Below are 57,671 nucleotides of genomic sequence, written 5' to 3'. Positions count from 1 at the left end.
ACCGTCAATGGTGTGTCTGAAGTCGCGACAGTCGGTGGCATGGTTAAGCAGTATCAAGTGCAAATTGATCCCGCTAAATTGCGTGCCTACGACCTAACACTGAAGCAGGTCAACAATGCTATTCAAAGCGGTAACCAAGAAACAGGTGCATCAGTTATTGAAGTGGCAGAAGCTGAGCATATGGTGCGCACGTCGGGCTATTTGAGTGGTATTGACGATCTCAAAGCACTGCCTTTGAAAGTGACCGCTAAAGGTACACCGTTATTACTAGGTGATATTGCTGATGTGAATCTTGGCCCTCAGATGCGTCGTGGTATCTCAGAGCTTAATGGTGAAGGTGAAGCCGTTGGCGGAGTCATTGTTATGCGCTTTGGTGAGAACGCCAGTGAGGTGATCGCGGAGGTAAAAACAAAGCTTGATGAGTTACAGCGCAGCTTGCCGGATGGGGTTGAGATTGTTGCGACCTATGACCGATCAACCTTGATTGACTCGGCAGTAGAAAACCTTTGGCAGAAGCTTGCTGAAGAGTTCTTGGTGGTCGCGATTGTGTGCGCGTTATTCCTATTCCATATTCGCTCATCATTAGTCATCGCACTGAGCCTTCCAGTTGGTATTTTGTCGGCATTCATCGTGATGCACTGGCAAGGAATCAACGCTAACATCATGTCTCTAGGCGGGATCGCAATTGCTATCGGGGCTATGGTTGATGGCGCGATCGTGATGATTGAGAACGTGCATAAACATATTGAGCGCACTCCGCTGAATGACAACAATCGTTGGCAAGTGATCGGCAAGGCCGCAGAAGAGGTGGGCGCACCGCTGTTCTTCTCATTACTTATCATTACCTTGAGTTTCGTGCCTGTGTTCGCATTGGAAGGGCAAGAAGGCAAGATGTTCTCTCCACTTGCGTTCACCAAGACTTACGCGATGGCGGCGTCTGCGGGCTTGGCGATCACCTTAGTTCCTGTGCTTATGGGTTACTTCATTCGTGGCAAGGTGCTTCCTGAGCATAAGAATCCAATCAATAAAGGCTTGGTTGGTCTATATCGCCCATTGCTTAACCTAAGCTTGCGTTTCCCGAAAACGATCATCATGGTTGCACTGGCCTTGATGGCATCTGCGTATTACCCAACCAGTAAGCTAGGCAGCGAGTTTATTCCGCCACTGGATGAAGGAGATTTGATGTACATGCCGACGACCTATCCGGGTATCTCGATAGGTAAAGCGCGTGAATTACTCCAACAAACCAATAAGTTGATTAAAACTATTCCTGAAGTAGAAACGGTGTGGGGCAAGATCGGCCGAGCAGAAACAGCGACCGATCCAGCGCCACTAACCATGATTGAGACGGTGATTCAGTTTAAACCTAAAGACACTTGGCGTGACGGTGTCACACCGGAGTCGCTGCGTGATGAACTAAATAACCTGATTCAATTCCCGGGCCTAACCAATGCTTGGGTTATGCCAATCAAAACTCGTATCGACATGTTGGCGACGGGGATTAAGACTCCAATCGGGATCAAGATTGCAGGACCTGATCTGAAAGTGATCGAGAAGATAGGGGCAGATATTGAACCCATTCTTAATGACTTACCGGGAACAGCGTCTGTCTATGCGGAGCGTGTAGCTGGTGGTCGTTATGTCACTATCGACATTGATCGCCGAGCTGCTGCGCGTTATGGCCTAAACATCGCTGAGATACAGCAAGTGATATCAACAGCGGTAGGCGGAATGAATGTCGGTGAGACGGTAGAAGGTTTAGAGCGTTATCCGATTAATGTTCGTTATCCGCAAGAGTATCGCGATTCGGTGATCAAGTTGCAAAACCTGCCTTTGATAACGGCGAATGGTGCGCGCATCGCGTTAGCCGACGTCGCTGACGTGCGTTACGAAGATGGTCCGCCAATGATTAAGACGGAAAATGCGCGTCCAAACGGTTGGGTATTTGTTGATATTGAAGGACGTGACTTAGGAACTTATGTCGAAAATGCCAAGCGTGCGGTGGCAGAACAATTAGAGCTTCCTGCTGGCTACTCGCTGGCTTGGTCTGGGCAATACGAATACATGGAGCGAGCTAAGGAGCGCTTGAGCATTGTTGTGCCAATCACCATTGCAATCATCATGCTCTTACTTTACTTGAGCTTCCGACGTGTTGGAGAAGTCATGGTGATCATGCTGACTTTACCGCTCGCGATGGTTGGCGGGGTGTGGTTGATGCATTACCTCGGTTACAACTTTTCGATAGCCGTAGGCGTTGGCTTTATTGCCTTGGCCGGCGTTGCAGTGGAGATCGGAGTGATTATGTTGGTGTACCTCAACCAAGCGTGGAACTTCAAAAAACAAGACCACGAGAATGCGTACACACCGCTGCAGCACAAGGATCTGCTGGATGCGATTCGTGAAGGTGCTGGCTTACGAGTTCGTCCGGTGATGATGACGGTTCTGACGGTAATCATCGGTTTGATTCCAATTATGTACGGGCAGGGTACAGGCTCTGAAGTCATGCAGAGAATTGCAGCCCCAATGATAGGAGGCATGGCCTCAGCGTTACTTCTGACTCTGCTGGTGATCCCCGCCATTTTTGTTTTGTGGAAACAGCGAGATCTGAAATAGGTTCTCTCTAGGTTATTGAATTAAATGGCCTAGTGAGACTTTCGCTGGGTCAAAACAACATCAGGAATTATTATGAAAAAGACAATTATCGCGTTGAGCTTAGCTCTATTCACTGCTTCTGCTTTTGCTGAGATGGACCACTCTAAAATGGACCATGGAAAGATGGATCACAGCTCGATGAATCATGAAATGATGGATCATTCCACTATGGATCACTCGAGTATGATGGGAATGCAACGTACATCTAGTGTAGGGATGCCAGCTAATGGCGCTAAACCAGACAAAGTGGTTCATGTGGTCCTCAATGACGACAAAACCATCACTTTCAAGAAAGAAGTTAAGATCGAGCCAAACGATGTGGTGCAGTTTGTAGTAATGAATGCAGGCAATGAGCCTCATGAATTCTCGATTGGTAGCAAAGAAGAGCTAGAGAGCCATCGCAAAATGATGGCAGCAATGGCGGGCATGGAACATGACACCAAGAACTCTATTGTCGTAGAGCCCAAAAAGGCCCGTCAGTTTATGTGGCACTTCCACGGTGACAATGAGGTTGAGTTCGCTTGTAACTTCAAAGGCCATGCTGAAGCTGGTATGACAAAATCAGTTAAGCTTTAAATTGAGATTCGTCAGGCAGAAATGGATTGGGTCGCATATAGCGGCCCTTTTTTTGATTAGAATAGTACAGAACCCATTGTGAAAGGATCCATTAATGGCGGAGCAGAGTAATTCGATTGCCATCGTCAATGCTGATGATGTGGAGTGGTTTGTTGAACTGCTGCAGCAGTTTGAGCAAGACATTTATTTCTTGCTGCGGGAAGCGAAGATCCCTAACGATATTTTTACTAATGAACGGGACTATCAGCACCTTCCTGAAACCGCGTTTAAGAACGTACTTGAATTGATGGAGCAGTCCGCATCCAGAGAAGAATTAACGCTCTTGCTATGGAGTTTCTGTAAGCAAGTCTATGTCCCTAAGTTTTTCGCCCAGTTATCTGAACGGACTTCGCTGAAAGCCGCTTTAGATGAGTTCGCTGAGCAGCTTAAAGCTCGTTCCACGGGGGCCAATATTTACACCAAGCAGTCCGGCGGAAAATGGTGGTTGGTGCGCGAAAAACCTTTTTCTGACGCGCCATGGTTTAAGCTGTCAGAGTTATTCTCGGTCATATTTATTAATGAGTTACTTCTGAGTCTGACTCAAGGTAAGTGGCGTGCAACTGAGGTAGGGATCCAAAGTAGTGATTTAGAGTATTTCCAATCATTACCTGAGATGGCAGAGGCTCAGTTTTTTATCGGTCGTCCGGTCACGGCATTTGAAATTCCTGACTCACTTATGCAATCGCCTATCGTCTTAGCTCGAAATTTGAGTATGAAGGCTGAGAATTTTCAACAACCCATTAAGCAAATCGGTGGCGTTCACTCATTTGTTAGCTCGTTTCAGTTAGCGATTAAGCCCTATTTGTCTATGGGTAAACTGCCGATTAGTCTTGCCTCTGAGATCCTCAACATCAACGTGAGGACAATCCAACGGCGTTTGGAAAAAGAGGGAGTGATTTACAAAGCCTTGATAGAAGAGATGGTGCTAGAGCAGACACTACTGTTACTTGAGCACTCTGATTTATCAATTACAGATATCGGCGCCAAAATGGGTTACTCAGACTCATCACACTTCACTCGCGCCTTTAAACGTCAAATGAAGATGACACCTAGGCAGTATCGTAAAGAGCGCAAGGTCTAGAAGGCACAGTCTGTCTTTATCGGCGTTTACCGCAGTCTCATCTTAAATCGGTGGCATAAAATGGTAAGTAAGTGGTATGGGAATCCGCCAAGATGGCATTTCATTATTTGAAATCCTATTAACGACGGAGGACTGGCCATGATCATTCACTATCGAGTACAAGATGTTGAGGAGCTTTATGGGGCAATCGATCTTGCGAGTTTTTTACAGCTCGCCTTGCGAGGTGCTCGATTCCCAACTTTAACCCTCTGATTGAAATAGCGAATTTTCCAATTACACTTGAAGCATAAGTTTGAATGGAGTCAACTTAATGCTTTACCTGCTAAATCGCTTCTATCCCTCAGTTATCGGGGCCGTTGCCCTCACGCTTCCTTCTGCCGCCTTTGCAAGTAGCCCTGCGCTGCAAGACAGGCTGGAGAAAATCTTTGCGGTTTCCATCGCGCTTACTGACAGCGATGCCGTTTCTATCGGCTTTGTTGATTTTGATCCTAACTCGCTGATCAATTTGAATGACAGTGGCTTTGGCTCTGATACGACAATAGAAACCCGAAGCCAAGTCAAAGTAGGGGCTATCCCATATACGAGTGTGATCAAAACAGATAACCCTGACCTAGACTTCATCTGGTCGGTGCGTGTTTCTTACGTAACCACAGAGCAAGAAATTGAGATCGACTCTAGCGTGACACCGGATCGCACCTTAGACCAGAACCAAGACACGGTATTGGGGGCTTATGGCTTTGCCGGCCTTGTTAGTCACTTTGATGAGCACTGGTCACTTGCCTATGGGTTGGGCTTGCATACCCTCTACTACAAGAATGAGTTTGATTACCGCAACAGCTATTCTCAGGGGCTTCAACAGCAGCTTGATGGCTACGCTTTGAATACTTCTGCATGGGCGTTGATCGCCGAGCCTTCTTTAAAGCTGAAATATAACCAGCGGCAAGAATGGGGCAGCTGGAATGTTTCTTCGCGCGTGCGTTATTTCTATGGCACTGGCGGAGGAGAGGCGAATGATGGAGATATTGGAAACCCTGAAGGACTGAGGTTTATCAATGAGCTTGAATTTCGACAAAAGGTAGCACTTGACTCTGTGCCTCTCGATAACCCTCAGATTCATTATAACTTCAGGCGCATAGATGTTGCGGGGGATTTAACCTCGCCCTTAGATACTCATTATTATTATGAATTTGGTGCTGGCTTGGTGTTCGATATGCCTTACGACTCTTACTTCTTTGATAACTTTGGGGTAGGTATCAACTTCAACTATGGCAGCTCTTTGAGTGGTGGAAGCCTTATTATATTACTCAATAACTAGCATATTAATTTGGATAGCTGAGGGTTAGCTAATTTGAATTTGTATGTGTCGTAAAATGGTAAATAACGGCTTTAAAACTTGGTCATGATGTAGGCTCTGTCATCACAAGAGCGTGCTATGAAAAAGTTATCCCCTGAACCCAGAATTCCTCTCTATGTTGTTTCTGCTTTGGTTCTCAACTTACTTTTTACCCTTTGGTTGCTCAATTCTGCCTCCAATATAACGGTGGCAGCGTCTGTGTGCGTGGTGTTTGTTATCAGTACCATCATCGCGGTACGCCTATATCAACATGAGAAACGGGACCGCGATTACAGCTTATCTGAATCGATCATTGATGGTATCGCTGGCTTTGTTGTTCTAGATCGCGATCTCAGGGTGATGCAGGTTAATCAGCAGTTTTCGAAGATCACTGGATACGCTTTTGCTCAGATTGAAGCGCGTTCTATTTTAGACCTCTGCTTTATGAGAAATCGAACGCTGATTCCTACCATACAAAACGCGCTAGAGCATAATTATCGCTGGAAAGGGGAGGTCAGTGGCATGAACCGTCTTGGCGCGCCGTTTACGGTGAATGTCATCGTAGAAAGGCTCAGTCAAATCGTCCCACATAAAGAGAAATACGTGGTGACCTTTACAGATATTACTCAGAGAAAAGACCTCGAGCGTCGCCTGAGAACCTTGGTTGAAACCGATTCACTGACCGAATGTTGGAATCGCCGCCGTTTTGATCGGGAACTCGACCATTACGTCAATTTAGCGAATCGTTATACCAATACTCAGACCTGTTTAGCGATCATCGACATCGACCACTTCAAACGTATCAATGATGAGTTTGGGCATGACCAAGGTGATTTAACATTGAAAGAGGTAGCTAAAGTGCTGCGAAGCCGTTGTCGCGCAACGGATATCATCTCACGAGTCGGTGGTGAGGAGTTCGCTGTGTTGATGCCGGAAACGACGCTGAATGAAGCCGGCGAAGCGATGCATCGATTAAAAGAGGCCATCAAACAATCTTCGACGCTAGGTATTACGATCAGTTGTGGTGTCTCCGTGGTGCATGATCAGGCTGATAGAACGTATCGAAAGGCAGATAAGGCGCTTTATCGAGCGAAACAGAGTGGGCGTGATCGAGTTTGTATTAGCGAAACCACATTGGCTGAGCGGACAAATCGCCGCTCTCCAGTGCAGCCCATTGAGTGTTCGCCATTGAAAACGGTGGCGGTGAACCGCTCAAGAGCCAGTTAAATTACTTTCGGAAATAGATCGTTGATAGATTTTAGGTGTCAGTCCGGAGACACGTTTGAATGCACGGGAAAAGTGGGAGATGTTGGTATAGCCAAGCTGACTCGATATGTAGGTCAGGGTGTGGCCTTGCTCCATCAATTCACAGGCTACCGAATACATTAGGTTCTCTTTGATCTTGCGAAAAGAGGTGTTCTCTTGCTTTAGCTTTCTTTGGAAAGTGCGCACGGAAAAGTTGAGTAACTGCGCAGCGTCCTCGATCGATAGGTCTTGCTCTTTCACGTACGGCTTGAGCAGTTCATAAACACTATCAGTAAAGCTAGTATGCCACTCAACTAAAGCGGGCTTTGGGCTTAGGTCTTTGCTGGTGAGTTGAATAGGCAAGTGCAGAATGTCATCAGGGATCATCACTGACGTTTTTTCTTGTTGAATATATATCTGACAATGATTGGTGGTTATTGTGCTCACCACGTCGCTTTCATCCCCCTGAAGACGAATCTTCGTAGGTTGCCAGGGGCGGTTAGAGAGTATGGTAATAAGCTCAATGATGTAGATGATGGCAAACGCTTCACCCCACTGGAATTTAGGCGAATCATCACTTTGAGCCTGGCGGCAAAACCAACTTTGACCGTGTTCTTCATCCAGAGTAACCCGGCTACCGGGAGAGTCGTTGGAGAAAATTTTACCGATGTTTTGTAACGCATCACCGATGGTTTGGTAATCGACAAACTGATGCAAGACATGTGGGATGATGCGACGGCGAAATGCTAACCCGAGTAGGTCGGTAAATTTAGAGACGCCTAACTGAATTGAAGCGAGATAGATCAGGCGTTTAATCGATTCAGTGGGCACGAAATCACTGTCGGACTGAATCAGATCGGGCGGAAGCCCGGAATCTTCCAGCAACTGATGTAAGTCCATTCCATAGTCGCTAAACATCTGCACTAGAATCTTTGCATAATTTGTTTGTACTACAGGGACTTGGTAATCGACTTCTGCCATAACGAAACAATCCTTTGTGTGTATTTGCAGATAGATATGTGTGCATTGATAATAATTAGACGCACCTATCAGTTACAGAGTGCTATTAGATAAATTTAACTCTAATTTCTTGAGTTTTCCATGAGTAGGCTTATTTTTAAAGTACTAATTTTGTTGATGTTACCTAGATGAAAGGGAGTGGTATGTCTGAAGTTAACGAGGCGGAATCATCTGCAAGCAGTGAACCAACGCAGCAGCCTAATAAAAGGGACAAAGTCAGAAAAGTGACAAACTACTTATTGTTGTTTGTCGCCGTGATGCTGCTATTCAGTATTATTTCTGATCGACTTATCCCGATTACGGATAATGCTCGTGTGAAAGGTTACATCGTTCCAATCAAACCTGAAGTCTCAGGAAAAGTCTTAGATATTCGTGTCCAACCAAATCAGTTAGTGGAGCAAGGGGATGTGCTCGCTGTCTTGGATGATTCAGATTATCGAATCGCTGTGGCGCAAGCAGAGCAAAATCTAGAAATTGCCGGGCAGAATGTTGGCGCACAAACGGCCAATATAGCATCAGCGCAAGCCAAGCTAACGTCGGCGATTGTCGAGAGACAGAATACAGATCTACAAGCTAAGCGTGTGTTAGCGATGGCAGACAAAGGTGTGGTGTCGAAGTCGGATGCAGATCAAGCACGTGCAGCCTTGGCAACATCAAGAGCGGCAGTCGTCAATGCTGAAGCCGATCTTGAACGAGCTAAAAAACAAATGGGTAAAGAGGGTAAAGAGAACAGCCAAGTAAAAGCGGCGTTGTTAGCTCTTGAGCAAGCGCAGCTTAACCTAGAAAGAACCGTCATTACTGCACCCACTCAAGGTGGTGTCTCAAACTTCAGTTTATCTGAAGGTTTTTTTGCCTCTTCTGGTCAAGCCATTATGACGTTTGTTTCGACGCAAGATATCTGGATCGAAGCATATTACCGTGAGAACAGCTTAGGTAACGTCGCGGTGGGTGACGAAGTGGAAGTCGCGCTCGATTTTGCACCGGGTAAAGTCGTCTCAGGGCGAGTCAGCAGTATCGACTGGGGTGTAGATTGGGGTCAAAACGATCAAGCGGGTAAGCTTGCTCAAGCGAGCCAACAAACCGGATGGCTGCGTCAAACCCAAATGCTGCCTATCACCATTGAATTTGAGCGTGATGAAGTATCAGGCATGTTGAGAGTGGGAGGGCAAGCGGATGTTATCGTCTACAGTGGCGATAATTTCGTCTTTAATGCGATTGGCAAGCTTTGGATTCGACTAATCAGCGTGCTTTCTTATGTCAGATAATGCCATCTTAGATGAGCAGGTTCAGCGACGTATTCTTCGCTTCACAGTTGGCGTGATCCTTGCGGTATTTTTGGCCGCTTGGATCAACTGGCCACTGGCGTTTGTCGCCCCTGTGTTTACAGCGAAATTCTTGATCGACAAACCGAATCTTCACAAAGAGACGGTATATGAACTATTGCTTGCACTGGTCGCCACGATGGCGCTTGGCTTGATGCTCTCACGAGGGATCACGCATTACCCAATACCTCTGCTGGTGCTAGTGGGGTTGATGATGCTCTGGGGTTACTACTTGTTCGTAGACCCTAAGTGGAATCTGTTTGCGACTATTCTGCTAATCGCAGTGCTTATGTTGCCGTTCATGGCGATCGATAATCCAGGAATGTCGGTGATGCTGGCATCAGGGCTGGCGACTTCCGGTGTGGTGTCCGTGTTGATTTTTGCTCTGGTTCATATCTATTTTCCTGAGCCTAAATCGGACTTTTCTGGCTTTGCGCCTGCACCGTTGGATCGCAAGCAACGCTGGTATGCGGCGTTTAGAGCCATGATCATCTCTTATCCCGTGGTCTGCTTCTTCTTTATTTTCCAAATTTCAGAAGCATTGTTGACTATGATGTTTATTGCACTGCTCTCTTTAATGATCACCGCTGAGAAGTCGGTGAAATTGAGTGCGTTTTTGGTGATCAGTAATGGTATTGGTGGGCTACTGGCGATCGTGGCGTACTCAATATTGGCGATTGTGCCCAACATTGTTTTCTATTCGCTGTTTATTGGATTAGTCGCGATTTTTATGGCGCGGAAGATCTATACCGTGCCAGAAAAGGCACCAATATTTGCGACGGCGTTTAGTACCTTACTTGTTCTTATTGGCAGTACTTTGATGAGCTCAGGTGACATTGACAGTAATACACTGATACGCATTGTCCAACTGGTCATGATTGGTGTTTATATGATTTTAGCTTCCTTGTTTCTTGAAACTCGGAATTGGAAGTTTCTGCAAAATCAGCCTTAATTTTTTATGAACAAGGATGTTTTATGAAGTTAACTGAAGACTTTTCAAAGCAAGCAATTGATGCAGCGATAAAAATTGCCGCTGTGGCGATTCTTGTTTACTGGTGTTTCTCTATTCTTAAACCGTTTATCTTGTTGGTGATATGGGGAGCTATCATTGCGACAGCGCTCTATCCTGTGGCGGTGGCGATCTCCAATAAAACCGGTATGTCGAAAGGGAAGGCGAGTGGCTTACTGAGTTTTATTGGGGTGTTGTTGCTCCTTATTCCCCTTATCGCGTTGTCCTCAGGTATCTATACCAGTGCATCTGACCTAGTGAGTGGTTTGCAAGATGGCACTTTATCCGTTCCCAAGCCTAAACAGTCTCTGCAAGAGATCCCACTTGTCGGAGAGAAGATCTATGGTGCGCTTGTGTACGCTTCAACAAACATTGAAGGGGCGTTTGTGAAGTACGCAGAAGAGATCAAACAGTTCGCAGCAAAAGCCGCTTCGATTCTTGGATCTCTGGGTGGTGGTTTCGTGCAGTTTATTATCTCTACCATTATCGCTGGCGCTTTCATGAGTAACGCAGATAAATGTCAGCTTGGTTTGACGCATTTGGTCGCACGTTTAACCGATGGTCGCGGTGAAGAGTTGGTTAAGCTTTCCAAAGTCACAGTAAGAAGTGTGGTTCAGGGTGTGATTGGTGTGGCTGTGATTCAGTCGGTGGCTTCTGCTATTGGCTTGGTGATTGCGGGTGTGCCTGCCGCGGCGTTCTGGGCGTTAGCGGTACTCTTAATTGCGATTATTCAATTGCCACCGATTCTCGCGCTTCTGCCTGCGATTATTTACATGTTCAGCGTTGAGTCGACCATGGCGGCCAGTATTTTCTTGGTCTGGTGTCTGCTGGTGAGTGGTAGTGATGCGTTCCTTAAACCGGTGCTATTGAGTCGTGGTTCTCACATTCCAATGTTGGTGATTCTGCTGGGTGCGTTAGGCGGCATGGCGATGTCGGGTATTGTGGGTCTCTTTGTGGGTGCGGTAGTGCTGAGTTTGACCTATGAGCTATTAATGGTTTGGCTCAACTTAGAACAAACCAGTTCACAAGAACCAGAAAGCTTAGAAGAACCAGCAAAACAAGAAGAGGCGAAGTAGATGAAGCCTGTTTCTAAGGACGATAACTTTTACTTTTTGTTTTTCGCCTTATTGGTGCTGTTCTTTGGCTGCGCCGTGATGCAGCAGTTTTATCCTCAAGGCCAAAAGACCATCTTGTTTCTGATTATCATGACCTTAGCGGTTTCTATTGCGGGTATCCACCAAGAGCGAGCACTGTATCGATCTTGGTATGGTTTATTGTTGTTAACGGCTGGGGTGTCCGGGGTGTTTTCATTCTTTGAAGACTATAACCTCTCGATTGTGACCCTCTCTGCACTGGCAGCTTTCTTGTTTTCTCATATCTATTCCGCGCTCAGGCAGGTAATGCAAGCATCGAGTGTCACTAAAAACCACATCATTGGCTCAATCTGTATTTATCTTTTGATTGGTCTGGCTTGGGCGACCATTTACTTGTTGATCTTAGAGCTGTTGCCCCATGCGTTTAATGGATTGGAAGAGCGAGAGTGGCTGAGTAATCTGTTTAACGCGATGTACTTTAGCTTCATTACCCTGACCACGGTTGGGTATGGGGATATCTCTCCAGCACTTCCTGTAGCTCAATTCTTTGTGTTTATGGAATCGATTATTGGTAGTTTTTATTTGGCTATCATGGTGGCGAGTCTGGTCAGTATTCGATTGAATCAAGGGCAGGAAGATCAGAGCTAGTCAGGACAAAGCTAATCACTGACGCTAGTTACCATAGAAAGTAAGTCTTATCCTAAATGACAGAAAATAAAAGGCCGTTGAGAGTGGTATGACTCTCAACGGCCTTATGTTTAAGCCGGGTTATGCCTTACCGTTCTTCAACGCTTCTAGCTCACTGATTGTTGTTTGTGAAACTAACTCGCCGTTCATGTAGTAGCTGACTTCTTGACCTTCTTTGATGCCTGTAAGCGTCGCGCTTTCACCTGTGTTATAGACGATGTCCATCTGGATAGTATTTTCGTCAATCTGAATCATTTCGCCCGTTTCAATGGTGCGATTGTTAGACAGAGGTGCAACAGGTGCCTCTTTTAGGCTTGGGTCGAGTTCATCATTCACTTTGAAATGCGTGTCTGCTTTGGTATCAAAGATGTGTGGTGAACCACTGATAGGGTTTTTACCCGTCCAGAATTCAAGAGAGTTGAACACCACGTAGTCGGCGGCGGTAGTGATACCGTAGACGGGGGCAAGTAAGAAGTTCACGCCTGCTCGAGCGTAGCGGTTATCTACGACTTCTACGTTGAATTTCATCACTTTCCCTGTGACAGCATTACTACCGATACAACCCGTTAGCGCCGAAGCTAAAACCGTGAGTCCTACAATCTTTAGTGCCATCTTTTTCATCTTAGTACCTGTATTATTTAATAAGTCTGTTTCGTTGGAACAGGTGTAGTATCGACGATTTGTTTTGATGAGTTTTACCATTTAACGCCACCGGCTGGATAAACTTTCATCGCTTTAGGTTCTATGAGACTGTTAACCTGAGATGTGAAAAACGAAAAAGCGCTACCTTTTATCAGGTAACGCTTTTTGAAATTTTGGTTGGGGTGCGTAACGCATTAAAGTCTATTTCATGACATATCGATAAGCCTTAATAGCGAGCCAACGAAAACATTTAAATAGAGTGGTGCTGGCTTTGATAGCAAGCTTGGCTGTCGAGGTGAGTAACTCGCCCGTAACGATAACGCATTTGTGTAGGTCGGATTCTTTGTAATCTGAGTATGTCATGGTGCTCTCTTATTTAGTTGGGAGACTCCTGTCTGCGATACAACCCTTGTGCACGTAATGTACAGAATTCAGAAGTTCAGGATTTACCATTTAATGCCACGAGTGCCTATTATCTCGTCACTTAAAGAGATATTTGGACTCATAAGAGGGACTCGCTCCAACAGCAAGAGTGAATGATGTTATGCTCGGCAGTCCGTTGAGAGTTAGAAGAGATTAAAAGGAAAGAGAATGAGTAACCTTACACCGGATCAAGAAGCGGCTTTGGCGACATTTAAAGAGAACCTGCATTTGCCACATGGCGGTTTTCATACCTTGATCACCGAGCTAGGTAAGGAGTACCAACTTCCTTTTCAAAAAGTCCGTTCTGTCGTTAAGCAGGCACAAAAGAACGTTGAGCGTCGCATTAAGAATGAGTTTGAGAGCGTAGAAGCCTCGACGTTGACTCAAGCGAGCTGGGTAGCAGCAATAAGAACGGAGCTTGAAGAGCTGGCTAAAGAGACGGAGTCTGTGATGGACAAGCTCAAGGCTAATCCGAAGTACTTAAACGTCATTGCAGCGATAGAGGGCTCTATTACGAGCGAGGACGAGCGTGAAGAGTGGATTGAGCAACTGATTCAAGTTTATGAGAAAGAGGTGTTGAAGCCGTTACTAGCGATGTTACGCACCACCAAGTTGTACTGGACGCTTATGCTGGTGGATGAAACCTGTAAGATGACGCCAGAACAGCGCGAGAAATTTGCGGATTATCCTCAACATATGGAAGCCGCTGAACACCTGTATGAACTTGACCAAAAGCTAAGAGTCAAAGCGTTGGCTGAATAAATAACAGGTTCAATAAACAGCAAGCACAACAAACAGTAGGGCAGTAAGGTCTTATCTTCTTCAGTACTGAACATATAAAAAAACGCCCAAGCATTGATGCTTGGGCGTTTTGTTTGTTAACGGTTTATTCTTGCTAGAAGCTGTTTTGCTGCTAGAAGCAATGCTTATTTCATTGCCGCTGGCTCATCGAGCTTTTTTACGCCACCGCGAGAGGCGTTAACCAGTAGTACACCAACTGACAGTACAATCGAACCACACAGTAGGAACAGTGCTCGACCAGTGATGTCATTTGGAATTAGAGCCATCGCTAGGATACCGAAACCTGCAGTACAGATTAGTTTACCAAGCATTGAACGCTGTTTTGTGTCTAGGTTTTGCTGCTCTTGAGATTCTGCCACAACCGGTGTGTTCCAGTTCTCAAATAGCTTCTCAACTTCTGCTTCACGCTCCGGTGTACGACCCTTGTAAACCAGTGTTGTTGCTAGGAAGAAGCCACCAGTGAACACAACGTGTGCTGCTAAGCTCAGTGCTACTTTCAAATCAGACCATTCGCGACCCGTTAGTGCGTGTTCTAGGTTAAACCAGTTCTGTACGTCTTCAGCTTGTAGAGAGATACCGAAGATGTAAGAAACGAAACCACCTACAATCAGTGTTGCCCAACCAGCCCAGTCTGGAGTCTTACGAACCCACATACCTAGAAGTACAGGGATAAGCATTGGGAAGCCAATCAATGCACCAACGTTTAGTACGATATCGAACAGGCTTAGGTGACGCAGTGAGTTGATGAACAAGCCAATACCGATGATGATGAAGCCCATCATTACTGTCGTTGCTTTACTTACTACAACCAGCTCTTTCTGTGTCGCTTGTGGGCGAACAATTGGGCTGTAGAAGTTCATCACGAAGATACCTGCGTTACGGTTTAGACCAGAGTCCATAGAAGACATGGTAGCCGCGAACATTGCTGACATTAGAAGACCAACCATACCTGCAGGCATTACGTTTTGTACGAATGCTAGGTAAGCAGCGTCTGCACCCACTGAACCGTATTGCTCTGCGAAGTCAGGCATGAATGCACTTACGTACCAAGCTGGTAGGAACCAAATCAGTGGACCAACAATCATTAGCACACATGCTAGGCCAGCCGCTTTACGCGCATTTTCACTGTCTTTTGCACACAGGTAGCGGTAAGCGTTGATACTGTTGTTCATTACACCGAATTGTTTGATGAAGATGAACACAACCCAAAGGATGAAGATGCTCATGTAGTTCAGGTTGTTACCAACCATGAAGTCGCCATCAAAGTTTGCAACGATATTGCTTAGACCGCCACCGTGGAAGTAAGCCGCTACCGCACAGGTAATCGTTACTGCCATGATAACTAGCATCTGCATGAAGTCAGAAGCAACAACGGCCCAAGAACCGCCAGTTACTGCCATCAGCATCAACACTAGACCTGTTACCACAATGGTTGCTTCCATTGGGATGTTGAATACAGCGGCAACAAAGATTGCGAGGCCGTTCAACCAGATACCAGCTGAAATCAAGCTGTCAGGCATACCTGCCCAAGTGAAGAACTGCTCTGAAGTTTTACCAAAACGCTGACGAATTGCTTCGATTGCGGTAACAACGCGAAGCTGGCGGAATTTTGGAGCAAAATAGATGTAGTTCATGAAGTAGCCAAATGCATTGGCTAAAAATAGGATTACAACGACGAAACCGTCGCTGAACGCGCGTCCTGCGGCACCTGTAAACGTCCATGCTGAAAACTGTGTCATGAAGGCGGTTGCACCAACCATCCACCACAACATTTTGCCGCCCCCTCTAAAGTAATCACTTGTCGACGTTGTGAACTTACGGAACATCCAACCAATGGCTCCAAGAAAGAAGAAGTAGGCAAGAACAACAAGAGTATCAATAGTCATTTTTTCAGCCTTTTAAGTGTGATCATTAACTGACTCCTAGATTACTCTTTTACAGGTATATTTGTACTACAATATGCTTTTATTGTGATCCAAACCAAGAGCTTTTCTATATATAAAAATCCTGACAAAGCCATGACATACGGGGCTTTCAAGCATTTTTGTAAAATCTAAGTTACGGTAATAGTTTGTTTTAAATGTAACCATTTGCAATACCATTAAGTTCTTTTTAAATCAGGTAGTTAGCGTTAAAGGTGTTGGTTATTACCTTTGGCTGCCATAATCCGAATCGATTTTTGGTTGCTGTTTAATTTAGCGAGAGTGATAAGTATAGGACGTTCTTCAACGTTACTGTGTTAGTGCGCTTTACGCTAATCGCATTGATATCATCATACTATTGGACACAAAAATCGTGTTAGCACCATCCTAAATGAAAAAAGCGAGCCAAGAGGCTCGCTTTGAACATAATCTGTCGTCAGATGAATTATTTTGCGACGTGATTTACTGCATCACGTACTAGCGCACCTAGCTCATCCCACTTACCTTCGTCGATAAGTTTTGTTGGAACCATCCAAGTACCGCCACACGCAAGCACAGAAGGGATTGATAGGTACTCATCAACATTGCTTAAGCTTACGCCGCCTGTTGGCATAAATTTCACTGGGTACACAGCTGTCAGTGCTTTAAGCATGCTTGTGCCGCCTGAAGGCTCAGCAGGGAAGAACTTAAGTGTGCGTAGGCCCATTTCCATTGCTTGCTCAACTAGGCTTGGGTTGTTTACACCAGGAACGATAGCAACGCCTTTGTCGATACAGTATTGAACTGTGCGTGGGTTAAAGCCAGGGCTTACGATGAAGTCCACGCCCGCTTCGATAGATGCGTCAACTTGCTCGTTAGTCAGTACAGTACCAGAGCCAATCAGCATGTCTGGGAACTCTTTACGCATGATGCGAATCGCTTCGATTGCACATTCAGTACGTAGCGTGATTTCAGCACATGGCATGCCGTTTTCAACAAGTGCTTTGCCTAGGGGGATAGCGTCTTCAGCACGGTTGATAGCGATTACAGGGATAACTTTCAGGTTAGCAAGTTGTTCATTTAATGTCGTCATGGATAATATCTCACGTCAAAATTGGCCGATAATTACTGAATTATCAGCATTTTAAAATCTATTGGTTAGTCTCGTTCACTATTCTAATTGAGCATAGCATGACGCTGGATCAGCGTCATGCTTGCATCAAATTAAGAAGACAGAGACAGTGTTGGCATTGCTTCTTTAGGAATAATTGCACCTTGGTGCTGAATCACAGCACCAGCAACGCAGTGACCTGCAAATGCTGCGTCGCGCGCGTTTCCGCCACAGAAGCGCTTCGCTAGGAAACCTGCACTGAATGAATCACCTGCCGCTGTGGTATCGATTACGTTATCCACTGGGTTTGGTGCAACATAATGTGCCGCATCTGCTTCAACAACTAGGCAGTCTTTGCTGCCGCGTTTGATGATGATCTCTTTCACTCCGGCTTTCGTGGTGCGCTCGATGCATTGCTCAATGAACGTATCACCGTAAAGCTCTTGCTCATCATCAAATGTGAGCAGTGCGATGTCTGTGAACTTAAGCATTTTCAAGTACCACGACTGAGCTTCTTCTTGGCTAGTCCAAAGCTTAGGGCGGTAGTTATTATCAAAAATAACTTGGCCGTTTTGCTTTTTGTATTCTTCTAGGAAAGCCATAAGCGCTGTACGACCTTTTTCTGTAAGAATAGCTAGTGTAATGCCGCTCAAGTACAGAGCATCGTATGAAAACAGCTTATCTAGAAGCGTCGATGCATCTTCGCCATCAAGTAGGTATTTCGCCGCAGCGTCATTACGCCAGTAGTGGAAACTACGCTCGCCAGTTTCATCGGTTTCGATGTAGTAAAGACCAGGTTGTTTTTCGTCAATCTGTTTTACTAGGCTAGTGTCGATGCCTTCAGCGTTCCACTTCTCAAGCATGTCTAGGCTGAATGGGTCATTACCCAGTGCCGTTACGTAGCTTGTCTTAATGTTATGCTCTTGGGTTAAGCGAGATAGGTATAAAGCCGTGTTAAGTGTGTCACCACCAAATGTTTGCTTAAGACCATCATCTTTTTTCTGTAGCTCAACCATACATTCGCCAATGACCGCGATATTAAATGATTTCATGTGCTTACCTTAGCAACTGAGGTTGCGCTCTATATTATTTTAGGAAATCTTCGCGAGCTGGGTTGAAGATATCAAGAAGAATGCTGTCTTGCTCTAGAGCAACTGCACCGTGCATCATGTGTTTACGCGCAAAGTATGCGTCGCCTTCTTTTAGTACTTTCTTCTCGCCTTCGATTTCAGCTTCAAAGCTACCGCGAACCACATAACCAATTTGGTCGTGAATCTCGTGAGTGTGAGGGTGACCAATTGCGCCTTTGTCAAAACATAGGTGTACAGCCATTAGGTCGTCAGTGTATGCAACGATCTTACGCTTGATACCGCCACCCAGCTCTTCCCAAGGTTGCTCGTTATTGATAAAGAATGCGTTCATTGTGTCTCTCCAAAGCGTGTAAATTTTTTATATGTTCATTAAGTTGTGTCCATCATAAGTGATTGGGTTTAATTGTAATACAATATATCCAGAAATGTGTGATATTGATCAAGTGCTACTTTTTATTGTGTTGTAAAATCAAAGACTTAACAGAACTCTGATAATTGTTATTGGCTTTTTAGATCAAAGGTTTAGCGAGATTTATGTGATTCTGCTCATCATTTAGTGATGAATTGGTGGGATTAAACCTCATATTGTATTACTTTATATGGAGTTTAAGAATTAGATTGAAATTCAAATATAGAAACTCTTCATCGAGGGTGATAAAGAACATGACTACACAACCAATACTACTAACGGACGCGGAAATTGAAGCACTTCATTTAGAAGTTGGCCGTTCAAGTTTAATGGGTAAGACGATCGCAGCTAACCAAAAAGAGCTGGAAGCCTTCATGCGCTTGCCTATTGACGTGCCAGGGCATGGCGAGGCGGGTGGTTACGAGCACAACCGTCACAAACAAAACTACACATACATGAACCTAGCTGGCCGTTTGTTCCTTATCACTAAAGAGCAGAAGTACGCTGATTTCGTTACTGAACTATTGGAAGTATACGCAGACAAGTACCTGACGTTCGATTTCCATGTTCAAAAGAACACGAACCCAACGGGTCGTCTTTTCCACCAAATTCTAAACGAACATTGCTGGTTAATGTTCACTAGCTTGGCGTATTCGTGCGTTAAGTCTACTTTGACGCAAGAACAACGAGACAATATCGAGTCTCGTATCTTCGAACCTATGCTTGAGATGTTCACGGTGAAGTACGCACACGACTTCGACCGCATCCATAACCATGGTATTTGGGCTGTAGCAGCTGTCGGTATTTGTGGCCTAGCACTGGGCAAACGTGAGTACCTGGAGATGTCGGTATACGGTCTTGATCGTAACGACACAGGCGGTTTCCTAGCGCAAATCTCTCAACTGTTTGCACCTTCTGGCTACTACATGGAAGGTCCTTATTACCACCGTTACGCGATTCGCCCAACGTGTGTTTTCGCAGAGGTGATTCACCGTCATATGCCAGAAGTAGACATCTACAACTACAAAGACGGCGTGATTGGTAACACAGTACAAGCGATGCTTTCAACGGCTTACCCTAATGGTGAATTCCCAGCACTGAACGATGCATCTCGCACTATGGGCATCACAGACATGGGCGTACAAGTTGCGGTAAGTGTTTACAGCAAGCACTACGCAGTGGATGGAAAGGTAGATGAAAACATCCTAGGTATGGCGAAGATTCAAGATGCAGTATGGATGCACGGCTGTGGTCTTGAGTTATCTAAAGCTTACGAAGCCGCAAGCGCTGAAAAAGAGATCGGCATGCCTTTCTGGCCAAGTGTTGAGTTGAACGAAGGCCCAGAAGGTCACAACGGTGCTCAAGGCTTCATCCGTATGCAAGACAGCAAAGGCGATGTGTCTCAGCTTGTGATGAACTACGGCCAACACGGCATGGGCCACGGCAACTTCGATACGCTAGGTATTACCTTCTTCAACCGTGGTCAAGAAGTGCTACGTGAATACGGCTTCTGTCGTTGGGTGAACGTTGAGCCGAAATTCGGTGGCCGTTACCTAGATGAAAACAAGTCTTACGCACGTCAAACTATCGCTCATAACGCGGTAACGATTGACGAGAAATGTCAGAACAACTTTGATGTTGAGCGTGCAGATTCTGTTCACGGCTTGCCTCATTTCTTCAAAGTAGAAGATCAAAAAATCAATGGTATGAGTGCGTTCGCGAACGATCACTACGATGGTTTTGACATGCAACGCAGTGTGTTCATGCTAAACCTTGAAGGTCTAGAATCTCCGCTACTATTAGACCTGTACCGCTTAGATTCAGAGAAAGGCGAGCACCAATACGACTACTCTCACCAGTATGAAGGCCAGATTGTTCGTACAAACTTCGATTACCAAGCCAACAAAGAGCTACACACGCTAGGCGGCGACTTCGGTTACCAACACCTATGGAATGTAGCAAGTGGTGAAGCGAACGAGACAGCACTAGTGAGCTGGTTACAAAACAACACCTACTATACATGGTTAGGTACAAGCTCGAACGACAACGGTGAAGTTATCTTTACTCGCTCTGGTGCGAATGACCCAAGCTTCAACCTGCGTTCTGAGCCTGCGTTCATTCTACGTAGCAAAGGCGAAACTACGCTGTTTGCTTCAGTTCTAGAGACGCACGGTTACTTCAACGAAGAATTTGAGCAATCAGTGAACGCTCGTGGCCAAGTACAAGACATCAAAGTACTGGCGCATAACAACATCGGTACTGTTGTTGAAATTGAAACGAATACCTCTCGTGTCACAGTAATGGTCAGCAACCAACTTGGTGCGACTGACACTACTGAACACAAAGTCGAATTAAATGGCAAAACGTACAGCTGGACAGGTTTCTACTCTCTAGAAGAGAACCTAATTGACTCAACTTCAGCTGGTCAGGAGAAATAAGAATGAGCTATCAACCACTTTTACTGAACTTTGAAGAAGCAGCAGAGCTTCGTAAAGAACTTGGCAAGGATAGCCTATTAGGAAAAGCACTTACTCGCGACATCAACCAAACTGACGCATACATGGCTGAAGTGGGCATTGAAGTTCCGGGTCACGGTGAGGGCGGCGGTTACGAACATAACCGTCATAAGCAGAACTACATCCATATGGATCTAGCGGGTCGTCTATTCCTTATCACAGAAGAGACAAAATACCGTGATTACATCGTAGATATGCTAACAGCTTACGCGAAGGTGTACCCATCGCTAGAGAGCAACACTAGCCGTGATTCAAACCCACCGGGTAAGATCTTCCACCAAACACTGAATGAAAACATGTGGATGCTATACGCTTCGTGCGCATACAGCTGTGTTTACCACACGATTTCTGAAGAAGAAAAAACGCTGATTGAAAACGACCTATTCAAGCAGATGATCGAACTGTTCGTTGTGACATACGGCCACGACTTCGACATCGTGCACAACCACGGTCTGTGGGCGGTAGCAGCGGTTGGTATCTGTGGCTACGCAATCAACGATCAAGAATCGGTAGATAAAGCACTTTACGGCCTTAAGCTAGACAAAGTGAGCGGCGGTTTCCTAGCACAGCTAGACCAACTGTTCTCGCCAGACGGTTACTACATGGAAGGTCCGTACTACCACCGTTTCTCACTGCGTCCAATCTACTTGTTCGCAGAGGCAATCGAGCGTCGTCAACCTGAGCTTGGTATCTATGAATTCAACGATTCAGTTATCAAGACAACGTCTTACGCGGTATTTAAGACGGCATTCCCAGACGGTACGCTACCAGCACTGAACGATTCATCGAAGACGATTTCTATCAACGATGAAGGCGTGATCATGGCAACATCTGTGTGTTACCACCGCTACGAGCAAACTGAAACTCTGCTTGGCATGGCTGACCACCAGCAAGATGTATGGGTTCATATCTCAGGTAAAACACTATCAAACGCGGTTGAAGCGGCTGACGAAATCAAGCCATTCAACTGGGGTAGCCTGTTCGTGACTGACGGCCCAGAAGGTGAGAAAGGCGGCGTGAGCATCCTTCGTCACCGTGATGAGCAAGATGACGACACAATGGCTCTGATTTGGTTTGGTCAGCACGGCTCAGATCACCAGTACCACTCTGCATTAGACCACGGTCACTACGATGGTCTACACCTAAGCGTGTTCAACCGCGGTCACGAAGTACTGCACGATTACGGCTTCGGTCGCTGGGTAAACGTTGAGCCTAAATTTGGCGGTCGTTACATCCCAGAGAACAAGTCTTACTGTAAGCAGACTGTGGCACACAACACAGTAACGGTTGACCAAAAAACTCAAAACAACTTCGATACAGCACTGGCTGAATCTAAGTTTGGTCAGAAGCACTTCTTTGTGGCAGACGCCCAGTCTCTACAAGGCATGAGCGGCACAATCTCTGAATACTACACAGGTGTTGATATGCAGCGCAGTGTGATTCTTGCTGAGCTTCCTGAGTTTGAGAAACCACTAGTGATTGATGTGTACCGCATTGAAGCAGATGCTGAGCACCAGTACGATCTACCAGTTCACCATTCTGGTCAAATCATCCGTACTGACTTTGATTACAAGGTTGAAAGCACGCTTAAGCCACTTGGCGAAGACAACGGTTACCAACACCTATGGAACGTTGCTTCAGGTAAAGTGAACGGCAGCTCTTTGGTTAGCTGGTTGCACGACAGCAGCTACTACAGCCTAGTAACAAGTGCTAACGAAGGCAGCGAAGTGATTTTTGCTCGTACTGGCGCGAACGATCCAGACTTCAACCTGAAGAGCGAGCCTGCGCTTATCTTGCGTCAATCTGGTCAAAACCACGTGTTCGCTTCTGTACTAGAAACACACGGTTACTTTAACGAGTCTATCGAAGCCTCTGTTGGCGCTCGTGGCCTTGTAGAATCTGTGTCTGTTGTGGGCCATAACAGTGTCGGGACTGTTGTTCGCATTCAGACCACCTCTGGCAACACTTACCACTACGGTATCTCGAATCAAGCTGAAGATGTTCAGCAAGCAACTCACACGGTTGAGTTTGCAGGTGAGACTTACTCATGGGAAGGTGCATTCGCTAAACTTTAATTGTTTAAAAAGCGAATAACGATGAATCGGGTGTCTTCGGATGCCCGTTTTTTTGTTCGGATTCTTTGGTTAGCTGGTGGTTTATAACTCGAAAGAAATCAGAGGCTATATGAAGATAGTAGTGAGAGTACTGGCAATAACAACCTAGTTAGCGGAAAGCCGCGATGTGAAATGCAAATGACTAGGTCTGTCTTGGTGTTGCTGCTACGAATGAAACGTGGCGATGTTTCTAGTGGAGGAGCGATTTTGCTCTAGAGGACTGTGAAATGTCCTAGCTTCTGTCCACTGTTCGAGATAATGGTTCCGATACTCTCTCTTTCATCAAATTCGAAGTCGATGAGATAACTTGTGTGTTGCAGCCTTGGTAATATGTGGCGATGCAAAATGTCACTGTTTAATTGTCGTATCTCGGTGACCCAAGAGATATTTTCTTTCAATAAGTCTATTTGGATTTTGAGCATTTATGGCCTCTAAATTTGTTGAGCGATTTCTCGCGTGATAGTTGGTACCAATGGATTTGTCGTGTTGTTCTTTTAGACATAATGTGCCTCGTGTTTATTACAATAATATTGAGATTAACCAGATAGCTTTGCGGCGATCAATGGATCCGTAGTGCAAAACCAAATGGGGTGTTGGGACAAAAAATGACGCTATTGAATGACTATCGAAGTAAAGCTGACGCAGAGATGGTGTAACGATGTATCGTGAACTGTCTTTGTGGGAACTTGGACTGGGATGTTGCATTAACAGCTCATGTTTTGAGCCAGGTGGCGTAATATACGCCTCGTTTTTTAATTTTCAAGCATTATTTCGATTATTTTCAAAATAAATGTTCTGTTTTTTCCTATGCAACGGTGTTGAGAGCACGTTTCGCATAATTATTATTTGTTCGACACAGCAAACCAGCCAGTAATTTCTATACTGATCATTAAGTTATCGATACGACTAACTCAGTTAAGAGATTAAGGATGATTGAATGAAATGGATTGGCGCATTTATAGCTGCTAGCTGCTCATTGAGCGCGTGGGCGAATGTCGAGCACTTTGTACGTTACCAATATCAAGACCAAGTGAGTTACGGTCAGCTCAAGGGCGAGACTATTACGCCCATCAAGGGTGATCTTTTCGCACAGCATAGTCTCTCTGACAAAACCGTCGCATTAGCGGATGTTGAAATATTGCTTCCGACTCAGCCAGAGAAGGTTTTTGCCGTCGGTATGAACTTTCGTAGTCATGCTGCCTCACACCCTGATCTACCTCCACCGATGTTCTTGAAGCTGCCTTCTTCTCTTGTTCTGTCCGGGCAACCAGTACATGCGCCTTTTGATGCACGTAATGTGCACTTTGAAGGTGAATTGGTGCTGGTGATAGGGAAAACACTGCATAAAGCGGATCAAGAAGAAGCAGAAGCAGGCATCTTTGGTGTTACTGTGGGTAATGATCTCACGGAGCGTTCTTGGCAGGGCAGTGACTTGCAATGGCTAAGAGCCAAAGCCTCTGACGGCTTTGGACCTATAGGTAAGACGATTGCCAGAGGTGTTGATTACAACGATGTCGAGTTAACCACGCGATTAAATGGTTCTATCGTCCAACAAGAAAACACCACCTTTATGATCCACAGCCCGAAGAAAGTCGTCAGTTATTTAAGCCACTACTTCACCCTGAAACCCGGTGATTTGATCTTTATGGGGACGCCTGGAAAAACTAAAGCGCTTAAAGATGGCGACATGATCTCTGTGAGTATTAAAGGAGTAGGGGAAGTCACCAATACGATCTATTTCTAACCGATTGACAATCAAACGGTTAGAGTGGATTTACAATGTAAATTGTTACTAATTGTTCACATGGTGTACATGTTGTTCTGGGTGTCATAGAACTGTAACACAACTGGTGAATGCTAAGCGCCATGGATATTCTGACCGTTTTTACTCTCTATTTGCTGTATGGCTTAGCGTTCTTCGCTATTGGTTTTTCTATTATTTTTAGGAACTACAAAAACAGCCAAATCAGCATATCAAAACTCCTGCCTATTCTGGCCGCGTTTGGCTTTATCCATGGTATACACGAATGGTCAGAACTCTATTTTATTTTGATAGAGCACAAACAGTATGAGACTCAAAATGTAGAGCTTTTTAAAGTCGTTAAACTGTGGCTCTCTTACCTACTGCTTGGTGCGTTCGGTTGGAAGATGTTTGATCTGATTGATCGACCTTGGGTTAAGTGGGCAAAGCTTGCCATTATCGCTCTACTGTTGATGTTTATTAACAGCCTTATCGATCGCTATGACGAGCAAGCCTTCATTGTCTATATCACGACCAGTTCACAGCACGTAAGGCTATTATTTGGTCTTGGCTCTGGTGTATTAGCAGGGATGATGCTGATCATCTATGCCAAACAATTCTATGATGCAGACCACCAAGCGGCTACGCCTTTTGTGTACACAGGTGCCGCTGTGATCTTCTATGGCATTACATCCGGGTGGCTGTCGTCAGAATTTGGTGTTTGGGTGATCTTTGCGCGAACACTCTGCGCTATAGCGATTCTATTTTTCCTGTGGAAAGCACTGCGAATATTCGACAGAGAGCGAGAGCAGCAAATTGAGTCGATGCTGCATGATTCCTATCAAGATGCCAAAATGAAAGAGTTGGGTGAGCTAACATCCGCGGTCGCGCACGAAGTGAAAACACCGCTCAGCAGTGCGTTGATGAGCTGTGATCTATTACAGGCCCGTTTGCCAGACAATGAAGACGTTAACCGACAACTGGTTCGTATTCGTGGCGGGATTGAAAAAGCCGCTCACATTAGTCACGAAGTGTTGAACTATGCTCATCATAGAGAAATGAAAAGAGAACCAGTTAATGTTTCGCAGTTATGCCAATCGGCGTTGTCGCTGGTTGAGTATCGCTTGTCGGATTTTATGGTCTCTTGCCAAATACCAGACAGGCTGCATGTCCTTGGCGATAAAGTGTATCTCGAAGAGGTGTTGGTAAATGTGTTGGTGAATGCGATTGATGCTTCTGAAGATTTCAAATCGATTACCATTAGTGCCAAAGAGCTTGGAACCAACATTGTTATTGAGCTTGAAGACTCAGGCAAGGGCATAGCCGAAGAGCTATTAGACAAGGTATATCAGCCTTTCTACACCACAAAACCGGTTGGAAAAGGCACAGGGATGGGGCTGTCTATCTCTAAGCAGATCATCTTACAACACCATGGTCAGCTGATATTAAAGAACACCAATTTTGGCTTGCAGGTGCAAGTGATTTTACCAAAGGCGATGAAATGACATTGAAACTCTTGCTCGCAGAAGATGATCAGCAGTTACGAGAAGTATTAGAGGAAGCGCTGGCTTTGGAAGGTTTCGAAGTCGTCTCCTTTGATAATGCAGAAGACGCCTTAGACTGCGCAACGGAGCAATATTTTGACCTAGCATTGTTTGATGTTGTGATGGGCGGGATGACGGGTATCGAAGCTTTATCTAACCTGCGCAGAACTCACCCAAAGATGGGTGTGGTGATTACAACGGCTTTTGCAACGGTTGATTTAGCCGTCGATGCCATGAAGAAGGGCGCGGATGAGTTTTTGACTAAGCCATTTAATTTGGCCACGCTCTCTGTGACACTAAAGCGTGTTCATGCGAGTAAGGCTCCACAAACGCCGGCCGAAGAACGCAGTAATGACCAAGTTTTCAGTGCGCTCGCCAATCCGATTCGCCGTGCCGTGCTCAACCATCTTGGTATTCACAAGAAACTCAAATTTATGGACCTTTGTCGTGTTGTTGGCGTAGAAGACCATACTAAGTTTAACTTTCACCTGAGACAGTTAGTGAAAAGTGGCTTAGTGAAAAAGGGCGAGGGGAAGATCTATTCACTGACTCAAAGTGGTAAGGAAGTCCAAGCCAACATGCTGCAATAGCACACGTTTCAAACGTACTGCACTTCAACCCCTTCTATCGTTCGAACCTTTCAACCATTTCCTTGCCAAGGAATTGTGTTATCTAACCGACGCAATTCCTTCCTCAATATCGTGCTATATGAGTATTTTTCGATCCTAAGTGGTGACCTAAAACCATGACACAACGGGCATTATTCTCTTTTGTAATACTCATTTTTACATTTCTAAATGACAAAGTTGTTGCACAGCAAACTTCCCGAGAATATTATTGATAATAATTCTCAGTTGCGTTACAAATTTGTTGTCAGATTAATGACATACTTTAAATAATCGTTATCTCGCAGTTGTTCGGTTGGCCTCACGTCAATCGCTTTCGTGTGTTTCATGGAAACCGAAATAACAGCAAAGGAATAGAAATGAACAAAATACTTAATTCAGCTCGTAAGCTAATGAGTGGCTTGGTACTGGTTTTAGCTTCGTCTGTACTTATGACAGCACACGCAAAAACAGTGACAGTAGAACACATTAAAGGCACAACCGAGGTATCGGGCGTACCACAGCGTGTTGTCGTTCTTGGTCACGGTAGCTTAGACGTATTGGATCAAATCGGTGTCGCTCCAGTTGGCGCGTCACACATGCTAATGCCTGATTACCTGCAGTCTTACCTAAAGACAACTCAAAACACGGGTTCTCTAAGCGAGCCAGACTTCGAAGCTATCTACATGCTTAAACCGGATCTGATCATCGCAGAAAACCGCATGCTAAAGGTTTACGACCAACTGGCAAAAATTGCTCCTACGATCATGTTCTACGTAGAAGGTGACAAGTACTGGGCAGATACGCAAAGAAACTGGCGCACACTGGGCGACATTTTTGAAAAGCAGGCTGAAGTTGAAGCTCTGATTGAAAAAACACAGCAACAAATCACTGCTGTGAACCAAAAAGTCACTCAAGATGAAACAACGGCAATGATGCTAATGAACAACGGCAGCAACATCGCGATGTTTAACAAAGGTAGCCGCTTCTCAATCATCTTTGATGACTTTGGATTTGTTGAGTCTAAGAGTGCAAAAGTAGCACCGATCAAAGGCAGCCACGGTAACCTTATCTCTTTTGAGTACATCGCAGACGCGAAACCGGAAGTGATTTATGTGCTAGACCGGGAACAAGCGATTGGTCGTTCAGAAGGCCGTGCAAAGCAGTTGTTTGACAATGCGCTAGTGGCTCAAACGCCAGCGGCAAAGCTAGATAACATCGTATTCATCGATTCAAGTGCATGGTACTTGGCAGGTGGTGGTGTAACAGCGACTCAACGTATGCTGAATGACATCGACCGCACAGTTAAGCAGTAAGTCATTATCAAAATACTGGGCTTATAAGTTCTTGCTTATAAGCCCTTTTTGACTGTTTATTACCTTTTAACTTTCTAGAAGCTACGTCATTTTTTAGAACCTATGTCATTTTCTAGAGCCTTGGTCATTTTCTAGATCCCTTTTAAGTTTTTATCACGGGACATTCCCAACTTTTCCTTAGTATTTAATTTATGTTAAAACCCATTGCAGCCGCTGTTTTCCTCGTTGTTTTATGCGTTGCTTCCTTGATGATCGGTGTCGCTGAAATCAGCTTCAGTGATTTCTTCAACGGCAACGATCACGCCAACTCCATTTATGTTGTCAGCCGAATCCCTCGACTCCTTGCTATTGTTTTAGCGGGTGCCGGATTGAGTGTATCAGGGCTTATCATGCAGCAGATTGTGCAGAACAAGTTTGCTGCGCCATCCACTATGGGCACCATTGATTGTGCGATGCTTGGCTATATTGTTGGCTTGGTTGTATTGGGCAGCGCAGCGCAGTGGCACTACTTAGGGTTCATCTTCTCATTTGCTGTTTTGGGTACCATGATATTGGTGCGCTTCCTACAGCATTTGAAATTCAAAAATGCCGTACTAGTACCGCTGATCGGTATCATGTATGGCAACGTTATTTCGTCTCTGACCACCTTTATTGCTTACAAATATGACCTTGTGCAGACCATGTCCGCTTGGACAATGGCGAATTTCGCGAGTGTGCTGCAGGGTAGCTATGAAATCCTATACCTTGCTGTGCCGGCTTGTATCTTGGCATACATTTTCGCAAGCCAATTTAGCGCAGCCAGTATCGGTGAAAGCTTTGCTCGTAACATTGGTCTGAACTACCAAAAAATTGTGTTTATCGGCGTTGCGCTGGTGGCGGTGTGTGCGTCATCTGTGGTGATGATCGTGGGAGTTATCCCATTCCTTGGCTTGATTGTGCCAAATATTGTTTCGCTGATGATGGGCGACAATATGAAAAAGATCCTACCTTGGACCGCTTATTGGGGCGTGATCTTAGTATTAGCGTGTGACTTGCTCGCAAGGGTGATTATTTTCCCTTATGAAATTCCGATCTCTATGGTTATCAGTATTTTTGGTGGCTTGATCTTTATTTACCTAATCCTGAGAGACAAGTCTAATGCGTGATTCTTTAAAAATGGCACTTTTGGCCGTTGTCTGTTTTGTCATGATCGGCGTGTTTATCGGACAGGGGCTTACGTGGGATAACTACGAGTTCTTCTTATCGCTGCGTGCACCTAAGATCCTGTCGATTGTATTGGCGGCGATTGCGATTTCTACGTCGTCGTTGGTGTTCCAAACCATCACCAATAACCGGATCTTGACTCCGTCGATCCTTGGTTTCGATAGCCTGTATTTGTTGGTTCAAGTCTCTCTACTGTTTGTATTTGGCGGTTTGAGCTTTTGGGTGATAGATGCAGTAGCAAACTTTGCCCTGTCAGTTGGCATCATGGTGCTGTTCTCTTTCGGACTGTTCCATTTTTACTTCAAGAGTAAACGAAATAACGTCTTCACTTTGCTGTTGATTGGTATTGTGTGTGGCAGTGTCTTTGGCAGCCTATCCAATTTCTTGGGCATGCTGATTGATCCGAATGAATTTGCGGTGCTGCAGAATGTGATGTTTGCGAGCTTCAACAATGTCAAAGGTCAACTGGTTTACTTGAGTATGATTCCACTGGGTCTGACATTACTGGCTCTTTGGGTCATGGCACCCAAACTCGATGTGTTATGGCTTGGCGTTGATAACGCAACCAGCTTGGGCGTAAACACCAAGCGTTTGACGCAATTCACGCTGGTGATCGTTTCGATCATGGTCGCTGTGTCAACCGCACTCGTTGGCCCAGTTCTGTTCTTTGGATTGATCACGGTGAGCTTGGCTCGTCAAATCTTCCAATCTTATCAACACCGTGTGCTTATCGTGGCGAGCAGTTTACTTGCGGTGGCGCTGCTGGTCTCTGGCCAATGGTTCGTGGAAAAGGTGATGAATTTTGAAACCACGGTCAGCGTTATCATCAACCTCGTCGGCGGTTTGTATTTTATGTTCTTGTTGTTACGCACCAGAATTCAATAAAGGTAGTGAGAAGTGATTAAATTAACAGGTTTAAGTAAGAAGTATGGCAAGACAACCGTTGTTGATGACGCCAGTGCACTGTTTCCGAAAGGTGAAGTAACTTCCATTATTGGTCCAAATGGTGCTGGTAAAAGTACGTTACTCTCAATGGCAAGTCGCCTTACTGACAGCGACGCGGGCGAAGTTCTGATCGGCGATAAGTTATTGGCTGAGTGGGACACAAAAGAGTTGGCGAAACACCTTGCGGTATTGAGACAGTCGAACAACATCAACATGCGCTTTACTGTGCGCGAATTGGTCTGCTTTGGCCGTTTCCCGCACTCACAAGGTCGAATGCAGGATAATGACCACAAGGTGGTTGATACGGCTTTAGAGCACTTAGGTATTACTGATATTCAGGACAAGTATCTTGATCAACTCAGTGGCGGTCAACGTCAGATGGCGTTTATCGCAATGGTTGTGGCACAAGATACCGACTATGTTTTTCTCGATGAGCCGCTGAATAACCTCGATATTAAGCACTCAGTCGAAATCATGCAGACGCTGCGCCGTTTAGCTCACGAGTTTAATAAAGCCGTTGTGATTGTGATTCATGACATCAACTTTGCATCCAGCTATTCAGACAACATTGTGGCGATGAAGCGCGGACAGGTGATCAAAGCAGGTAAAGTGGAAGAGGTTGTCGATAAAGAAGTGATGGAGTCTATCTACGAGATCCCATTTGAGATTCGTGAGTTCGATGGCGTGAAGATCTGTATGTACTACTCAGGTCGTTAATCGGTTCTTTATCAAAACTTAAAATTTACTAAAGATTAAAACACAAGAAGAGCGCCTAGTTGGCGCTCTTTTTATTGGTAGGTGTTAGTGACTCGCACTCTCACTCGCACTTATGTGAGTGAGAAAGGTTTAACCGAAGTCACCTGAGATGTAGCGTTGCGTGCGGTCATTCTTTGGTGCTTTGAAGATCTGTTCAGTTTCACCAAATTCAATCAACTCACCAAGGTACATAAAGCCTGTGTAGTCAGAGATACGCATTGCTTGTTGCATATTATGAGTCACGATAACGATGGTGTACTTTTCTCTTAGCTCGGTAATCAGCTCTTCGATAGCTGCCGTTGCGATAGGGTCAAGCGCTGAAGTCGGTTCATCCATCAGAATCACTTCTGGTTGAAGTGCGATAGTACGCGCGATACATAGACGCTGTTGTTGACCACCTGACAAGCCCATCGCGTCAGCATGTAGCTTATCCTTCACTTCTTCCCAAAGGTGCGCGCGCTTCAGTGCTTTTTCGATCTGTGTGTCGATCTCTTGCTTACTGAAGCCACCTTTTAGCTTAAGACCAAACGCCATGTTTTCGTATATAGACATTGGGAACGGCGTTGGTTTTTGGAAAACCATCCCCACCTTTGAGCGCAGTTCGTTTAGGTCAATCGAGCCAAGGATGCTCTCATCATCAAGCAGGATATCACCCTCTGCATATTGAGTGCGGTACAGGTCGTAGATGCGGTTCATCGTACGCAGCAGAGTCGATTTACCACAACCTGATGGACCAATTAGCGCTGTTACCTTGTTGTTGTAGATTGGCATCGTAATGCCCTTAAGCGCCGCAGGTAAGCTCTTGTTGTAGAAAAAGCTTAAGTCTTCAATTTGCATGCGGCACGACATTGCTTGGTCATTGGCAGCAGGGATAGACATAGGATCAACGTTTGGAGTGACAACGTTCTCGTTTACTACTGTGTTAGTCATGGCAGTCATTATGCTTTTCTCGCTTTCAATAATTTAGGCAAGCTTGTCGCTAGTACGTTTACAAATAAAATAAAGGATGTGATCAGCAGGGCACCAGCCCATGCCAGTTCTTGCCATGATGCGTAAGGGCTCATCGCAAATTGATAAATGGTTACAGGTAAGTTCGCCATTGGCGCGCCCATGTCTGTGGTCATGAAGCTGCTGTTTAGTGCTGTAAAGAGCAGTGGTGCAGTCTCACCTGAGATACGAGCAATCGAGAGCAAGATCGCGGTGATGATCCCTGGACCTGCTGCGCGGTAGCTCAGTTTGGTGATAACGCGCCATTTAGGAGCTCCAAGACCACTGCCAGCTTCTTTAAGTGTTGGTGGAACTAGGCGAAGCATCTCTTCAGTTGAGGAGATGATTACAGGCAACGCAAGGATGGCTAGCGCAATTGAGCCTGCCCACGCTGAGTATGAACCCATAGGCACCACAATCACGGCGTAGATGAACAGACCGACTAGGATTGAAGGTGCACTAACTAGCATTCCATTAAGGAAGCGCAGGGTTTCAGCGGTCTTATTCTCTTTTGGTGCTTCCGACAACCAAGTACCCGCAAGAACGCCAAGTGGTGCAGCGATAAGAATACCCATCCCCGTTAGGACAAGGCTTCCGTAGATAGCGTTCTTTAAGCCACCTTCACTGCCCGGCGCAGGAGTGAGCTCTGTGAATAAGCTCCACTTCATGCCCTTGATACCTTCACCAACCAGTGTGTAAAGGATACTAGAAAGCACGATGATACCCGTTGCAGTCGCGCCGATACAGAATGCGTAGAAGAGTGCATTCTTTATTTTTCTTAGGTTCATGATTTACCTCGGTTTACTAGGTATCGAGCTGCACCCATTACGATGAATGTGATAGCAAATAACACTAGGCCTAGTGCGATCAGCGAAGAGATGTGAACTTCATTGGTCGCTTCATTAAACTGCTGTGCAATCGTCGAAGAGATCGAGCTTGCTGGCATAAACAGTGATGTTTCGATGCGGTTTGCACCACCGATGACAAAAGCCACCGCCATCGTTTCACCAAGCGCACGCCCAAGGCCGAGAATGCCGGCACTTGCCACAGCACTTTTTACTTTAGGAAGTAGTACCTTAGTAATCACTTCAAAAGGGGTTGCACCTACGCCATACGCAGCTTCGCGTAGTACGTCTGGAATTGAACGTAAGGCATCGCGAGTTAAAGCCGTCATGATAGGTAGAATCATGAAAGAGAGAATGACACCTGCGCTCAGAAGGCCGATCCCGATAGGCGGGCCACTAAACCAAGTGCCGATAATTGGCAGCCCGGATAAGTTGGTCAGTGCCCACATTTGGAACCCTTCAGAGAACCAAGGTGCAAAGACGAACAGACCCCACATACCGTAAATGATGCTTGGAATAGCAGCAAGAAGCTCAATGGCTTTACTTACGGGCGTGCTAATCCATTTAGGAGCAAGCTCTGCTAGAAAAATAGCAGTGCCAAGTGCGACAGGAACCGCGATACAGATAGCAATAAAAGAGGTAACTAGCGTACCGTAGATAGCGGAAGCTGCACCAAAGTTACTATTGATCGGATCCCAAACATTGTTAAATACGAAGCCTGGACCAAATTCAGAAAAAGCCTTCCAACCACCATCAATTAAAGAAAGGATGATACCGGTTAGGGCAAAAAATATAAGAATAGAAGAGGTGAAGCTCAGTTTTTCAAATATTGAATCACCGTCTATTCTTTTAAAGTTCATTGTATTATTCATAAGCATGATAAATACCGCCGACTTGTTATTCCTCGCTGTAAATTAAATGCCTATAGGGGGCCTAACTACGGTCGATGAAATAATAAGTGGCGGTATGAGTTCTCAATTAAAAGTTACTATCTGTTAAATTAAATAATCTATCGATTAATTAAGAATGGCTTTGCCGTTTGTAGTGAGTTCTTCAGACCAAGTTGCATTAACCATTTGGCTAACTGCTTTTGGCATTGGAATGTAATCTAACTCTTCCGCAGCATCAGCACCGTTCTCGTAGCTCCAGTTAAAGAACTTGAGGATCTCTTTTGCTTTTTCTGAGTCTTTCTGATCTTTATGCATCAAGATGAAAGTTGCTGCAGTCATAGGCCAAGAGTCGGCACCAGGCTGGTTGTTCAGTAGCAGGTGGTAGCCAGGCGCATTAGCCCAGTCACCGTTTGCTGCTGCAGATTGGAAAGTCTCCATAGTAGGTTGCAAGAACTTACCTTCAGCGCTGTCCATCTGTGTGTGAGTTAGGTCGTTTTGCTTCGCAAACGCATATTCAACGTAGCCGATCGCACCACGAGTACGGCTTACGAAGTTTGCTACGCCAGCATTGCCGTTACCGCCAATAGTGGTTGCTCCACGTGGCCAAGTAATGTCTTTACCGACACCGACTTGGCTATTCCAATCTTCATTAACCTGCGCAAGGTATTCTGTGAAGTTGAATGTTGTGCCTGAACCATCTGAGCGGTGGACAACATAAATTGGTTGAGAAGGAATCGATAGGTCACCGTTTAGTGCGACGATTGCTTCATTGTTCCAATTTTTAATTTTGCCAAGGTAGATATCCGCTAGGATTTCACCTGTTAGTTTCATTTCACCTGCTTCGATGCCAGGAATGTTTACAACCGGTACGATTGCACCCATTACCATTGGAAATTGAATCATCTCTTCTTTGTTGAGCTCTTCAATTGTTAACGGTGCATCTGTTGCGCCGAAATCAACGGTTTTAGCTGTGATTTGACGAATGCCACCACCTGAACCAATCGCTTGGTAGTTGATTTGCACACCAGTAGCTTGCTGGTACTGCTCAGCCCACTTCGCGTAGATTGGATGAGGAAAAGTTGCACCTGCACCATTAATCGTCGTATTCGCAGAAACATGAAATGTTGCCGCAACAAGTAGAGACGACAATAGTGTAGTTTTAATCAATTTCACGGTATATCTCCAGTTAATCCATTATTCTTCAGAATAATATCGGTGTTTGAATAAGTGTGACGTTCTAGTGTTCAAGTAAAACATTGTGATTATTCAAGCTCAGTAAAATATGACTAGACTTATTAAGTTGTCGAAGGGGAGGTTATAAATCGAATATTTCACTTTTATTAAAGTCGATTTTGATTGGGTATTTATTGAAAAGGTTTATCTACAACAAAAAAATCTGATAAGAAAACTTCACAGAATATGGGTGTGTAAACGAGATTGGAGAGGAAATTGAAGAAAGAGTATGACGGTGAAATTGGGTGGTTGAGTCTTTAAGCCAGTCAAGAAAGACTCAACTGTGATGTTAGTGAGAGCAAAGTCATATTAGTGAGCTATTCATCTAGATGCATTTATCTGTCGCGATATACTGTCCCTTTTCATAATAGTTAGGTCGCCGCGCTACCACTCAATGCGGTTCCCAACAGACTTGGCAGGGACAATGGAATGCCTCTATCAAAATTTGATCAGTTTTTAGTCGACCTAAAAGGCAGTGAGCGAGTGATAGTTCAGGCTCATGACTTTCCTGATCATGATGCTATCGCTTCGGCATTTGCATTGGCTTATCTACTGAAAAAGAAGGGTTTTGCCCCTTTTCTTTCATATCAGGGTTTTATCGACCGAGTATCACTCAATAATCTAATCGGTTGGCTAGACATTCCAATCGTTAAATCACACCAGTTAGACCTAAAACCGAGCGACAAAATCATTGTGGTCGATGGTTGTATTGGCGAAGCGAATGTAACTGACTTACCGGGATTAGAAGTCGCTGTGATTGACCATCATCAGGTCAAGGTACCGAGCTATGTTTGGTATGCAGATGTAAGGCCCGACTATGGTTCGACCGCGACAATCATGGTTGAGTACTTTAACTACTACAAGATACCGATTCCAAAGCGAATCGCGACGGCTCTGCTGGTGGGTCTGACGTTTGATACGGCAAGCTTTACTCGGTCGGTAAGCGAGGCGGATATTAAGGCACTGTTTCAATTGCAGCGCCTTGCTGACATGGTGACCGTTAATGGCATCTGTCGAAATCAGATCGAATATCAAGAGCTTCAATATTTTGATTCTATGTTGACCTCAATGAAACGTGACAAGAATAGTGCGTTTGCTATTTTGCCTGAAGGGTGCCCAAAGAACATGCTAGGGGTTCTTGGAGACTTTCTATTGACGGTTGATGAGATTGACATCGTGGTGTTGAGCGCGAGGTCGTATCAGAGGACGTTTGTTTCTCTGCGTTCAGAGTGTGAAGATAATGACGTCGCTGAGGTTGTGCGAGAGGCACTTAATGATCGAGGCCTTGGTTATGGTGGCGGTCATGCTCATATGGCGGGTGGTGTGATTAATCAACGATTCAAAATGGCCGATGAACTTGCCTATCTTTATGAGTTAATTCGACCTCGATTAACACTCAGTTAGTGTCATCAATACAAGATAAAAATGCCCTATATTCATAGCGAAATAGGGCATTGCTATTTTTTAAGCTATAGGTGTACTGTGCATTAGTCGTACATTAGTTTTTTGGCTTTTTCTTCATCAAACTCTTTGAGATGCTTTCTTGCAAGGTGTCTAAACGGCAGCGCCTTGACCATCTCTTCGAAAGGTTGAACCGCAAATGCCCAGAAAATAGAGCCGTCGAAGCCGAAAATGATCAAAGCACATAGTGGAATCGAGACGATCCATTGACCGGTGAAGTTAATCTTAAATACTGCCGTGGTTTGGCCTAATGCTCTCAATACGTGGCCGTGAACTGTGTTGTAGCCACGGACAAGGGGAAGAAAGATATAGAGCGGCGCAATCACCGTTAGAGCGTCATAGGTGGCGCTATCCAGATCGGGGTAGATATCACCCATGAAGAAACTTAGTGCGATAAAGAAGAACATCGACAGAATCGAGATGATCACCGCGATATCGATACTGGCATCAACATTCTTTCTTAGATCGGTCATCTGCTTTGAACCAATCGCTTGGCTGATTGTGATAGCAGATGAGTGAGCCCAAGCGGTAATAAACTGGGTGCCAGCTCGTATCCAAGGCATCACCAAGGTGATTGCTACATAGGCATTGATATTGAGTTGGGTGTAGAGAAGCTGATATATAGTTGCGCCAATCGATAGCATGGTGACATTCGCTGCAACTGGAAAAATCTCTTTGAAATGGTTGAGTACATTGCGTGAAAAGTTAGAGCCGAACGCATTGAGTGAGAGTTCGACACAGTTTTCAAAACGAATGCACAAGTAGAGATATATAGTGCGAATGATGATAGCCACCAGGCTGCCAATAGCGGCACCTTGAACACCGAGACCTTCAAAGTTAGACCAACCATGAATGAAGATGTAGCTGACCAGTGCGTTGATTGGTAACTCAATTAGATAGCCTCTAAATGGCACTTTGGTTTTGCCCAACCCGTTAAACAGCGCAATGATTACTTGGGTTACCGCAGTGAATAGAACGATGTACTTAGAAAAACTGAGGTAGACGGCAATTTCGGTGTGTAGAGATGTATCTTCCGTCAGTGAGCTTATCAACGAGTCATCAAAAAAGGTTAGAGCTAAGAAGAAGAGTAAAGCGGCGCCAAAGTTGATGAGCATACCCGCCAAAAAAGACCGAGATAATGTAGCTTGAACGCCGGAGCCTACGGCACGACTCAACACCAGTTGCGTACCGTTAGCGAGCGCCATTTGGATACCAAGAATGAATGCGATAACTGTGGTCGCAATTCCCATTGCAGCAAGAGAGACTTCACCGAGTGGCGATACCAGAAGCGTATCAATCATCAGCATGGACTGCATTAACAGGGCATTAAGAGCTAATGGCCAAGCGAGAGAAAGATTCTTTTTGACGTAAGATTGAGAAAGCACAGTGACCTCGTAAGGAGCAAACTCATGATACAAGCGGGTTATATCATGAGTGTTTCAAGCCAGATGTATAGATTGCGATTGAAGTCGCTATCGTTATGCTATCGCAACTTGCTTTAAAGGCACTTTGGATAGTTTTTGGTTGTCGTCGTTTAGTAGGCTTTGAGAGGCTATCCGTGCTCCCTCGCTATTCCCAGACATAATAGAGTCATAAATCGCTTTGTGTTCTGCTAAACAGAAGCGTCCACCTTCTGCCGAATGATCAATAAATTGTCGAAAAATCGCTGACAAAATATTGCCAAATGGAATGTAGAATTGGTTGCCTGTTGAGAGGAAGATTGTTCGATGGAACAGGTGGTCGTTAACGGTCCAACTTCCGTAATCAAAGCTCTCTGCTGCGAGCGTCATTTTTTGGAAGAGTATTGAGAGTTCCTTTCTTTGCTCTACCGATGCATTTCTTGCTGCTAGCGCACAAGCTTCCGGTTCTATTGCTTTGCGAAGGCCTAAGAATTGAGCCAGAAATGGCTTGGTGTCTTCAAGATCTTGAATCCAATCCAGGAGTTGAGGGTCCAAGAAGTGCCAGTTAGAACGAGGCATAATACGTGTGCCGACTTTGGGCTTCGACTCGATCAGACCTTTGGCTGATAATAGTTTGGTTGATTCTCTCAACGCAGTACGGCTTACACCGAAGATTTCACAGAGCTCCATTTCGCTGGGTAGTTTCTCTTCTTCTTTCAACTCTCCAGATAGGATCTTACGGGCGACTTGTCTTGCAACTTGGACATGAATGCGGCGGTTAGAATCTTCCACCAGCGTGAATACGGACATGTAAACCACCTATATTAAAGGGTCAAAGCCAGAATCAACTGGCTTTGGGTTGTCAGTGTTACGTCGTTTAGATTAGAAAAGGCCGTCAGTGTAAGATGTGATAAAGAGAGTTAGCTCAACCAAATTCACCATTTCAAAATGCTGATGACCATATTTATATCTCAACGCGAGTGTTTAGACGTACTACTGCAAATTAATGAGATGCAATAAAAGACACCTCGTTGTTTGGCCCATAAATGGAACCGACGTTGTTAGTTATATGACTTTCAATGAGACAACGGACTCGTGATCGACGCGATTTCCGATTAAGGGGACTGATAATATTGAAAATCAACACTTAATTAATAATACAATAGCATCTATTTGAATCAAGCAGTACATCGCGAAAATCTGCCATATACGGCTATAAATAGTCAGAAAGGTAAATATATGTGACATTAGTCGTACAAAATAATGCGCTAAATAGAAGTGAGAATTATTATTAAGCTATTAGTTGATAGGCAATTTTGAGCGTATTATTTGCGTAATCTAATTTACATCATTTGTTTTGTTTAAATCTGGGACGGAGCGCAGTAAGGATATTTGGTAGTTGAATATATAAGTGATATAGTAAGGATTAAATAATACATAAATAACAACAAGTGAACTTATGGTCGGAACATTCAATTCAATCTCAGGCTCCAAGCGCAGCCTGCACGTGCAAGTTGCTCGTGAAATCGCTCGCAGCATTTTATCAGGTGAGCTTGCTCAGGGCTCTATTATCCCTGGTGAGATGGCGCTTTGTGAGCAATTTGGTATTAGTCGTACTGCACTGCGTGAAGCGGTTAAACTGCTAACATCAAAAGGTCTATTAGAGTCTCGTCCAAAAGTTGGTACTCGTGTTGTTGATCGCGCTTACTGGAACTTCCTTGATCCACAATTGATTGGTTGGATGGATGGCCTAGCGGATACAGATGAGTTCTGTTTCCAGTTCTTGGGTTTACGTCGTGCAATTGAGCCTGAAGCGTGTGCACTAGCTGCGAAAAATGCATCAGCTGAACAGCGTATCGAGCTTTCAGAGACCTTCCAAGAAATGGTAGAAGTATCAGAAGCCGAAGTATTTGACCAAGAGCGTTGGACAGATGTGGACATGCGATTCCACAGCCTTATCTTTAACGCAACAGGTAACGATTTCTATCTTCCGTTCGGCAACATCTTAACAACGATGTTCGTTAACTTTATTGTTCACTCTTCGGAAGAGGGTAGCACTTGTATCAATGAACACCGCCAGATCTACGATGCGATCATGGCTGGTAACAGTGAAAAAGCACGTGCTGCTTCTGCGAACCACTTACAAGCGTCTAACCACAGATTTCCAGCAGCAAGCTAACCTGCCTTTCTGCCTGAATTAAATACAAAAAATAAAGCCAGCAAATATGCTGGCTTTTGTGTTTTTTAATCTTTGTACGGACTAAAAGCTGGGTATTGATTAAAAGCTGTAGGTAATACCAACACGGCTACGTAGTTGACGATCACGACTGTCTTGTACGTTACCGAACTCTACATACGGACGCCAGTTCCAATCAGACTCTTTGTAACCTACTTTGAGGTTGTAATCCCATTCATAGTCAGCACCGCCGCCGCCAGTCCATTCATTATTTGCAAAATCTTCCGCGTAGTTTGCTTCAAAGCCGAACTGGAACGAGTTCCAGTTGTAGTCTAAGTTACCGGTGATTTTACTACGGTTGCGGTTATCATTTGAGGAATCCGACGTGTAGTCGCGGAACTCATGACGGTAGCGTAGTTTCGCCTTTAAACCCGATTCGAACGAGTACTGCACGCGAACCTGAGGTTTATAAGTCACGCTATCAGAACCAAAAGTCACTGGCATACTTGGCTGGATCATCCATTGATCATTCAATTTGAAACGGTAACCATATTCAAACTCATTGTCTGCTGCTTCCCACTCTGAGAACGGTTTACCTTTTTGCTTCATCTCAGCGCCAAAAAAGTGGTTGTCGACTGAACCGCTCATTTTGATACGGCTTGCCCACTCTTCGGAGCCATGTTTGTACTCTTGGCGCGCGTCGAGTGATGCAGCTGAAACACTGCCAGCAAAAAGAGATGCCGTAATAGCTAAAGCAATTTTATTTTTAGAAATCATAATGTTGTTCCACTGTAATTAAAGTCATAAAGGGTGGGTGTTAATGCACCCACCAGTAGGGGATTTATAGTTTTGGGTAGAGCAGCTCGATATCACGCTGTGCCCAAACTTCCGCCAAGTTCTTCTTCACTGTGAACTCGCTAAAGTCTGTTTCGGTTGCCAGTTTGACCCACTCAGGTTTGTCCATTGCTACACCAGCTTTTAGGTAAAGTGGTGTCATGCGTTCAATGCGGCGACGTTTGTCTTTTTGGGTGTATGGCCACTCTTTATCTAGGTCGTGATAGTTAGCCATAAGCTGAATACCAGTCTCTAAAGAGCCGCCTTTCTTGTTGGTGTAGTTCCAAAGGTCGACGTCTACCTTTTCGCCGATCTGCGCCATGCCAACCAATGGATCTAAGCTGAAGTAGTGGTAGTGATAAGCTCGAGTGCGCTCAATTTCATGCGGTTGAGAGCCATCCTTTTCGAACTGAGTATCGATGCGCATTTTGCCTTTCTGAACCATCTGTTTTGCCAGTGGTTCGTTACCGATAAAGTAGGCAATACTTGCGACTTGATAGTCATACCAAGTACCGTGGTTGTTTTCAGCGTAAGCCTCACCTTTAGGGCCTCCTGACAGGTCATCGACAATCAGCCAATCTAGGTAGTCGCTGTACCATTGCTTGATCTGTTCTTTGTCTTTTTCTGTCCAAGAAGGTGATTGAGAAAGCATGGCGATTGAATCAAGCATGCGATCAGCCAAGGTACGAGTATCAATGATTCCACCACGACGTCCTTCTGCAACACCTGGAACGCCTTGGCCATAATTCACATTAGGATTCATCTTAGTCTCTTCATTGATGAACCAAGTTCTAATGTAATCAATACCTTGCTGCGCATATTTTTCGTCTTGGCTAAAGTAATAAGCGATAGCTAATGCGCGAACTGAGCGGGTGAAGTGGCCAATTCGCTTAGAATCAGTTTCGTCTGTTTTTGACGCTGGATTTGTTTTTCCATCGTGGCGAACCCAAGGCAGCCCGTCATCTTTAGATTCATCTGGCCACCAATATGGGCTAATACTCATGTAATCATTTTTGTTACCGCTCGGTGGGGTCATGCCTTTATCAGCGACACTGAATGGGCCGTCTTGCATTGCAAGCTCTGCTTCTTCGAGTAGTCGCTCATAAGTGACCTTCATTGTTGAAGGTGCTTTCTCAGATTGAAGTAGAGTTCGGTTTGCTTCTAATGTTGCTTCGTCTAAGAAGACGAAATCTGCTGCCATAACATTGGAACCAAAAGTAATAGCTCCAATACAAGCCGCAAGGTGTAGGGGACGTAGGGCTTTCATAAAATGCCTTTTATTATTGAGTTAAGATAATACAAATATGCTATCTCAATATTTTCACGTTGATCTGTGAATTGGATCTACTTGTGATGACAAAATCGACGGTAACAAACCGTTACACTCTGAAATAAATATGCTAAGAGACTGTTTTATATGGTATTGGTGTGTTTATAAGAAGTTTGGTTGGAAAATAGACATTTGAGAATTGTGCGTTCAATCATGTAATCACGAATAATTGCTTTATTTTTATTTGTAATACATTAAGATTATTACAGCTGTCACGGAGAAGCATTTGGCAACGGTATGTTGCAGTTTGATTGATTCGTTTTGGCTATCGGATCTTAGGCATTGATTGAAATGCCTTACACCGGTATTTCTATTCTTGCTCCCAACTATACTAATGACGACTTCTGTTGAACGATGTTGAGATAGAAGAAGGTGGTGGCAATACTGCCTTTGCGCCCATGTTGATACAGGCAACATGGGCGTTTTTTTTTGCCTGATTGAAAATTGTCCTCCCCTAGTTGAACTGTCCACTCCCCAAACTCAGTATTTTATAACTTGCATCTTCGGAAAAATTTAGGTTTCGATTAGATGTTTATAAGTTCATTAGTATTACTTAATTTCCATTGATGAATGGGGAGAGTCGTAAAGAAACGATTCAATTAGGCTGTTTTAGATGAGTAATCTTGCTTGATAAATGAAATCATAAATCCAACCTGGATGTATAATATCTAGGATTTATATGATTTTTTCGCGTTCATTTGTGCTTTTTATCTCCTATTTTTTGCTTTTATAGTTTTTTGCTTACTCTAACAATCGATGACTTTGAACTCGATCACTCCCCGCGTTGTTACAAGGCCAAATTTAAGATTCAAATCACGCAATTGAGTTATTGTAGTACAAATGTTGCCTTTCCATATCTATAGTCGAGACAACAAAAAAACAAATAAAAGGTCTCTACAATGGAACTCAATACACTAATAGTAGGTATCTACTTTCTATTCTTAATTGCAATAGGGTGGATGTTTAGAACGTTTACTAGTACGACAAGTGACTACTTCCGAGGAGGAGGTAGCATGCTTTGGTGGATGGTTGGTGCGACCGCCTTTATGACCCAGTTTAGTGCATGGACATTTACTGGTGCGGCTGGTAAAGCGTTTACCGATGGCTTTGCTGTTGCGATAATTTTTATCGCCAATGCATTTGGCTACTTGATGAACTACTTGTATTTTGCACCAAAATTCAGACAGTTACGTGTGGTGACGGTTATTGAAGCGATTCGTATGCGTTTTGGTAAGGTCAATGAGCAAGTATTTACTTGGTCAGGTATGCCAAACAGCGTTATCTCTGCGGGTATTTGGTTGAATGGCCTTGCAATCATTGCATCAGGCATCTTCGGTTTCGATATGACGACAACCATCATTCTGACAGGCCTAGTTGTATTGGTAATGTCAGTAACGGGTGGCTCTTGGGCTGTTATTGCATCTGACTTCATGCAGATGGTCATCATTATGGCAGTAACGGTTACCTGTGCTGTAGTTGCTATGTACCACGGTGGTGGTGTAACCAATATCGTCAACAACTTCCCAACGGACTCGTTCATTACAGGTGACAACCTTAACTACCTGAGCATCTTTAGTATTTGGGCGGTGTTCATCTTCCTAAAGCAGTTCAGTATCACCAATAACATGTTGAACTCTTACCGTTACTTAGCTGCAAAAGACTCGAACAATGCGCGTAAAGCGGCACTATTGGCTTGTGTTCTGATGACGCTTGGCCCAATCATTTGGTTCATGCCTTCTTGGTTCATTGCTGGGCAAGGTGTCGATCTCGCTTCTCAATACCCAGAAGCAGGCAGCAAAGCCGCGGATTTCGCTTACCTTTATTTTGTGCAAGAGTACATGCCGGTAGGTATGGTTGGTCTATTGATTGCAGCGATGTTTGCCGCGACGATGTCTTCTATGGACTCAGGTCTTAACCGTAACTCAGGTATTTTTGTTAAGAACTTCTACGAGCCGATTTTACGTCCTAATGCGAACGAGAAAGAACTGGTTATCGTTTCTAAGCTAACGTCTACCTTCTTTGGTATTTCCATCATCCTGGTTGCTCTGTTCATTAACTCACTCAAGGGATTGAGCTTATTTGATACCATGATGTATGTGGGTGCCTTGATTGGCTTCCCGATGACAATCCCAGCGTTCTGTGGCTTCTTCATCCGTAAGACTCCAGACTGGGCAGGTTGGGGCACGCTAGTTGTCGGTGGCTTTGTATCATACTTTGTAGGTTTCGTTATCACTGCTGAAATGATTGAAGGTTGGTTTGGTCTGAATGAGTTGACTGGTCGTGAATGGGCTGACCTGAAAGTTGCTATTGGCCTGATTGGACACATCGTATTTACTGCTGGCTTCTTCGTACTTTCAACGCTGTTTTACAAGCCACTTCCAGAACACCGTGAGAAAGACGTTGATACTTTCTTCGGCAACTTGGCAACACCACTCGTTGCAGAAAGCACAGAACAGAAGAAGTTAGATAACAAACAACGTCGCATGCTGGGTACACTTATTGCTGTCGCAGGTGTCGGTGTGATGACGATGTTCGTCTTACCAAACCCAATGTGGGGACGTCTAGTATTCGTATTGTGTGGATTGATCGTGTTCTCAGTGGGCTTACTCTTAGTTAAGGCTGTTGATGACAAAGTCGAAAGTGCTCAACAAGAAACTACGGCCTAAGACAAGCCGATAAATTCATAAAGCCGCTCCGTTGAGCGGCTTTTTTGTACTTAGAAAACGAGTTTGTTGTGGCGTAAATATCACCTATTGTGAGCGCGTAGAGGGTTTAGCAAAATTTTTACATAGTTCTGTTGATGACCCAAAATTGCGACCTACACTTGGTAAATAACTAATTGATTTATATATGGGGTTGTAATGAGTAGTAAACCGACCGTTTTAGTGATAGACGATACGCCCAGTAACTTAGATGTGCTTACCGGAATACTCAAAGACACCTACCAAGTTAAAGTCGCGATCAATGGTCATATCGGTATAAAAATCGCTAAGACTGTACCTCAGCCCGACCTGATCCTACTTGATATTATGATGCCAGATATTGATGGTTTTGAAGTGTGCCGTCAGTTGAAGTCTCAACCCAATACCGCTCATATCCCCATTATATTCGTGACCGCAAAAATAGATCCTGAAGATGAAGTTCAAGGTTTAAGTTTAGGCGCGGTGGACTATATCACTAAACCCATTACCCCCGAGATCGCTCGTCAACGAGTAAAAACACATATCTCTCTTTACAATCAGAAGCGTGCACTCCACGAGCAAGTTCAAGAGAAAACCGAGGAGATTAAACTTGGCTTGTTAGAAACGATTAAAATCCTTGGTCGTGCTGCTGAATTCAAAGACAACGAAACTGGTATGCATGTCCTTAGAATGAGTCACTATTGTTATGTTTTGGCGATAGCAGCGGGAATGCCAAAGGAAGATGCTGAAACACTGAGAGATGCAGCGCCAATGCATGATATTGGCAAGATTGGTATTCCTGATGCAATTCTACTTAAGCCAGGCAAGCTGGATGGTCAAGAGTGGGATGTGATGCGTCAGCATGTTGAGTTTGGTATCGAGATCTTAGGAAATAATAGCGACTCAAAATTAATGCAAATGGCGGTACAGGTAGCTCAGTTCCATCATGAAAAGTGGGATGGCTCAGGTTATCCGAATCAAATCAGTGGTGAAGATATTCCTTTGGTCGGCAGAATCGCCGCAGTTGCTGACGTGTTTGATGCTCTCACTGCAGATAGACCTTACAAAAAAGCATGGAGTCTCGAAGATACGCTAGCCTTGTTTGAGCGAGAAAGAGGCAAACATTTTGATCCTATGGTGGTCGATCTATTAGTCGAGAATTTGAACCAGATTTTGAGCATAAAAGAGCAGTTTAAAGATGACTGAACTGCGTTTATTGTTGGCTAAAACTTGGCAGCTATTTTCCCCTTTACGATGCTCAGTACGCTTGTTTGCTTTTATTCTTTCTATTTGTGTATCCGCACTGATTACGTCAAATAACGTAATAGCAAAAACTGTGACTGATACGGAGTTGCAATCTTGGTTGAGTCTGAAACCCACCATTACTTACGCGGTATTGGCAGGACACTATCCATATTCTTATATTGATGATAACGGCAATGTATCGGGCCTTGTGCGTGATTATGCTCGTGACCTTGAGCAGCGCTATCTTGTTGATACTCACTTTCTCGTGGTCAATTCGTACACCGAAGCCAAACAAGCAATCGAAAAGGGAGAAGCGGATGTTTTTCCGTTTCAGCAATTTGATGTGACAGATGGAGGGCGCTTTTTAGCAACTAAGCCTTATATTCCTTATCAAGTCGCAGTGATTGTGCCAACTAACGGTCAACAAGAAGAGCCAGCCGACCAAGAAGCGACCAAGAAAATAGCGATGGTCAAAGACTCTATCGATGCGAGTCTTGCTGGTGTTCAACTTAACTCGATGACACAGGTGTCGGTCGATAACGTGATTGATGGCATTCGTGCCCTTGAAGATGGTTTGATAGACGGTCTATTAGCTGAACCCGTCAGTACCATGGACTTGGCATTTAAGAGTGGTGTGTTTGATTTGGCGGTCAACTATGTATTGGACCGTTGGCGTGAAATGGAAGCGTCAATGATCCTCAAATCTGATAATCACATCCTGTTGGCACTTTTGAACGATCAAATTGAAACGATGGAGATTGAAAAGAAGAATAGTATTCTGAGTAAGTGGTTGAATGAATCGCCCTATCGAGTGGCTCTTAACGGCGTTTTTGGCTTCGGAAACCCTCCATACCTATACCCTGACAGTCCTTCAGTAGGGATGGAATATGCGATCCTTCAAAGAGCATTCAATGATATGGGGTATCAGGTGGGGGACGTTGTCACCCTGCCTCCTGCAGCCGCGAGAAATGCTATGGAGACTAACCGCTCGATGGCGTTTGTTTCAAGTAAGCAAGTCGAGGATGAATCAACGGGCTATTTGAGTGATGAGATACTGAATGTTGAGTTTGTTCCCATCTCCTTGGCGCGGCGTAACATCTCTATCCAATCTCGCACTCCTTTGTCTTTGGGGGCTCTTCTCTACGATGAAACATCACCAATAGTAAAAGCCGTTGAACAAATCGAGCAGAGTCTATCGATCGAGAAGGTGGAAGACTTCGACAGCCTAGAATCTGCTTTTTCACAGCTGAGAGCGCAGAATGTTGATTTGTTGCTGGTGGAAACGCGTGTTCTTGATTGGTTTATCGCCAATACACGTTTTATTGAGTTGGAAGAGTTAACTCTGCATCGAGACTACAGCGTCAACTATCCGATTTTTGTCGACTTTAGAGATGAAGATATCCGAGACAGCTTTAACGTTGCAATTCAGAACTTAAAGAATCGCGAAGATGGCTTATCAAAATTAGTCGATTCGCACATTCACCAAGACTTATCTAATGTGCTGAAAAAAGCCGACATCATGGCGCAGGTCTCAGCGTATTTTATTGTGAATGACCGGATTCAAGAGCTTCCAGAGCTGTTCGAGATTTTTGATGCAGATAGCGCCTTTAGTGTGATTACAGCACAAACGGAAAACAGCACTCGCCCTATTGAGGCTTGGTATTTAGGAGATGTGAACATCGGTCTATTAAAGACTCGTGATACTTCTCATCTTTCCTCTGTCACTAAGAAAACGGCTTACTGGACCAAAGGTGGGACAACCAACGCAGGGAGTATGACGTTCTATTTCGATGTTGATCGAATATTGAAAAACTATGCTTACTACCCATCTGTGGATCGTTTTGAAGGCTTTGGCACTGGAGCGACGCGCTATATTGCTGAAATCTACCAGAACAACAGCCTCACTGGAGAGATTCTCAATTTAACGGAGAATGAGCGCGACTGGATAAAAGAGAACCGTGATATCAATGTCGGTATTGACCCTGATGCGCTTCCATATGAAGCCTTGAGCGACAATCAAGAGTACATCGGAATCATCGACGATTACCTAACTATTATTCAGCAGAAAACGGGTTTGAATATTGAACATGTGAACGTCGAAACATGGGAAGAGACCCGTCGTTTGGTTGACCATCATGCCGTTGAGTTGGTGTCAGCTGCGGCTGAAAACCGTGCTTTGGGCGAAAATGTTAAACCAGCAAATAGCTTCTTTTCGAGCCGGCTAGCGATTGCGTCTAAAAGGGACGTAAACAGCTTGGTGTTGAAAGAAGCCGCTGGCTGGAAGATAGGTATTGTTAAAGGAGCCGCTAATACAGAAAGTATTGTTGAACAATATCCGCAAATCGAATGGACTTTTATTCAATCGACTCGCGAAGGCTTGAGCTTAGTCAGTGATGGCATGCTTGACGCGACCATTGACACTATCGATGTACTTAATTATCAAATCAATTCGTTTGGTTACCCAGGTATGGGCATTATTGGGCGATTAGACTTCTTTGTTTCTCCGACACTCCATGTTTTAAAGTCAGAGCCATTACTGCTTTCAATCATAAATAAAGCGATAAACAGCATTTCTGCCGAAGAGCATCAGAAGATTTCGGCAAAATGGGCGGCACCAAGACAGATCGAAACCATTGACTATGAATTGGTGTATACAATTTCGGGCTTCTCGATTCTTATCTTTGCCTTGATAGTTTTCTGGAATCGTAAACTGACTCGACAAGTGATCATCGCCAATGATGCTACTGAGGCTTACAAGCGGGCACAAGCTCAACTCTATTCGATGCTCAACACCTCTCCGATTGCCGCAGCCGTTGTCTTTGGCGATGAAGTACGTTATGCCAATGAACGGGCGAAACACTTGTTTGGTGCTGACCATGAAGACCTTTCTTTGATCGCCCCTGATGCGATTCATGAATCTTTGGAAGATAGGAAAGCGATCTATGAGGAGTTGGCTAAACATGGTCAGGTAGAGAATCGTGAATTGAAATTACGCACTTTAAGTGGCGAGCCTTTGGTCGCTCTGGTGAGCTATTACCAATTGGAACTCGATGGTGAACTCGCGGTGCTGTTTTGGGCCTTCGATATCTCCATCATGAAGCAACTCAATCAACGATTGGCTGAAGAGAAGCGCAGGGCGGATGACGCAAGCCAAGCCAAATCGGAGTTTCTCGCTAATATGAGTCATGAGATCCGTACACCGATGAACGCGATTATCGGTCTTTCACATCTAGCTCTAGGCGAAATCCAAAACCCAGTTGCTAAAAACTATATTGAGAAAGTTCATCGTTCAGGTCAGTCACTACTCGCTATTATTAACGACATTCTGGATTTTTCTAAGATAGAAGCAGGTGAGCTTGGCATTGATAGTATTCCGTTTAGTCCGATTCAGCCTTTGAATGAAGTGGCAGAGTTGATGGAATCGAAAGCGATAGAGAAGCGGCTTGTTTTGCGAACAGATTTCAATATTCCAGAGCAACTTGCGCTCGTTGGTGATCCGTTGAGGCTTTTCCAAGTTCTACTCAACTTAGTCGGTAATGCGATTAAGTTTACTGAGCAAGGGAGTGTCAGCATTCAATGTCACTTGGTAAGAGAGTCTATAGACACAGCAACGTTAGATATTTCAGTCATCGACACTGGAATCGGCATATCAAATGAGCATAAAAAATACTTGTTTGAGGCATTTAAACAAGCTGACAGCACTACGACGAGACGTTTCGGTGGTACAGGACTGGGGCTCAACATCAGTCAAAAGCTGGTGAATGCGATGGGCAGTGAAATCCATATCGAGAGTGAGTTGGGCGAAGGCAGTCGTTTCCACTTCGCACTTGAACTCTCCAAAGCATCACAATCTGAAGTGGCAAAATTTCGAACTAAAGAGGCACGCAAAACTCAAACCGTGTTCTTCGAAGGTGAACGTGTATTGCTCGCTGAAGATAACGAATTGAATCAAGATTTGGCTATGGCGTTTCTCAAAAGAATGAACTTAACGGTCGACTTAGCAGAGAACGGCCAGCAAGCGGTCGACTTTGTTGAAAACAATGACTACAAACTGATCTTAATGGATTTACAAATGCCGATCATGGACGGTTATGCCGCGACTCGACGCATTAAACAAATCAAAGGTGACATACCAATCATTGCCATGTCTGCCAACGCGTATTCTGAGGCAAAGCAGCGTGCGATAGATGCGGGTGTGGATGATTTCCTTGATAAGCCTATTGTGCTTGATAAAGCGATGGCGATGATTGCGCACTATGTTGGCTCGGGTGTTGAAAGTGATCATCATCGAGAGAGCGAGCAGCCAATCATAAGCCTTAGTTCCAAGGTTGATGTAGGGGAAGCTAGCGAAATATTGTCTCTAAAGATTCTAGACCGCACCATTCAAGGTGATGAGTTGCTAAAACAGAAGCTACTCGCCCGTTTCAACGACCAAGCTCAACCTATGCTCAATAATGTTCAAGATTATCTGGATAATGGAGAGTGGGAAGCTTTAGAACGCGAACTTCACACGCTGAAAAGCATGTGTGGTGCCATTGGAGGAAGTAAGGCTCAGAGTGCATTGGCTGATTTTGAAGGTAAAGCGCAAGATAAGGCTTTGACTGATGCCGACTTAAAGGTTGCTACGAAAAGAGTCATTGAGCTGGTGGAAGCTCTTCAACCTTTAATCACAAAGGGGTTACAAAGTAATGATAGCTTGCCTGATGAAACGCTCGATAATGAGCAAATGACGGTTTCTCAAGAGCAGATACAGAAGTTGACCGAGCTAATCTCAAATTACGACAGCGAAGCGCTCGACTTAACCAATCTATTACTGACGAGCAGCGCGGAAACTTGGTTAAAAGAAGTGCAGCAAGCCCTTGAACAGTATGATTTTGATACGGCGTTAGAGTGTATTAGTGACGCGAAATCATAACTGCTCTAGGGCTAGAATATTTTTATAGGCTGTTGGCGAAAGTCTGTTTTATCAGGTCAATCACGGTGTCGTATCGACGTGGTAGGGTACGGTTTCTCTTCTGTACTAAGTAGAGTGCCTCTTCCACTTTGACCTTGGGTGGAACTACGTGCAGTTGGTCTTTGTTTGGGAAGTTATCAACTGCACCTTCAGGCAGCACCGTAAATCCAAGTCCTTTGGAGACGGGCAGTAGAATTTGATGGAGCTGGTTAATGTATCCCGTTTTAGGAAGCTCGTTGATATTGAGCTTTTTCAGCGCGTCATCACCACATAAATCGAAATACAGAGAGAGATAATGGGTTGAGTCAGGGTGAGCGATTAGGCCCAACTCGTGGAGCTTTTCAGGAGTAATCTCGACGTTTTCCAAGCTCTTGTGAGTAATCAGACACAAGGCTTCCTTACCAATCATTTCTGTTTGATAGACTCGATCATTCGGTAGTTGAGTCACGATGCCTACATCAATTGTTCCTTGTAACACATCATTGAATATTCGTTGGTTGGGTGAAGCCTCGACGTGAATACTGAGCTTTGGATGCTCGGTTTGCAGTTCGAGAAAGTCGGGGTAAAGCTGCAGAGCAAGGGTACCAGAGCAAGACAGGTTGCATTGACCTGCAAAAGGGTTGTCAAACCGCAGAGACTCAAACAGCTCTTCTTGCTCTTTGTTTAACTTAAGCGCGTAGCGATAGATAATTCGACCTTGCTCGGTTAGCTCGAAGGTTTTGTTTTCGCGTGAGAGCAGGGAGCAGTTGCAGGCTTGCTCTAGTTTCTTGATGTGCTGGCTGACTCCCGGTTGAGTCATATAGAGTTTTTCTGCCGTTTGAGTGAAGTGACCCACTTCCACAAGTGTTTTAAAAGTATTAAGCCAAAGCGGATTAATCATTACGCGCCCTATATAACAAATCATTATCACAATCTCTAATTAGCATAACCCATAGTAGTCAGAATGGATAAAGATATCGTTATAAATCTCAGCGATTAAAGGGTTGCAAGTTTGTTGTCTATTTGTTGTAGTTGCCACCTAGTGCATAAAAGGTGGCAAAATGAACAGGAACGTTTGGATACTCTCTCTCTGTCAGGCTCTATTGATGACAGGAAACATTCTTCTTATCTCGGTGATTGGTTTGATCGGTAAACAGATCGCGCCGAGCCAAAGTATGATTACTTTGCCTGTTGCACTTCAGTTTCTTGGTTTAATGGCGGCGACCATTCCTGCGTCTCTCATCTCTGGAAAGCTTGGCCGTAAGCGTGGCTTTAGTATCGGTAATATCGTGGGCATATCAGGGGCGAGCTTAGCGACGTTCGCGCTCTCAACCCATAACTTTTACCTGTTCTGCTTTGCGACCTTTTTACTCGGCATAGGTATTGGCTTTGGTACTTTGTATCGATTTGCCGCGATTGAAGTGTGTAGCGAAGATGCGCGTCATCGTGCGATATCCATTTCAATGGCAGGTGGGGTTCTGGCAGCCGTATTAGGGCCAAACTTGGCGGTAATGTCTCAGCAGTGGTCACAAGATGGTCTTTATATCGGCGCTTTCGCATCTCTAATTGGGCTAAATGTGTTGGCACTGCTTATTCTCCAGACTGTTCAATTCCCTAAGTTCAACCTAACAACCCAACAAGTTAAGCCAGACCCTGTGCGTACCATGATCAAAGCGCCTAATTTCGTCGGTGCGGTGTTTGCCGCTATGGTCGCCTATGCCGTGATGAACATTCTAATGACCGCCACCCCGCTTGCGATGATAGGATGTGGTTTTGATTTTACCAAAGCAGCTGGCGTGATTGAGTGGCACGTATTAGGTATGTTCGTCCCTGCATTCTTCACGGGTGGACTCATCGAGAAATTTGGCGCAAAACGTATGATTCTAGCTGGAGCCGTCTTGTTCTTGTTGTGTATCGCTATCAATATTCACGGTGAGTCAATTTGGCACTTCAGATCGGCGCTTGTGTTACTGGGGGTAGGTTGGAACTTTATGTTCATTGCGGCCACAGGGTTATTTAGTCAATCTTACCAAGCGAAAAACAAGTCTAAGGCGCAGGCCCTGAATGAGTTTGTGGTATTTAGCTGCGTTAGTGTCACTGCTCTTCTCTCTGGGTGGCTTGAATCTACGGTTGGTTGGCAAATGCTTAACATCTACGTATTACCGTTTGTTCTTTTGGTGATCATGGTGTTTGCGTTTAGTGCTAAGAAAGCGAGCCGCCCTTCATTGACTTAGTAATTCAATCAACATCTGCGTCTATAACCCCACTTTAATTGAAGTGCTCGCCCTGTTTAGGTGAGCACTTTTTTTGAATGTTGTATTGTTAAATATTTGATAAATAATTAAAAAGTTCAAACTTTCTCCATCTTTTATTGGGATTGTGGATTGTAATCCCATAATCGACAGATTTTATGCATAGCTTTATTCGATATTTACTTTTTTTTCATGAATCATATGTATAATTGCGCCGCTTTTATTCTAGGAGGCGTAATGAAAGTAGTAGAACGTCCAAAGTTAACGTTGTCTTTGTTGTTGCCAAAATATTGGTGTGTCTGGTTTGGTTTTGGCTTTTTAGCTTTATTAGTGAATCTTCTACCTTATCGAGTATTGGTTTTTATTGGAGAGGGCGTTGGTCAGCTTGCAAAGTTGATTATTAGTAAACGTGCGAAGGTGGCTCGACGTAACTTTGAGTTAGCATTTCCTGAGTTATCCGAGCAAGAAGTTGAGAAGTTAGTTCGCCGAAATTTTGATTACGCGGGAATGGCTCTGATTGAAACAGGTATGGCTTGGTTCTGGCCAGATTGGCGAGTTAAGCGCCATATGCGTGTTGTGGGTAAAGATCTTATTCTTGAGCAAGAAAAGAATGGACGAGGCGTGCTGGTGGCATGCGGCCATTTTCTAAACTTAGAAATGACAGCAAGAATTTTTAGTCTATTTGCACCGGGTTACGGTGTGTATCGACCACATAGTAACGCTGCCTACGAGTTTATTCAGCATCATGGTAGAACGCGTAAAGGACATAAAATGATTGATCGCTCTGATCTAAAAGGCATGCTCAAGGTACTTAAATCTGGCAATCGTCTATGGTATCTACCTGACCATGATTACGGAGCAAATGCTTCTGTATTCGTACCATTCTTTGGTGTCGATAAAGCTTCAACGACAGCGGGTACAGGCTTCCTAATTGATGCAACCAAGTGTGCAGTGATGTCAGGAGTCAGTGTCAGAAAAGGTGGTGTCTATGAGCTGCAGATCAGCGAGGACTTTAGTGATAAGTTCCCACGTAAGCAGCCAGAAGTCGCAGCGCAAGTCATGAATCAAGAAATTGAACGCTTAATCTTGAAAGACATCAGTGCTTGGATGTGGTTACACAGAAGGTACAAAACCTTGCCTGAAGATCATCTCGGCCCTTGTCGCTATGCATAACCTACTTGTACAAAAGATTACATAACAGAATTCTGTTCATAATTTCCATTAAGCCTTGGGTGTCAATCCGAGGCTTTGTTGTATTTGTGACCTGTTACGATAAGAAACGAACAAAGTACCGTCATTTGCGCAAAATGTGAGGTTCATATTTTGTCATAATTTCAATAATTGTATATATTCGCCTGCTAAAACTATAAATACCAATAAGCAACGAATAATGACTGCCAGCCTATCTTCTCAACGACGTGAAACTCTTTTAAACGATACCGATCAACTCGTGTCGACCACTGACCTAAAAGGCGTGATTACTTACAGTAATGAGGCGTTTTGTCGCATTGCAGAATATGAACAAGATGAACTATTGGGTCAGAACCACAATATTGTTCGTCATGATGAAATGCCTAAAGCTGCCTTTGCCGATATGTGGGTTAACCTCAAGCAGGGTAAGGCTTGGCGTGGCATTGTTAAGAACAGAACCAAGTCTGGTGGCTATTACTGGGTGGATGCCTATGTAACGCCAATTTACGACAATGGTGCAATCAGTGGCTACCAGTCGGTTCGTGTGAAGCCTAAAGCTCAATGGGTACAAATAGCAGATAAAGCGTATCAAGGTTTGTTGAAGGCAGAGAAAAATGGTCGCCAATGGTCGTTACAGATCAGTGATAGTGTTCGCTATGCGATTCTTCTCGGTTCGCTTTCAGCGCCGGTTCTGTCGAACATGATGGATCTAGGTCAGGCAGCGCAATGGCTATGTAGCTTACTGCCTGTTTCTGCACTGGCACTGCTATTTAGACAGGAACTTATCGATACACCGCGCGAGCTTAAAAAGCTTCAATCTAAGTTTGATAGTGTTAGTCGCCTAGTGTACTCGGGCAATAGTCAATTCTCGGTTGCAGACTTTCACCTTAAGTTGGCTTCGGCTCGTATTCGTACTGTATTAGGTCGAATGACAGATTCTGCGAAGCCAATTCAAGACTTGGCTGATAACTTAAGCGCGACTTCTTACCAAGTAACGGAAGCGCTTGATCAACAAACCAAAGACATCCTTGAAGTGCGTGAAGCGACGGCTGAAGTAGAAGTAACGGCGAATGAAGTCTCATCGACAACTCAAGAAGCGCACCAGATCGTTGATATCACCTTCAAGACATGTGCGAGTGCAAAAGAGAGTATCGACCAAACGCACAGTAATCTTGATAGTTTGAATGTACAGGCTGAAAAGGCGACTCAAACAACGTATCAGTTGAGCGATCAAGCTCAGAGCGTCAGCAAAATGATGGAAGAAATCGGTGGCATCGCAGAACAGACTAACTTGCTGGCTCTGAACGCTGCAATTGAAGCGGCACGTGCAGGCGAGCAAGGCCGTGGTTTTGCTGTTGTAGCAGATGAAGTTCGTGCACTGTCAGGGCGCACTTCAAAAGCAACGGTACAGATCAAAGAGAGTATTGAAACCATGCTGCACACTATTGAAGGATGGCAGCGTGATATCTTGGATAACCAAGCTCAGACAGCAAAGTGTGGTGAATCTGCACAGGTAAGTTCAGAGCGCTTATCTGAGGTTGAGTCGCTAATGGGGCAAATGAATCAATTGATGCAGTCTGTTGAGAGCGCAGCTAACCAACAACGTCAGCTTACTAGCGATGTGAACCTGCATATTCAGTCAATCGCTTCTACGGCGGAACAAAACCAAGCGGCGACACATTCAGTTAAAGAGAACTCAAACGATCTTAAGAATCAAGTCGGGGAGTTCCATCTACTTGCGCAGCGTTTTGAAGAGAAGTAACGCTAGCAATTGATACTTGTAGAACATGAAGCCCCGCACTCGCGGGGCTTTTCTTTTTTAGTTTCTTTGCTCTTGCCTAGCCATTGAGGCTCTTGTAAAGATACTTTTCACACGTGACGTCACTGATGCGTTTGAGTGCGTGGGAGATCAGTGCAACCACGATTAAGCCAAACAGCAACCGGCCCCAGAAAATAGTGATGAAATCCGCGCCAATTAACATAATAAGAATCGTGTCTTCGATCATACTGTGGACCAGATTCAACAGCATGATTGCCGTAAAGATATCTCGTGCGGGGATATGTCCTTTATTTGCTTCATTGATCAATAAGCCTCCACCAAAAGATATTCCTAGAGTCATGCCGACGATAGTCATATTGGTCGCTTCAGGACTTATACCCAACACTCGCAGAACGGGACGCAGTGCAATGGCGATTAGCTTTTCGATACCTAACATCTTTAGCACTTTAAGTGTAAACAACAGCACAGCGATGATGATGAAAATCATAAACAGGCTTTCGACTTGGCTCCAAGCCCACTCAAGATAAGTCTGCTCGCTGTTTAAGTCTGGGGCCCATATTACTTGTGCCGTTTGTTCTAGTAGACCACCCCATGTATAAATTTGGTGAAGTATCCAAGCAAACAATAAGCCGCCACCGAGCCTTAGTACCATAGTCGCAAAGACACTCACACCCGCTCGTTTAGCGACGGCGGCTTCAATCGGCAGTGAGTGTGCAATCAACATTAATGAACCTAATACCGATACTTGTGCGACACTGAGTTCAGCATTGGTGTTCATGAAGACCAATAAGCCTGCATAAATGTTCGTTAGAAGGGTTGTAGCCCATACCAACCCCATCTCGCTAGGTAAACCGACAAAGCTCATTAAGGGGCTTAGCCATTCGCTCAGTAGCGTGATGCCGCCCATCTCTTCAACGATTTTGATGATAATGATGATTGGGATCATCAACTTGTATAGTGTCCAAGTTACATCAAATATTTCGCGCCAAAGCTCGGAGAAGAAATTTTGGAACTTTCTCATTGTTTCATCCTTTTCATTACAACTGATAGGATGAATGGTAAGATATTCATAAGAAATATGATTAACCAGTTTAGAGTTGAATTGAGCTAATTATTTTTTATTTATCGATAAGTGATAAATTTATTTCGCAAATTCTGGGTGTGGAGAAATATATGGAAATAGATCGAATTGATAGAAGTATCTTGAGCCTTTTGCAAAAGAACAATCGAATTGCCAATATCGATCTGGCCGAAGCC

At 44.6% G+C, this 57,671-nt stretch carries 45 protein-coding genes (1 of these 45 running past the window's edge); 28 read left to right on the top strand and 17 right to left on the bottom strand.

Annotated features, from left to right (window positions below; all coding sequences use genetic code 11):
- The 5 genes from AC6R05_RS01015 to AC6R05_RS00995 all read left to right on the top strand — a co-directional run.
- A protein-coding gene (locus AC6R05_RS01015; protein WP_500646298.1) for an efflux RND transporter permease subunit crosses the window boundary here: on the top strand, positions 1 to 2,613 show its 3' portion. Its footprint begins 507 nt before the window's first position; the window shows 2,613 of its 3,120 coding nt (coding positions 508-3,120); its start codon lies beyond the left edge, outside the window; its stop codon occupies positions 2,611 to 2,613.
- 72 nt (positions 2,614 to 2,685) lie between these two features.
- Positions 2,686 to 3,228 (top strand): copper-resistant cuproprotein CopI, encoded by a 543-nt coding sequence (gene copI, locus AC6R05_RS01010; RefSeq protein WP_500646297.1) that lies wholly within the window; start codon positions 2,686 to 2,688, stop codon positions 3,226 to 3,228.
- 94 nt (positions 3,229 to 3,322) lie between these two features.
- On the top strand, positions 3,323 to 4,348 hold the full coding sequence (locus AC6R05_RS01005) for a helix-turn-helix transcriptional regulator (RefSeq protein WP_500646296.1): 1,026 nt from the start codon (positions 3,323 to 3,325) through the stop codon (positions 4,346 to 4,348).
- A 310-nt stretch (positions 4,349 to 4,658) separates the two neighbouring features.
- Positions 4,659 to 5,663 (top strand): Solitary outer membrane autotransporter beta-barrel domain, encoded by a 1,005-nt coding sequence (locus AC6R05_RS01000; protein WP_500646295.1) that lies wholly within the window; start codon positions 4,659 to 4,661, stop codon positions 5,661 to 5,663.
- Between the two features lie 117 nt (positions 5,664 to 5,780).
- Positions 5,781 to 6,908: a GGDEF domain-containing protein gene (locus AC6R05_RS00995; protein ID WP_500646294.1), complete on the top strand. Its 1,128-nt coding sequence runs from the start codon at positions 5,781 to 5,783 to the stop codon at positions 6,906 to 6,908.
- Here the strand turns inward: AC6R05_RS00995 and AC6R05_RS00990 are convergent.
- Positions 6,894 to 7,907, bottom strand: coding sequence for an AraC family transcriptional regulator (locus AC6R05_RS00990; protein WP_500646293.1), 1,014 nt, complete (start codon positions 7,905 to 7,907; stop codon positions 6,894 to 6,896). The genes AC6R05_RS00995 and AC6R05_RS00990 overlap by 15 nt on opposite strands.
- 182 nt (positions 7,908 to 8,089) lie before the next feature.
- Here AC6R05_RS00990 and AC6R05_RS00985 point away from each other — a divergent pair, with 182 nt between their 5' ends.
- From AC6R05_RS00985 to AC6R05_RS00970, 4 genes are read left to right on the top strand one after another with little or no spacing between them, the layout of a single operon-like run.
- Positions 8,090 to 9,211: an HlyD family secretion protein gene (locus AC6R05_RS00985; protein WP_500646292.1), complete on the top strand. Its 1,122-nt coding sequence runs from the start codon at positions 8,090 to 8,092 to the stop codon at positions 9,209 to 9,211.
- Positions 9,201 to 10,220: a DUF2955 domain-containing protein gene (locus AC6R05_RS00980; RefSeq protein WP_500646291.1), complete on the top strand. Its 1,020-nt coding sequence runs from the start codon at positions 9,201 to 9,203 to the stop codon at positions 10,218 to 10,220. The genes AC6R05_RS00985 and AC6R05_RS00980 overlap by 11 nt, the downstream gene beginning before the upstream one ends.
- A gap of 23 nt (positions 10,221 to 10,243) precedes the next feature.
- Positions 10,244 to 11,353 (top strand): AI-2E family transporter, encoded by a 1,110-nt coding sequence (locus tag AC6R05_RS00975; RefSeq protein ID WP_500646290.1) that lies wholly within the window; start codon positions 10,244 to 10,246, stop codon positions 11,351 to 11,353.
- Positions 11,354 to 12,019 carry a potassium channel family protein gene (locus AC6R05_RS00970; RefSeq protein ID WP_285401984.1) on the top strand — a complete coding sequence of 222 codons (666 nt, stop codon included), beginning with the start codon at positions 11,354 to 11,356 and terminating at the stop codon, positions 12,017 to 12,019. It abuts the gene before it with no gap.
- Positions 12,020 to 12,139: 120 nt separating this feature from the next.
- Here the strand turns inward: AC6R05_RS00970 and AC6R05_RS00965 are convergent, their stop codons facing one another.
- Positions 12,140 to 12,679, bottom strand: a complete 540-nt coding sequence (locus tag AC6R05_RS00965) for a DUF3332 domain-containing protein (RefSeq protein WP_285401986.1) — start codon at positions 12,677 to 12,679, stop codon at positions 12,140 to 12,142.
- Between the two features lie 612 nt (positions 12,680 to 13,291).
- Here AC6R05_RS00965 and AC6R05_RS00960 point away from each other — a divergent pair.
- Positions 13,292 to 13,885: a hypothetical protein gene (locus AC6R05_RS00960; protein ID WP_500646289.1), complete on the top strand. Its 594-nt coding sequence runs from the start codon at positions 13,292 to 13,294 to the stop codon at positions 13,883 to 13,885.
- Positions 13,886 to 14,049: 164 nt separating this feature from the next.
- Here AC6R05_RS00960 and AC6R05_RS00955 read toward each other — a convergent pair whose 3' ends face one another.
- The 4 genes from AC6R05_RS00955 to AC6R05_RS00940 form a co-directional block, all read right to left on the bottom strand.
- On the bottom strand, positions 14,050 to 15,810 hold the full coding sequence (locus AC6R05_RS00955) for a sodium:solute symporter family transporter (protein WP_500646288.1): 1,761 nt from the start codon (positions 15,808 to 15,810) through the stop codon (positions 14,050 to 14,052).
- A 481-nt stretch (positions 15,811 to 16,291) separates the two neighbouring features.
- On the bottom strand, positions 16,292 to 16,918 hold the full coding sequence (locus tag AC6R05_RS00950; RefSeq protein ID WP_285401993.1) for a bifunctional 4-hydroxy-2-oxoglutarate aldolase/2-dehydro-3-deoxy-phosphogluconate aldolase: 627 nt from the start codon (positions 16,916 to 16,918) through the stop codon (positions 16,292 to 16,294).
- Between the two features lie 131 nt (positions 16,919 to 17,049).
- Positions 17,050 to 17,988, bottom strand: a complete 939-nt coding sequence (gene kdgK / locus AC6R05_RS00945) for a 2-dehydro-3-deoxygluconokinase (RefSeq protein ID WP_500646287.1) — start codon at positions 17,986 to 17,988, stop codon at positions 17,050 to 17,052.
- 34 nt (positions 17,989 to 18,022) lie between these two features.
- Positions 18,023 to 18,358 carry a cupin domain-containing protein gene (locus AC6R05_RS00940; RefSeq protein WP_285401997.1) on the bottom strand — a complete coding sequence of 112 codons (336 nt, stop codon included), beginning with the start codon at positions 18,356 to 18,358 and terminating at the stop codon, positions 18,023 to 18,025.
- A 332-nt stretch (positions 18,359 to 18,690) separates the two neighbouring features.
- Between AC6R05_RS00940 and AC6R05_RS00935 the strand changes: the two genes are divergently transcribed.
- Both AC6R05_RS00935 and AC6R05_RS00930 read left to right on the top strand, forming a co-directional pair.
- Positions 18,691 to 20,874: a heparinase II/III domain-containing protein gene (locus tag AC6R05_RS00935; RefSeq protein WP_500646286.1), complete on the top strand. Its 2,184-nt coding sequence runs from the start codon at positions 18,691 to 18,693 to the stop codon at positions 20,872 to 20,874.
- Between the two features lie 2 nt (positions 20,875 to 20,876).
- Positions 20,877 to 23,027: a heparinase II/III domain-containing protein gene (locus AC6R05_RS00930; protein WP_500646285.1), complete on the top strand. Its 2,151-nt coding sequence runs from the start codon at positions 20,877 to 20,879 to the stop codon at positions 23,025 to 23,027.
- A 251-nt stretch (positions 23,028 to 23,278) separates the two neighbouring features.
- Here AC6R05_RS00930 and AC6R05_RS00925 read toward each other — a convergent pair whose 3' ends face one another.
- Entirely contained in the window at positions 23,279 to 23,488 is a 210-nt protein-coding gene (locus tag AC6R05_RS00925) for a hypothetical protein (protein WP_500646284.1), read from the bottom strand.
- 515 nt (positions 23,489 to 24,003) lie between these two features.
- Here AC6R05_RS00925 and AC6R05_RS00920 point away from each other — a divergent pair.
- The 7 genes from AC6R05_RS00920 to AC6R05_RS00890 all read left to right on the top strand — a co-directional run bounded on the left by AC6R05_RS00920 (position 24,004) and on the right by AC6R05_RS00890 (position 31,137).
- Positions 24,004 to 24,810: a fumarylacetoacetate hydrolase family protein gene (locus tag AC6R05_RS00920; RefSeq protein WP_500646283.1), complete on the top strand. Its 807-nt coding sequence runs from the start codon at positions 24,004 to 24,006 to the stop codon at positions 24,808 to 24,810.
- Between the two features lie 122 nt (positions 24,811 to 24,932).
- Complete coding sequence (locus AC6R05_RS00915) at positions 24,933 to 26,312, top strand: sensor histidine kinase (RefSeq protein ID WP_285406370.1); 1,380 nt, start codon at positions 24,933 to 24,935, stop codon at positions 26,310 to 26,312.
- Positions 26,309 to 26,941, top strand: a complete 633-nt coding sequence (locus AC6R05_RS00910) for a response regulator (protein WP_500646282.1) — start codon at positions 26,309 to 26,311, stop codon at positions 26,939 to 26,941. Before AC6R05_RS00915 ends, AC6R05_RS00910 begins: the two co-directional genes overlap by 4 nt.
- Positions 26,942 to 27,336: 395 nt before the next feature.
- On the top strand, positions 27,337 to 28,272 hold the full coding sequence (locus AC6R05_RS00905; protein ID WP_500646281.1) for a siderophore ABC transporter substrate-binding protein: 936 nt from the start codon (positions 27,337 to 27,339) through the stop codon (positions 28,270 to 28,272).
- Positions 28,273 to 28,463: 191 nt separating this feature from the next.
- Complete coding sequence (locus AC6R05_RS00900) at positions 28,464 to 29,417, top strand: ABC transporter permease (RefSeq protein ID WP_500646280.1); 954 nt, start codon at positions 28,464 to 28,466, stop codon at positions 29,415 to 29,417.
- A complete protein-coding gene (locus AC6R05_RS00895) occupies positions 29,410 to 30,360 on the top strand; it encodes an iron chelate uptake ABC transporter family permease subunit (RefSeq protein ID WP_285406361.1) in 951 nt (316 codons plus the stop codon). The genes AC6R05_RS00900 and AC6R05_RS00895 overlap by 8 nt, the downstream gene beginning before the upstream one ends.
- Positions 30,361 to 30,372: 12 nt before the next feature.
- Positions 30,373 to 31,137 (top strand): iron ABC transporter ATP-binding protein, encoded by a 765-nt coding sequence (locus AC6R05_RS00890; RefSeq protein ID WP_285406359.1) that lies wholly within the window; start codon positions 30,373 to 30,375, stop codon positions 31,135 to 31,137.
- 129 nt (positions 31,138 to 31,266) lie between these two features.
- Here AC6R05_RS00890 and pstB read toward each other — a convergent pair whose 3' ends face one another.
- The 4 genes from pstB to pstS all read right to left on the bottom strand — a co-directional run bounded on the left by pstB (position 31,267) and on the right by pstS (position 35,071).
- Positions 31,267 to 32,055, bottom strand: coding sequence for a phosphate ABC transporter ATP-binding protein PstB (gene pstB / locus AC6R05_RS00885; protein WP_285406388.1), 789 nt, complete (start codon positions 32,053 to 32,055; stop codon positions 31,267 to 31,269).
- A 59-nt stretch (positions 32,056 to 32,114) separates the two neighbouring features.
- Positions 32,115 to 32,951, bottom strand: a complete 837-nt coding sequence (gene pstA / locus AC6R05_RS00880; RefSeq protein ID WP_500646279.1) for a phosphate ABC transporter permease PstA — start codon at positions 32,949 to 32,951, stop codon at positions 32,115 to 32,117.
- Complete coding sequence (pstC, locus tag AC6R05_RS00875) at positions 32,948 to 33,868, bottom strand: phosphate ABC transporter permease subunit PstC (protein WP_500646278.1); 921 nt, start codon at positions 33,866 to 33,868, stop codon at positions 32,948 to 32,950. The genes pstA and pstC overlap by 4 nt, the downstream gene beginning before the upstream one ends.
- A 156-nt stretch (positions 33,869 to 34,024) precedes the next feature.
- A complete protein-coding gene (pstS, locus tag AC6R05_RS00870; protein ID WP_500646277.1) occupies positions 34,025 to 35,071 on the bottom strand; it encodes a phosphate ABC transporter substrate-binding protein PstS in 1,047 nt (348 codons plus the stop codon).
- Positions 35,072 to 35,560: 489 nt separating this feature from the next.
- Between pstS and AC6R05_RS00865 the strand changes: the two genes are divergently transcribed.
- Positions 35,561 to 36,535, top strand: coding sequence for a DHH family phosphoesterase (locus AC6R05_RS00865; RefSeq protein ID WP_500646276.1), 975 nt, complete (start codon positions 35,561 to 35,563; stop codon positions 36,533 to 36,535).
- 83 nt (positions 36,536 to 36,618) lie between these two features.
- Here the strand turns inward: AC6R05_RS00865 and AC6R05_RS00860 are convergent, their stop codons facing one another.
- Positions 36,619 to 37,908, bottom strand: a complete 1,290-nt coding sequence (locus AC6R05_RS00860) for an MATE family efflux transporter (protein WP_500646340.1) — start codon at positions 37,906 to 37,908, stop codon at positions 36,619 to 36,621.
- 162 nt (positions 37,909 to 38,070) lie between these two features.
- Positions 38,071 to 38,802: a FadR/GntR family transcriptional regulator gene (locus tag AC6R05_RS00855; protein ID WP_032552766.1), complete on the bottom strand. Its 732-nt coding sequence runs from the start codon at positions 38,800 to 38,802 to the stop codon at positions 38,071 to 38,073.
- Between the two features lie 649 nt (positions 38,803 to 39,451).
- Here AC6R05_RS00855 and AC6R05_RS00850 point away from each other — a divergent pair.
- Entirely contained in the window at positions 39,452 to 40,171 is a 720-nt protein-coding gene (locus AC6R05_RS00850; RefSeq protein ID WP_500646275.1) for a FadR/GntR family transcriptional regulator, read from the top strand.
- A 99-nt stretch (positions 40,172 to 40,270) separates the two neighbouring features.
- Here AC6R05_RS00850 and AC6R05_RS00845 read toward each other — a convergent pair whose 3' ends face one another.
- Together AC6R05_RS00845 and AC6R05_RS00840 are read right to left on the bottom strand one after the other, a co-directional pair.
- The gene (locus AC6R05_RS00845) at positions 40,271 to 40,945 is read right to left on the bottom strand and encodes an oligogalacturonate-specific porin KdgM family protein (protein WP_500646274.1); all 675 of its coding nucleotides are present in this window, start codon (positions 40,943 to 40,945) and stop codon (positions 40,271 to 40,273) included.
- 64 nt (positions 40,946 to 41,009) lie between these two features.
- Positions 41,010 to 42,269, bottom strand: a complete 1,260-nt coding sequence (locus AC6R05_RS00840) for an alginate lyase family protein (RefSeq protein ID WP_500646273.1) — start codon at positions 42,267 to 42,269, stop codon at positions 41,010 to 41,012.
- 962 nt (positions 42,270 to 43,231) lie between these two features.
- Between AC6R05_RS00840 and AC6R05_RS00835 the strand changes: the two genes are divergently transcribed.
- From AC6R05_RS00835 to AC6R05_RS00825, 3 genes are all read left to right on the top strand, one after another.
- Positions 43,232 to 44,998 carry a sodium:solute symporter family transporter gene (locus AC6R05_RS00835; RefSeq protein WP_500646272.1) on the top strand — a complete coding sequence of 589 codons (1,767 nt, stop codon included), beginning with the start codon at positions 43,232 to 43,234 and terminating at the stop codon, positions 44,996 to 44,998.
- Positions 44,999 to 45,193: 195 nt separating this feature from the next.
- On the top strand, positions 45,194 to 46,219 hold the full coding sequence (locus tag AC6R05_RS00830) for an HD-GYP domain-containing protein (RefSeq protein WP_500646271.1): 1,026 nt from the start codon (positions 45,194 to 45,196) through the stop codon (positions 46,217 to 46,219).
- Positions 46,212 to 51,173 (top strand): response regulator, encoded by a 4,962-nt coding sequence (locus AC6R05_RS00825; protein ID WP_500646270.1) that lies wholly within the window; start codon positions 46,212 to 46,214, stop codon positions 51,171 to 51,173. The genes AC6R05_RS00830 and AC6R05_RS00825 overlap by 8 nt, the downstream gene beginning before the upstream one ends.
- 22 nt (positions 51,174 to 51,195) lie before the next feature.
- On the opposite strand, the gene AC6R05_RS00820 is transcribed toward AC6R05_RS00825, so the two are convergent.
- The gene (locus tag AC6R05_RS00820; protein ID WP_285464943.1) at positions 51,196 to 52,092 is read right to left on the bottom strand and encodes a LysR family transcriptional regulator; all 897 of its coding nucleotides are present in this window, start codon (positions 52,090 to 52,092) and stop codon (positions 51,196 to 51,198) included.
- A gap of 160 nt (positions 52,093 to 52,252) precedes the next feature.
- On the opposite strand from AC6R05_RS00820, the gene AC6R05_RS00815 reads away from it, so the two are divergent.
- The 3 genes from AC6R05_RS00815 (at position 52,253) to AC6R05_RS00805 (ending at position 56,396) form a co-directional block, all read left to right on the top strand.
- Positions 52,253 to 53,425, top strand: a complete 1,173-nt coding sequence (locus AC6R05_RS00815) for an MFS transporter (protein WP_500646269.1) — start codon at positions 52,253 to 52,255, stop codon at positions 53,423 to 53,425.
- Between the two features lie 255 nt (positions 53,426 to 53,680).
- Complete coding sequence (gene lpxL / locus AC6R05_RS00810; RefSeq protein WP_500646268.1) at positions 53,681 to 54,616, top strand: LpxL/LpxP family Kdo(2)-lipid IV(A) lauroyl/palmitoleoyl acyltransferase; 936 nt, start codon at positions 53,681 to 53,683, stop codon at positions 54,614 to 54,616.
- A 217-nt stretch (positions 54,617 to 54,833) separates the two neighbouring features.
- Positions 54,834 to 56,396: a methyl-accepting chemotaxis protein gene (locus AC6R05_RS00805; RefSeq protein ID WP_500646267.1), complete on the top strand. Its 1,563-nt coding sequence runs from the start codon at positions 54,834 to 54,836 to the stop codon at positions 56,394 to 56,396.
- A 76-nt stretch (positions 56,397 to 56,472) separates the two neighbouring features.
- On the opposite strand, the gene AC6R05_RS00800 is transcribed toward AC6R05_RS00805, so the two are convergent.
- Positions 56,473 to 57,435: a hypothetical protein gene (locus AC6R05_RS00800; protein WP_285464936.1), complete on the bottom strand. Its 963-nt coding sequence runs from the start codon at positions 57,433 to 57,435 to the stop codon at positions 56,473 to 56,475.
- 152 nt (positions 57,436 to 57,587) lie between these two features.
- Between AC6R05_RS00800 and AC6R05_RS00795 the strand changes: the two genes are divergently transcribed.
- On the top strand, positions 57,588 to 57,671 hold an 84-nt coding region (locus tag AC6R05_RS00795; RefSeq protein WP_500646339.1), incomplete at its 3' end, for an AsnC family transcriptional regulator.

Source organism: Vibrio sp. R11-SG3-ISO9, assembly GCF_059834255.1.
The sequence above is the reverse complement of the archived record's forward strand: the minus strand, read 5'-3'. Positions and strand labels throughout refer to the sequence as shown.

Coding starts and splice junctions, on each gene's coding strand:
- copI (WP_500646297.1), top strand. CDS start 2,686: ATGAAAAAGACAATTATCGCGTTGAGCTTAGCTCTATTCACTGCTTCT.
- AC6R05_RS01005 (WP_500646296.1), top strand. CDS start 3,323: ATGGCGGAGCAGAGTAATTCGATTGCCATCGTCAATGCTGATGATGTG.
- AC6R05_RS01000 (WP_500646295.1), top strand. CDS start 4,659: ATGCTTTACCTGCTAAATCGCTTCTATCCCTCAGTTATCGGGGCCGTT.
- AC6R05_RS00995 (WP_500646294.1), top strand. CDS start 5,781: ATGAAAAAGTTATCCCCTGAACCCAGAATTCCTCTCTATGTTGTTTCT.
- AC6R05_RS00990 (WP_500646293.1), bottom strand. CDS start 7,907: ATGGCAGAAGTCGATTACCAAGTCCCTGTAGTACAAACAAATTATGCA.
- AC6R05_RS00985 (WP_500646292.1), top strand. CDS start 8,090: ATGTCTGAAGTTAACGAGGCGGAATCATCTGCAAGCAGTGAACCAACG.
- AC6R05_RS00980 (WP_500646291.1), top strand. CDS start 9,201: ATGTCAGATAATGCCATCTTAGATGAGCAGGTTCAGCGACGTATTCTT.
- AC6R05_RS00975 (WP_500646290.1), top strand. CDS start 10,244: ATGAAGTTAACTGAAGACTTTTCAAAGCAAGCAATTGATGCAGCGATA.
- AC6R05_RS00970 (WP_285401984.1), top strand. CDS start 11,354: ATGAAGCCTGTTTCTAAGGACGATAACTTTTACTTTTTGTTTTTCGCC.
- AC6R05_RS00965 (WP_285401986.1), bottom strand. CDS start 12,679: ATGAAAAAGATGGCACTAAAGATTGTAGGACTCACGGTTTTAGCTTCG.
- AC6R05_RS00960 (WP_500646289.1), top strand. CDS start 13,292: ATGAGTAACCTTACACCGGATCAAGAAGCGGCTTTGGCGACATTTAAA.
- AC6R05_RS00955 (WP_500646288.1), bottom strand. CDS start 15,810: ATGACTATTGATACTCTTGTTGTTCTTGCCTACTTCTTCTTTCTTGGA.
- AC6R05_RS00950 (WP_285401993.1), bottom strand. CDS start 16,918: ATGACGACATTAAATGAACAACTTGCTAACCTGAAAGTTATCCCTGTA.
- kdgK (WP_500646287.1), bottom strand. CDS start 17,988: ATGAAATCATTTAATATCGCGGTCATTGGCGAATGTATGGTTGAGCTA.
- AC6R05_RS00940 (WP_285401997.1), bottom strand. CDS start 18,358: ATGAACGCATTCTTTATCAATAACGAGCAACCTTGGGAAGAGCTGGGT.
- AC6R05_RS00935 (WP_500646286.1), top strand. CDS start 18,691: ATGACTACACAACCAATACTACTAACGGACGCGGAAATTGAAGCACTT.
- AC6R05_RS00930 (WP_500646285.1), top strand. CDS start 20,877: ATGAGCTATCAACCACTTTTACTGAACTTTGAAGAAGCAGCAGAGCTT.
- AC6R05_RS00925 (WP_500646284.1), bottom strand. CDS start 23,488: ATGCTCAAAATCCAAATAGACTTATTGAAAGAAAATATCTCTTGGGTC.
- AC6R05_RS00920 (WP_500646283.1), top strand. CDS start 24,004: ATGAAATGGATTGGCGCATTTATAGCTGCTAGCTGCTCATTGAGCGCG.
- AC6R05_RS00915 (WP_285406370.1), top strand. CDS start 24,933: ATGGATATTCTGACCGTTTTTACTCTCTATTTGCTGTATGGCTTAGCG.
- AC6R05_RS00910 (WP_500646282.1), top strand. CDS start 26,309: ATGACATTGAAACTCTTGCTCGCAGAAGATGATCAGCAGTTACGAGAA.
- AC6R05_RS00905 (WP_500646281.1), top strand. CDS start 27,337: ATGAACAAAATACTTAATTCAGCTCGTAAGCTAATGAGTGGCTTGGTA.
- AC6R05_RS00900 (WP_500646280.1), top strand. CDS start 28,464: ATGTTAAAACCCATTGCAGCCGCTGTTTTCCTCGTTGTTTTATGCGTT.
- AC6R05_RS00895 (WP_285406361.1), top strand. CDS start 29,410: ATGCGTGATTCTTTAAAAATGGCACTTTTGGCCGTTGTCTGTTTTGTC.
- pstB (WP_285406388.1), bottom strand. CDS start 32,055: ATGTCTATCCCTGCTGCCAATGACCAAGCAATGTCGTGCCGCATGCAA.
- pstA (WP_500646279.1), bottom strand. CDS start 32,951: ATGAACCTAAGAAAAATAAAGAATGCACTCTTCTACGCATTCTGTATC.
- pstC (WP_500646278.1), bottom strand. CDS start 33,868: ATGAACTTTAAAAGAATAGACGGTGATTCAATATTTGAAAAACTGAGC.
- AC6R05_RS00865 (WP_500646276.1), top strand. CDS start 35,561: ATGCCTCTATCAAAATTTGATCAGTTTTTAGTCGACCTAAAAGGCAGT.
- AC6R05_RS00860 (WP_500646340.1), bottom strand. CDS start 37,908: ATGCAGTCCATGCTGATGATTGATACGCTTCTGGTATCGCCACTCGGT.
- AC6R05_RS00855 (WP_032552766.1), bottom strand. CDS start 38,802: ATGTCCGTATTCACGCTGGTGGAAGATTCTAACCGCCGCATTCATGTC.
- AC6R05_RS00850 (WP_500646275.1), top strand. CDS start 39,452: ATGGTCGGAACATTCAATTCAATCTCAGGCTCCAAGCGCAGCCTGCAC.
- AC6R05_RS00845 (WP_500646274.1), bottom strand. CDS start 40,945: ATGATTTCTAAAAATAAAATTGCTTTAGCTATTACGGCATCTCTTTTT.
- AC6R05_RS00840 (WP_500646273.1), bottom strand. CDS start 42,269: ATGAAAGCCCTACGTCCCCTACACCTTGCGGCTTGTATTGGAGCTATT.
- AC6R05_RS00835 (WP_500646272.1), top strand. CDS start 43,232: ATGGAACTCAATACACTAATAGTAGGTATCTACTTTCTATTCTTAATT.
- AC6R05_RS00830 (WP_500646271.1), top strand. CDS start 45,194: ATGAGTAGTAAACCGACCGTTTTAGTGATAGACGATACGCCCAGTAAC.
- AC6R05_RS00825 (WP_500646270.1), top strand. CDS start 46,212: ATGACTGAACTGCGTTTATTGTTGGCTAAAACTTGGCAGCTATTTTCC.
- AC6R05_RS00820 (WP_285464943.1), bottom strand. CDS start 52,092: ATGATTAATCCGCTTTGGCTTAATACTTTTAAAACACTTGTGGAAGTG.
- AC6R05_RS00815 (WP_500646269.1), top strand. CDS start 52,253: ATGAACAGGAACGTTTGGATACTCTCTCTCTGTCAGGCTCTATTGATG.
- lpxL (WP_500646268.1), top strand. CDS start 53,681: ATGAAAGTAGTAGAACGTCCAAAGTTAACGTTGTCTTTGTTGTTGCCA.
- AC6R05_RS00805 (WP_500646267.1), top strand. CDS start 54,834: ATGACTGCCAGCCTATCTTCTCAACGACGTGAAACTCTTTTAAACGAT.
- AC6R05_RS00800 (WP_285464936.1), bottom strand. CDS start 57,435: ATGAGAAAGTTCCAAAATTTCTTCTCCGAGCTTTGGCGCGAAATATTT.